Annotated in this window: 54 protein-coding genes and 2 pseudogenes (1 of these 56 only partly in view); 35 read left to right on the top strand and 21 right to left on the bottom strand. The window is 56.0% G+C overall.

All coding sequences use genetic code 11. The features are described 5' to 3' along the window. Positions 1-89, bottom strand: a pseudogene (locus tag JDW22_RS14195) (calcium-binding protein); the annotation flags it as partial. A 151-nt stretch (positions 90-240) separates the two neighbouring features. On the opposite strand from JDW22_RS14195, the gene JDW22_RS13790 reads away from it, so the two are divergent. From JDW22_RS13790 to JDW22_RS13140, 11 genes are all read left to right on the top strand, one after another. After that, positions 241-414 (top strand): hypothetical protein, encoded by a 174-nt coding sequence (locus JDW22_RS13790; RefSeq protein ID WP_235965518.1) that lies wholly within the window; start codon positions 241-243, stop codon positions 412-414. After that, positions 411-1,718: a DNA circularization protein gene (locus JDW22_RS13185; protein ID WP_200523423.1), complete on the top strand. Its 1,308-nt coding sequence runs from the start codon at positions 411-413 to the stop codon at positions 1,716-1,718. Before JDW22_RS13790 ends, JDW22_RS13185 begins: the two co-directional genes overlap by 4 nt. Next, positions 1,702-2,838, top strand: coding sequence for a phage baseplate assembly protein (locus JDW22_RS13180; protein WP_200523422.1), 1,137 nt, complete (start codon positions 1,702-1,704; stop codon positions 2,836-2,838). Before JDW22_RS13185 ends, JDW22_RS13180 begins: the two co-directional genes overlap by 17 nt. Then, positions 2,835-3,464 carry a phage baseplate assembly protein V gene (locus JDW22_RS13175; RefSeq protein WP_200523421.1) on the top strand — a complete coding sequence of 210 codons (630 nt, stop codon included), beginning with the start codon at positions 2,835-2,837 and terminating at the stop codon, positions 3,462-3,464. The genes JDW22_RS13180 and JDW22_RS13175 overlap by 4 nt, the downstream gene beginning before the upstream one ends. 117 nt (positions 3,465-3,581) lie before the next feature. Then, positions 3,582-3,929, top strand: coding sequence for a phage GP46 family protein (locus JDW22_RS13170; protein WP_200523433.1), 348 nt, complete (start codon positions 3,582-3,584; stop codon positions 3,927-3,929). Between the two features lie 49 nt (positions 3,930-3,978). After that, a complete protein-coding gene (locus tag JDW22_RS13165) occupies positions 3,979-5,031 on the top strand; it encodes a baseplate J/gp47 family protein (RefSeq protein ID WP_200523420.1) in 1,053 nt (350 codons plus the stop codon). Then, positions 5,028-5,597 carry a YmfQ family protein gene (locus JDW22_RS13160; RefSeq protein ID WP_003797399.1) on the top strand — a complete coding sequence of 190 codons (570 nt, stop codon included), beginning with the start codon at positions 5,028-5,030 and terminating at the stop codon, positions 5,595-5,597. Before JDW22_RS13165 ends, JDW22_RS13160 begins: the two co-directional genes overlap by 4 nt. A 32-nt stretch (positions 5,598-5,629) precedes the next feature. Continuing rightward, positions 5,630-6,787, top strand: coding sequence for a gp53-like domain-containing protein (locus JDW22_RS13155; RefSeq protein ID WP_200523419.1), 1,158 nt, complete (start codon positions 5,630-5,632; stop codon positions 6,785-6,787). Between the two features lie 21 nt (positions 6,788-6,808). Next, positions 6,809-7,429, top strand: a complete 621-nt coding sequence (locus tag JDW22_RS13150; protein ID WP_003797397.1) for a hypothetical protein — start codon at positions 6,809-6,811, stop codon at positions 7,427-7,429. A 3-nt stretch (positions 7,430-7,432) separates the two neighbouring features. Then, the gene (locus JDW22_RS13145) at positions 7,433-7,891 is read left to right on the top strand and encodes a hypothetical protein (protein ID WP_200523418.1); all 459 of its coding nucleotides are present in this window, start codon (positions 7,433-7,435) and stop codon (positions 7,889-7,891) included. A 144-nt stretch (positions 7,892-8,035) separates the two neighbouring features. Continuing rightward, positions 8,036-8,794, top strand: a complete 759-nt coding sequence (locus JDW22_RS13140; protein ID WP_200523417.1) for a DNA adenine methylase — start codon at positions 8,036-8,038, stop codon at positions 8,792-8,794. Positions 8,795-9,002: 208 nt separating this feature from the next. Here the strand turns inward: JDW22_RS13140 and JDW22_RS13135 are convergent, their stop codons facing one another. The 6 genes from JDW22_RS13135 to JDW22_RS13110 form a co-directional block, all read right to left on the bottom strand. After that, the gene (locus tag JDW22_RS13135; RefSeq protein ID WP_235965517.1) at positions 9,003-9,758 is read right to left on the bottom strand and encodes a metallophosphoesterase family protein; all 756 of its coding nucleotides are present in this window, start codon (positions 9,756-9,758) and stop codon (positions 9,003-9,005) included. A gap of 41 nt (positions 9,759-9,799) precedes the next feature. Next, on the bottom strand, positions 9,800-10,018 hold the full coding sequence (locus tag JDW22_RS13130; protein WP_003797876.1) for a sulfurtransferase TusA family protein: 219 nt from the start codon (positions 10,016-10,018) through the stop codon (positions 9,800-9,802). Continuing rightward, positions 10,006-10,224 (bottom strand): hypothetical protein, encoded by a 219-nt coding sequence (locus tag JDW22_RS13125; protein ID WP_200523416.1) that lies wholly within the window; start codon positions 10,222-10,224, stop codon positions 10,006-10,008. The genes JDW22_RS13130 and JDW22_RS13125 overlap by 13 nt, the downstream gene beginning before the upstream one ends. A gap of 6 nt (positions 10,225-10,230) precedes the next feature. Next, the gene (locus tag JDW22_RS13120; RefSeq protein ID WP_200523415.1) at positions 10,231-10,482 is read right to left on the bottom strand and encodes a hypothetical protein; all 252 of its coding nucleotides are present in this window, start codon (positions 10,480-10,482) and stop codon (positions 10,231-10,233) included. Between the two features lie 20 nt (positions 10,483-10,502). Then, positions 10,503-11,585, bottom strand: coding sequence for an alkene reductase (locus JDW22_RS13115; protein WP_200523414.1), 1,083 nt, complete (start codon positions 11,583-11,585; stop codon positions 10,503-10,505). A 223-nt stretch (positions 11,586-11,808) separates the two neighbouring features. Then, positions 11,809-12,660, bottom strand: coding sequence for an N-acyl homoserine lactonase family protein (locus tag JDW22_RS13110; protein ID WP_200523413.1), 852 nt, complete (start codon positions 12,658-12,660; stop codon positions 11,809-11,811). Positions 12,661-12,798: 138 nt separating this feature from the next. On the opposite strand from JDW22_RS13110, the gene JDW22_RS13105 reads away from it, so the two are divergent. The 4 genes from JDW22_RS13105 (at position 12,799) to JDW22_RS13090 (ending at position 16,174) form a co-directional block, all read left to right on the top strand. Further along, complete coding sequence (locus JDW22_RS13105; protein ID WP_200523412.1) at positions 12,799-13,341, top strand: TetR/AcrR family transcriptional regulator; 543 nt, start codon at positions 12,799-12,801, stop codon at positions 13,339-13,341. Between the two features lie 11 nt (positions 13,342-13,352). After that, positions 13,353-14,222, top strand: a complete 870-nt coding sequence (locus JDW22_RS13100; protein WP_200523411.1) for a LysR family transcriptional regulator — start codon at positions 13,353-13,355, stop codon at positions 14,220-14,222. A 179-nt stretch (positions 14,223-14,401) separates the two neighbouring features. Next, positions 14,402-14,938 (top strand): hypothetical protein, encoded by a 537-nt coding sequence (locus JDW22_RS13095; protein ID WP_200523410.1) that lies wholly within the window; start codon positions 14,402-14,404, stop codon positions 14,936-14,938. A gap of 3 nt (positions 14,939-14,941) precedes the next feature. Further along, the gene (locus JDW22_RS13090) at positions 14,942-16,174 is read left to right on the top strand and encodes a beta-ketoacyl-ACP synthase (RefSeq protein WP_200523409.1); all 1,233 of its coding nucleotides are present in this window, start codon (positions 14,942-14,944) and stop codon (positions 16,172-16,174) included. Positions 16,175-16,663: 489 nt separating this feature from the next. Here JDW22_RS13090 and JDW22_RS13085 read toward each other — a convergent pair whose 3' ends face one another. Both JDW22_RS13085 and JDW22_RS13080 read right to left on the bottom strand, forming a co-directional pair. Beyond that, positions 16,664-17,371, bottom strand: a complete 708-nt coding sequence (locus tag JDW22_RS13085) for a thiol:disulfide interchange protein DsbA/DsbL (protein WP_200523408.1) — start codon at positions 17,369-17,371, stop codon at positions 16,664-16,666. Between the two features lie 20 nt (positions 17,372-17,391). After that, positions 17,392-18,396: an SPOR domain-containing protein gene (locus JDW22_RS13080; protein ID WP_200523407.1), complete on the bottom strand. Its 1,005-nt coding sequence runs from the start codon at positions 18,394-18,396 to the stop codon at positions 17,392-17,394. A 299-nt stretch (positions 18,397-18,695) separates the two neighbouring features. Between JDW22_RS13080 and JDW22_RS13075 the strand changes: the two genes are divergently transcribed. From JDW22_RS13075 to rfaD, 3 genes are all read left to right on the top strand, one after another. Continuing rightward, positions 18,696-20,186: a YifB family Mg chelatase-like AAA ATPase gene (locus JDW22_RS13075; protein WP_200523406.1), complete on the top strand. Its 1,491-nt coding sequence runs from the start codon at positions 18,696-18,698 to the stop codon at positions 20,184-20,186. Positions 20,187-20,251: 65 nt separating this feature from the next. Next, positions 20,252-21,202: a D-glycero-beta-D-manno-heptose-7-phosphate kinase gene (gene rfaE1, locus JDW22_RS13070; protein WP_200523405.1), complete on the top strand. Its 951-nt coding sequence runs from the start codon at positions 20,252-20,254 to the stop codon at positions 21,200-21,202. A gap of 112 nt (positions 21,203-21,314) precedes the next feature. Next, a complete protein-coding gene (gene rfaD / locus JDW22_RS13065) occupies positions 21,315-22,316 on the top strand; it encodes an ADP-glyceromanno-heptose 6-epimerase (protein ID WP_200523404.1) in 1,002 nt (333 codons plus the stop codon). A 261-nt stretch (positions 22,317-22,577) separates the two neighbouring features. Here rfaD and JDW22_RS13060 read toward each other — a convergent pair whose 3' ends face one another. Next, positions 22,578-23,537 (bottom strand): beta-ketoacyl-ACP synthase III, encoded by a 960-nt coding sequence (locus JDW22_RS13060; RefSeq protein WP_200523403.1) that lies wholly within the window; start codon positions 23,535-23,537, stop codon positions 22,578-22,580. 659 nt (positions 23,538-24,196) lie between these two features. On the opposite strand from JDW22_RS13060, the gene JDW22_RS13055 reads away from it, so the two are divergent. The 3 genes from JDW22_RS13055 to ribBA all read left to right on the top strand — a co-directional run bounded on the left by JDW22_RS13055 (position 24,197) and on the right by ribBA (position 27,232). Next, positions 24,197-25,606 (top strand): leucyl aminopeptidase, encoded by a 1,410-nt coding sequence (locus JDW22_RS13055; RefSeq protein ID WP_200523402.1) that lies wholly within the window; start codon positions 24,197-24,199, stop codon positions 25,604-25,606. Positions 25,607-25,710: 104 nt separating this feature from the next. Next, entirely contained in the window at positions 25,711-26,001 is a 291-nt protein-coding gene (locus JDW22_RS13050) for a hypothetical protein (protein ID WP_200523401.1), read from the top strand. Between the two features lie 97 nt (positions 26,002-26,098). After that, positions 26,099-27,232, top strand: coding sequence for a bifunctional 3,4-dihydroxy-2-butanone-4-phosphate synthase/GTP cyclohydrolase II (gene ribBA / locus JDW22_RS13045; RefSeq protein WP_200523400.1), 1,134 nt, complete (start codon positions 26,099-26,101; stop codon positions 27,230-27,232). Positions 27,233-27,307: 75 nt separating this feature from the next. Here ribBA and frr read toward each other — a convergent pair whose 3' ends face one another. Then, positions 27,308-27,865 carry a ribosome recycling factor gene (gene frr / locus JDW22_RS13040; protein ID WP_003797919.1) on the bottom strand — a complete coding sequence of 186 codons (558 nt, stop codon included), beginning with the start codon at positions 27,863-27,865 and terminating at the stop codon, positions 27,308-27,310. A 102-nt stretch (positions 27,866-27,967) separates the two neighbouring features. After that, positions 27,968-28,681 (bottom strand): UMP kinase, encoded by a 714-nt coding sequence (gene pyrH, locus JDW22_RS13035; RefSeq protein ID WP_200523399.1) that lies wholly within the window; start codon positions 28,679-28,681, stop codon positions 27,968-27,970. A 293-nt stretch (positions 28,682-28,974) separates the two neighbouring features. Between pyrH and murJ the strand changes: the two genes are divergently transcribed. The 10 genes and pseudogenes from murJ (at position 28,975) to JDW22_RS12985 (ending at position 42,703) form a co-directional block, all read left to right on the top strand. After that, positions 28,975-30,516 (top strand): murein biosynthesis integral membrane protein MurJ, encoded by a 1,542-nt coding sequence (gene murJ / locus JDW22_RS13030; protein ID WP_200523398.1) that lies wholly within the window; start codon positions 28,975-28,977, stop codon positions 30,514-30,516. Between the two features lie 258 nt (positions 30,517-30,774). Further along, positions 30,775-31,776, top strand: coding sequence for an SMI1/KNR4 family protein (locus tag JDW22_RS13025; RefSeq protein ID WP_200523397.1), 1,002 nt, complete (start codon positions 30,775-30,777; stop codon positions 31,774-31,776). A 116-nt stretch (positions 31,777-31,892) separates the two neighbouring features. Beyond that, a complete protein-coding gene (locus tag JDW22_RS13020) occupies positions 31,893-32,336 on the top strand; it encodes a GNAT family N-acetyltransferase (RefSeq protein ID WP_200523396.1) in 444 nt (147 codons plus the stop codon). A gap of 101 nt (positions 32,337-32,437) precedes the next feature. Next, positions 32,438-35,326: an alanine--tRNA ligase gene (gene alaS / locus JDW22_RS13015; RefSeq protein WP_200523395.1), complete on the top strand. Its 2,889-nt coding sequence runs from the start codon at positions 32,438-32,440 to the stop codon at positions 35,324-35,326. A 135-nt stretch (positions 35,327-35,461) separates the two neighbouring features. Continuing rightward, positions 35,462-37,198 carry a DUF262 domain-containing protein gene (locus JDW22_RS13010; protein ID WP_200523394.1) on the top strand — a complete coding sequence of 579 codons (1,737 nt, stop codon included), beginning with the start codon at positions 35,462-35,464 and terminating at the stop codon, positions 37,196-37,198. Between the two features lie 260 nt (positions 37,199-37,458). Next, entirely contained in the window at positions 37,459-38,280 is an 822-nt protein-coding gene (locus tag JDW22_RS13005; protein WP_200523393.1) for a CPBP family intramembrane glutamic endopeptidase, read from the top strand. Between the two features lie 124 nt (positions 38,281-38,404). Continuing rightward, positions 38,405-38,596, top strand: a pseudogene (locus JDW22_RS13000) (YbhB/YbcL family Raf kinase inhibitor-like protein); the annotation flags it as partial. Positions 38,597-38,973: 377 nt separating this feature from the next. Continuing rightward, the gene (locus tag JDW22_RS12995; RefSeq protein WP_235965516.1) at positions 38,974-39,666 is read left to right on the top strand and encodes an alpha/beta hydrolase; all 693 of its coding nucleotides are present in this window, start codon (positions 38,974-38,976) and stop codon (positions 39,664-39,666) included. A gap of 155 nt (positions 39,667-39,821) precedes the next feature. Continuing rightward, the gene (locus tag JDW22_RS12990; protein WP_200523392.1) at positions 39,822-40,286 is read left to right on the top strand and encodes a hypothetical protein; all 465 of its coding nucleotides are present in this window, start codon (positions 39,822-39,824) and stop codon (positions 40,284-40,286) included. A gap of 206 nt (positions 40,287-40,492) precedes the next feature. Continuing rightward, a complete protein-coding gene (locus JDW22_RS12985; protein ID WP_200523391.1) occupies positions 40,493-42,703 on the top strand; it encodes a FepA family TonB-dependent siderophore receptor in 2,211 nt (736 codons plus the stop codon). A gap of 73 nt (positions 42,704-42,776) precedes the next feature. Here JDW22_RS12985 and JDW22_RS12980 read toward each other — a convergent pair whose 3' ends face one another. Genes JDW22_RS12980 through JDW22_RS12970 form a run of 3 tightly spaced genes read right to left on the bottom strand, consistent with a single transcriptional unit; the run spans position 42,777 to position 44,258 of the window. Continuing rightward, positions 42,777-43,694 carry a hypothetical protein gene (locus JDW22_RS12980; RefSeq protein ID WP_200523390.1) on the bottom strand — a complete coding sequence of 306 codons (918 nt, stop codon included), beginning with the start codon at positions 43,692-43,694 and terminating at the stop codon, positions 42,777-42,779. Further along, the gene (locus JDW22_RS12975; RefSeq protein ID WP_200523389.1) at positions 43,678-43,869 is read right to left on the bottom strand and encodes a hypothetical protein; all 192 of its coding nucleotides are present in this window, start codon (positions 43,867-43,869) and stop codon (positions 43,678-43,680) included. The genes JDW22_RS12980 and JDW22_RS12975 overlap by 17 nt, the downstream gene beginning before the upstream one ends. Before the next feature lie 2 nt (positions 43,870-43,871). After that, complete coding sequence (locus JDW22_RS12970) at positions 43,872-44,258, bottom strand: surface-adhesin E family protein (RefSeq protein ID WP_200523388.1); 387 nt, start codon at positions 44,256-44,258, stop codon at positions 43,872-43,874. 138 nt (positions 44,259-44,396) lie between these two features. Between JDW22_RS12970 and JDW22_RS12965 the strand changes: the two genes are divergently transcribed. The 4 genes from JDW22_RS12965 (at position 44,397) to JDW22_RS12950 (ending at position 47,319) form a co-directional block, all read left to right on the top strand. Further along, on the top strand, positions 44,397-44,792 hold the full coding sequence (locus JDW22_RS12965) for a helix-turn-helix domain-containing protein (protein WP_003797941.1): 396 nt from the start codon (positions 44,397-44,399) through the stop codon (positions 44,790-44,792). A gap of 93 nt (positions 44,793-44,885) precedes the next feature. Beyond that, positions 44,886-45,386, top strand: coding sequence for a GAF domain-containing protein (locus tag JDW22_RS12960; RefSeq protein WP_200523387.1), 501 nt, complete (start codon positions 44,886-44,888; stop codon positions 45,384-45,386). A gap of 82 nt (positions 45,387-45,468) precedes the next feature. Beyond that, positions 45,469-45,984 carry a hypothetical protein gene (locus JDW22_RS12955; RefSeq protein ID WP_200523386.1) on the top strand — a complete coding sequence of 172 codons (516 nt, stop codon included), beginning with the start codon at positions 45,469-45,471 and terminating at the stop codon, positions 45,982-45,984. A 30-nt stretch (positions 45,985-46,014) separates the two neighbouring features. Next, a complete protein-coding gene (locus tag JDW22_RS12950; protein ID WP_200523385.1) occupies positions 46,015-47,319 on the top strand; it encodes a DUF2868 domain-containing protein in 1,305 nt (434 codons plus the stop codon). A 305-nt stretch (positions 47,320-47,624) separates the two neighbouring features. On the opposite strand, the gene JDW22_RS12945 is transcribed toward JDW22_RS12950, so the two are convergent. The 6 genes from JDW22_RS12945 to JDW22_RS12920 form a co-directional block, all read right to left on the bottom strand. Beyond that, on the bottom strand, positions 47,625-48,356 hold the full coding sequence (locus JDW22_RS12945) for a hypothetical protein (RefSeq protein ID WP_200523384.1): 732 nt from the start codon (positions 48,354-48,356) through the stop codon (positions 47,625-47,627). After that, the gene (locus JDW22_RS12940; protein ID WP_200523383.1) at positions 48,344-49,378 is read right to left on the bottom strand and encodes a beta-ketoacyl synthase N-terminal-like domain-containing protein; all 1,035 of its coding nucleotides are present in this window, start codon (positions 49,376-49,378) and stop codon (positions 48,344-48,346) included. The genes JDW22_RS12945 and JDW22_RS12940 overlap by 13 nt, the downstream gene beginning before the upstream one ends. After that, positions 49,375-49,665, bottom strand: coding sequence for an acyl carrier protein (locus JDW22_RS12935; RefSeq protein WP_200523382.1), 291 nt, complete (start codon positions 49,663-49,665; stop codon positions 49,375-49,377). The genes JDW22_RS12940 and JDW22_RS12935 overlap by 4 nt, the downstream gene beginning before the upstream one ends. A gap of 58 nt (positions 49,666-49,723) precedes the next feature. Then, positions 49,724-50,338 carry a DJ-1/PfpI family protein gene (locus JDW22_RS12930; RefSeq protein WP_200523381.1) on the bottom strand — a complete coding sequence of 205 codons (615 nt, stop codon included), beginning with the start codon at positions 50,336-50,338 and terminating at the stop codon, positions 49,724-49,726. A 189-nt stretch (positions 50,339-50,527) separates the two neighbouring features. Next, the gene (locus JDW22_RS12925; RefSeq protein ID WP_200523380.1) at positions 50,528-51,778 is read right to left on the bottom strand and encodes an ABC transporter permease; all 1,251 of its coding nucleotides are present in this window, start codon (positions 51,776-51,778) and stop codon (positions 50,528-50,530) included. After that, positions 51,775-51,819: the end of an ABC transporter ATP-binding protein gene (locus tag JDW22_RS12920; RefSeq protein ID WP_200523379.1), read on the bottom strand. Its footprint extends 852 nt past the window's final position; 45 of the gene's 897 nt are visible here — the last part of the coding sequence; its start codon lies beyond the right edge, outside the window — the gene reads right to left on this strand; its stop codon occupies positions 51,775-51,777. Before JDW22_RS12920 ends, JDW22_RS12925 begins: the two co-directional genes overlap by 4 nt.

Genomic DNA, 51,819 nt, shown 5'->3' with positions numbered 1-51,819 from the left:
CCCGTGCCGCCATGAATTTCATCCCAGCCGTAACCGCCGGAAACAACATCGTCTCCCGCGCCGCCTTCGATATAGTCCCAACCGTTCAGTGCGGGATGGAGTTTCCCATCTTCGGCATCGCCGAATAACGCTGCTGCCGCGCGCGCCGAATCTGCGGAAAAACTTGCGCCGGTAATTAGCCAGCAAACGGCGGCATATCAAACCGCCACGCAGGCGCAAACGGCGAGCTTTCAGGCTGCCTTGGCGGCGGATACGGCGACGGTGGGCGGCAAGCTGGATGCGATTAACGGCACGCTGGGCGGGCTGAACCAAACCATTCAAAACAATGTGCATGTGCAGCTGGATGGGCGCGTGATTGCGGAAAACGTGTCGCGCCATCAAGTGAATATGTTTAACCGAGGAGCGGGACAATGAGTATGTGGCATACGGTGTTGCAAGATGCGTCGTTTCGGGATGTGCGCTTTGATGTGGTGGCATTGGATGAGCAAGACGGCAAGGCGTTGGTGGAACACGCGCGCCCGTTTACCGATGGCGTGTGGCTGGAAGACATGGGCAGCACGGGGCGGCAGGTGCAAGTGGAAGCGGTGTTTTGGGGCAAGGGCTACCATAGCCGCTTGAATGCGCTGGTGGAGGCGTTGATGGAACGCGGCGCGGGGGTGTTGGTGCATCCTGTGTGGGGGCGGCTGCAAAACATGATGGCAGCGAGCTGGCACTTTCACCACGATGCAGACAATGTGGACTATGCCACGTTGAGCATCACGTTTCGCGAAAGCGGCGAGCCGCAAAAGATTTTTGTGTTTGAAAACGCCTTTTTGATGGCGATTGAACGCCTAATCGCGCGGATTGACACTTATCGCGCGGCATTGGAGGGCTGGATTGATGCGCTCACCATGGCAAAACAAAGCGTCGGCGCGCTAATCGGCAGCGCGTTTGGCTTTGCCAGCGCGGCAAGGGGCGCATGGGCGGCGTTGCGCGATTTGTTTGATGTGGGGAGTTTGGGATTAAGCGGGCACGAGGGCGGCGGCGCGGGCGATGGCGCAGGCAGTAAAAGGCTGTGGCGCGAGATGCGCAGCATGGTGCAGGCGGGCTTGTTTCAGGCTGCCGCGATTGGGGCGGATGGCGAAGTGCACACGGCAGATGTGCGCAGCGCGAAAAGCCGTTTTGATGCGCTGCTGCGCGCGGCGGATGCGGTGGCGACGGTGGAGCAGCGCATGGCAGTGGCTGCAAACAGCAACACACGCCGTGGCAGCGATTGGGCAGAGCGGGCGCAGGTGGGGCAAGTGTTGCGCTTGATGGCGCTGGAGACGATGTTTCAGGCTGCCTGCCTGTTGCTGGAACACGAGGGCGACAGCATGACTGCGCCCGATGTGTGGCACATCAACCGCGCGGTGCGGCAGCGCACGGCGGCGGAAATTGCCCGCTTGCGCGCCACGCTGGCGGCGATGAGCGACAAGGCGCAGGCTTATGATGCGGTGTATGCCGTGGTGGAAACGCTGCGTGATGCGGCGGCGCATTTAAACCTGCTGGCGATTGCCGTGCTGAACCAAAAACCGCCGTTGATTGCGCGCCCTGCGCCGTTAAGCGGTACGGTGCATCAATTGGCGTTTGCTTGGTATGGCGATATTGCCCGCGCGGATGAATTGATACGGCTTAATCCGCAGCTGCGCCATCCTTGCTTTATCCAAATGGGAGAGATGATGAATGGCTACGCCCAATAATTTGTATGACAACTCAATTGTGCTGCGCATTGGCGGCATGGAGCATCGCACATGGCAAAGCTACGATATTGACAGCGATTTTTTGATTCCTGCCGATGGTTTTGACTTTGAGCTGGGCGTGGCGGCAACACAGGGGCAAATCCCCGATTTAACAGGGCAACGCTGCGAAGTGGTAATTAACGGCGAAACGGTGCTCACAGGCATTATCGGCAACCAGCGCGATGAGAAAGACAAGGGCAGCCGCTCGCTGCGCTTAACAGGGCGCGATTTGGCTTGCTTGCTGGTGGATTGTTCCGCGCCGCAAGTGAATGTAAAAGGCATGACGGTGCTGTCGGCAGTGCAAAAGCTGGTTGCGCCGTGGAGGCAATATCTGTCCCGCGTGGTATTAAAAGCGGAAAACAACCCAACGCTGGATAAGGTGGATATTGAACCGAGCGAAAGCGCGTGGCAGGCGTTAAGCCATGTGGCGAACTCGGTGGGCTTGCACGTTTGGTTGGAAGCGGATGGCACGCTGGCGGTGGGCGGGGCGGATTATTCGTCTGAACCTGTGGCGACCTTGTGTTGGAGCAGAAATGATAACCGCCGCAATGTGGAGCGCATCAATATTGAGCGCGATGTGGACAACCGCTTTTCGGAAGTAACCTTTTTGGCGCAATCGCATGGCAGAAGCGGCAATGCGGCGAAGCATGATTTAAAGTGGGTGTGGCAAGACCCGTCTATGCCTTTACACAAGCCGAAAACGGTGGTGGTGGCGAATGCGGATAATTTGGAAGCCTTGAAACGGCAGGCGAAAAAACAGCTTTCAGATTGGAAGCTGGAAGGCTTGACGATTACGGTTACCGTGGGCGACCACAAAACGGTGGCGGGCGTGTTGTGGGCGGCGGGGCAGCGCGTGCATTTGATTGATGAGGAAGAAGGCATTGATGCGATTTTCTTTGTGATGGGGCGGCGTTTGATGTTGAGCCGCATGGGTGGCACGCAAACGGAGCTGCGGCTGAAAGAAGATGGCGTGTGGACACCCGATGCCTATGCGCAAAAAGCGGAGCGGGCGCGCAAACGCAAGGGCAAGCGCAAAACGGCGCGGGGCAAGGATAAGGACGAGGAGTTGAAAAGCAAATGAGTTTAGCCAAATTAGCCAAGCGAACCGCGCAAGTGGCGCGGGGCGTGCAAGATGGGATTCGGCAGGCATTTCGCGGCAAGGTGGCGGCAACGCAATCGGGCGAGCCGATTCAGCGCGTTCAGGTGCAGGGTTTAGCCGATGAAACGCTGCAAGATGTGGAGCAGTTGCAGCAATTTGGCTTTACCAGCCATGCGCCTGCTGGCAGCGAGATGATTGTGTTGCCTTTGGGCGGCGATACCACGCATGGAATTGTGATTGCCAGCGAGCATGGCAGCTTTCGGGTGAAAAATCTGCAAGGCGGCGAGGTGGCGGTGTATGACCAATCGGGCAGCAGCATTGTGTTGAAGCAGGGGCGGCTGATTGAGATGGATTGCGATAACTTGGTGATTCGCGCCAACCAAAAGGTGCGGATTGATAGCCCGCTGGTGGAAGCGAGCGCGCAGGTGTTGGCAAAAGGGCAAATCACAGGGCAAAACGGTTTAGCCATTTCGGGCGGCGAAGGCGGCGATGCGGTGCGCATCATCGGCAGCCTGAAAACCACGGGCGATGTGGTGGCGGGCAATATTTCCACGCAACAACACACGCATCCGGGCGACAGTGGGGGCACAACAGGGGCGGCGCAATAACACATGGATGGAAACAAGCAGAGGCAGCCTGAAACGGTTTATTCGTTTTGGCTGCCTTTTTTTGGGGCGAAGCCATGCGCCTGCCTGCCCTGCTTTGCTGCGCCGTATGATGCCAGCATGGATAAAGAATTGAACCCTTTAACCGGCGATTACACGGGGCGCGCCGTTAAAAACCTGCAAAACGCAGTGTATATCCGCCTGCGCACGCCGCTGGGCACATGGTGGGCGGATAAAAGCATTGGTTCGCTGCTGCACCTTTTGCAGCGAGAAAAAGATGTGGCGCGGGTGGGCTTGCTGGCAGAGCAGTATGCGATGGAAGCCTTGCAGCCGATTGTGGATGACGGGCGGGCTGAACGCATTAGTGTGAATGCCGCGCAGCTGCATAACGGTTGGCTGCTGCTGCATATCCGCGTGGAAACGGCGCAAGGCGGCTTTGATTATGACCACCGCGTGCCGATTGTGTAGGGCAGCCTGAAAACGCCTGTTTAACCGTTTTTAAAAAGATTTTAAACCCATGTTTACACCCCCTAACTTTGACACCATTCGCGCGGCGATTTTGCGCGACACGCAATCGCTGATACCCGATGCCGACATCAGCGCAGATAGCGACCATTATGTGCACGCATCGCGCTTGGCATCCTGCGCCGCAGGGCAATACGCGCATCAAACATGGATAACGCGGCAAATATTCCCCGACACGGCAGACACCGATTATTTGGAGCGTCACGCGGCATTGCGCGGGATTACGCGCCGCGCGGCAACCCGCGCAGGGGGCATGGTAACGATAAGTGGCACGGCAGGGGCAAGGCTGGCGGCGGGGGCGCAGATTAAGCTGGGCAACCGTTTTTATACTACCCGCACCGATGCGGTGATTGACGGCAGTTTAAGCGCTCGCGTGCCGATTGTGGCAAGCGAAGCGGGCGAGCAGGGCAATTGCGACACCACCGCAGGGCAATTGATGGCAGCCAGCGCAGGTATCAGCAGCGATGTGATGCTATCGGCGACAGGCGGCACGGATGCGGAAAACGATGCTTCGCTGTTGTCGCGCTTGTTGGAGCGCATCCGCCGTCCGCCCGCAGGTGGTAATCGGCACGATTATAAAAACTGGGCGTTAAGTGTGGATGGCGTATCCAGCGCCTATGTTTACCCGCTGCGGCGCGGCTTGGGCACGGTGGATGTGGCGATTACATCAGCCAATCAATTGCCCAGCGCGGAAACCTTGGCGGCGGTGCAAAACTATATTGATGCGGTGCGCCCTGTTACCGCCAAAAATGTGCGCGTGCTTGCGCCTGATATTACGCGGGTGGATGTGCGCGTGCGGGTTAAGCTAGCTGGCGCGGATTGGGCGGCGGCGCAGCGCGAAATTCAGGCTGCCTTGGACGCTTATTTTGACGCGCTGATACCCGCCGACGACGTGGTGGTGTCGCAATTGGAAGCGGTAATCAGCAATGCTGCGGGGGTGGTGGATAGGGTGTTGCTGGCACCGCGTGCCAATTTGACCGCCGACACGGTGAACAAGATTGAATGGTTTAAATTGGGCAGCCTGAACATGGAGCGGATGGCATGAATTATCAGGAAGTGTTGCTGGGCTTGCTGCCGCCTGTGTCTTATGCGCGGGGTGGGGCGCGGGTGCGACAGCAGGCGCAGATTGATGCGCAGGTGTTGGATGGGGTGGCACGCAGCGCGGGAGCGGTGGTAGGGGCGTGTTTGCCCGACACATCGGGCGCGTTGCTGGCGGATTGGGAGCGGGTGTTGGGCTTGGAGACAACCAATGCAGGCAAGCCTTATGCGGCGCGGCTATCGGCGGTGTTGCTCAAAATCAACGCGGTAGGCGGGTTGAGCATTCCCTATTTTATCCAGCTGGCGCAAAGCGCGGGCTACACGATTACGATTGACGAGCCGCAGCCGTTTCGCGTGGGCATCAACCGAGCGGGCGAACGGCTTGCTCCCGAAGAGATTATGTGGGTGTGGGTGGTCAATGTGGCGGCGAGCACGCAGACGGTGTGGCGGTTTTGCGCGGGGGCGAGCTGCGCGGGCGAGCGGTTGAGCAGTTTTAGCGACAACGTCATCGAGCGCGTGTTTGAGGATTTAAAGCCCGCGCACAGTTTCGTGCGTTTTACCTATACAGGTTAATTAAATTTTATAAAACAAAGGATTGGATAAGCATGTTAGCAATTGAGACCCAAGACAACGAATTTCATGACGGCAACGGCACGACCGAGTTAGGCACCATTCTGCCCGCTTGGTGGCTCAACCAAGTGCAGGCGGAAATATTGGAGGTGGTGCGCGCGGGCGGCTTGACCCCCGATAAGGCGCAGCGCAACCAAATGCTCAACGCGCTTAAAAAACTGACAAACGATGCCACCAACCCTGCCACGCTGTCGGGCGATACCGAAAACCAAACGGCCAATGGCGCAACAGGGCATACCCATAAAATTGAGCGCGCCACCGACACGCTGGCAGGCGTGGTTAGGCTCATCGACGCGCTCAACAGCAATGATACCACCGCCGCTTTATCCGCCGCGCAGGGCAAGGTGCTTGCCGAGAGCAAGCTGGACGGCAACAGCGGCGTTACTTTATCTACCAATCAAACCATCACGGGCTATAAAGATTTCGCACAGGGGCTTAGCTCGGGCGCGCCGATTAAAGTCCAGTACGCCAACGACTGGGTGGGCTTTATCGCCAACCAGCCTGCCGAGGGCAAAAACGTCTTTTTTGACGCTTATGTGCGCGACATTCCGCGCGGGGGCATACAGGTGGTTTCCGACGGCAACGGGCAATACAGCCTGCGCTTTTCGGTTACGCCACCCGGTGCGACCAACGCCGACCGCAGGATAAGCGGATTGAGCGTGTACAACCATGCCGTGTGGACCAATGCTTACGGCTGGCTGCACGAGGGCTTTGTGCGCAGCGGCGTAGGACACCGCCAAAACGCAGGGCATCAGGTAAAGATTGGTTGGAGCGGCGACCGCCTGAAAGCCACGGTGGACAGCACCGACTTGGGCGATTTTGTGTTTGACGGGCATTTTGCTAGCAATTCGTTCGGGCAAAACGGCTATCAGCGTTTGCCGGGCGGGCTGATATTGCAATGGGGCAGATTAAGGGTGCAGGGCGACGGCTTTTACAGGGTATGGATGCCCATCTCATTTCCCAACGCCAACCTTAACGCGCAGGCGACTATTTCCATCGGCGGCGCTGTGCAGGGCAATAACGTGGCATCGGCGCATGTGGCTTGGCTGGAAAACAGCTCCATCCATGTTGGCTTTTCCGAAAACGGCACGTTTGGCGAGCAGGAATTGTTTTGGTTTGCCATCGGACATTGATGTTTTTACGGGAGATTAACCATGATTTATTACTCGCACAGCGCGCAGGCGTTTTTTGACGACCAAATCCACAGCGCGGCGCAGATACCCGAGGACGCGCAGGCAATTGATGCGCAACAGCATCAGGCGTTGTTGGATGCGCTCAACACGGGGGCGCACATTGGCGCGGATTTATCCATTATTCCCCGCCCATCGCCTGCGCATACATGGAACGGCAAGGCTTGGGTGGTGGACAAAGCCAAGCAAGCCCAAGCGGTTCAAGCGGCGTTTCAGGCTGCCCAAAATGCGAAACTGGCGGAACTTGCCAACGCAGCGCAGGCGTTTGTGGATAAGTACGCCAAAACCGATATTGTCCCCGCCTTTGAGCAGGAAACGTGGGCGATGCAGGGAGCTGAAGCGCGAGCATGGGCAGATGATGACAACGCGCCGACCCCTGTGTTGGATGGCATCGCCCAGCATCGCGGCATTGACCGCATCACGCTAATTCGTGCCGCGCTGCGCAAAACGCAGCAGTATGAGACGCTGGCGGCGGGCGTGGCGGGGCAACGGCAGGCGTTGCAAGTGCTGATTGAGCAGGCAAAAACGTTGGATGATTTAGCGGCGATTGAGCTGACTTTCAGGCTGCCTGAAATGGGAGGTTAGGCGATGACGCGAGTTTATTTGGCACTCTACAAAGGGCGCAAACGCGGCACATCGCCGCGCGAGTTGTGGCAGCGGTTGATGGATTGGGCGGTGCGGATCGCCACGCGCGGGCAGTACAGCCACTGCGAGATTGCCGTTAAGCATGGTTTTACCGATGACTATCACTGCTATTCCGCCAGCCTGCGCGACGGCGGCGTGCGCAGCAAAACCATGCTGCTGCCTGCCGACAAATGGGATTTAATCCCCATCCGCGATGCGGAGACGCATGAAAAAGTGTGGGCGCTGTATCAAACCACGCAAGGGGCGAAATATGACTATATCGGCGCGTTGGGCGTGGTGTTGCCCGTGCGGCAGGTTGCGCAGAGATGGTTTTGCTCGGAGTGGTGCGCCAAAGCGTTGGGGCTGGGACAGCCTGAAAAGTATAGCCCGCAGGCGTTGGCGGATTTATTTCAGGCTGCCTGAAACAACAAAAGAAAAGTCCTGACATCAGGAAATTTGAGCAACGAGAAAGGCAATTTATGCAACAAAATTTAGAAAAACCGTTTGACAAGGAAAAACAGCGTGCAACAATTTTTACAGACAGACAGACAGACAGATACTAAACCCATGCCCATTATCGCGTGGATGGGCGGCAAACGCCGTTTAGCCAAGCATTTGCTGCCGTTATTTCCCGAGCATAGTTGTTATGTGGAGCTGTTTGCAGGCGGGGCAGCTTTGTTTTTTCTGCGCGACAAACCCGCCCGCTGCGAAGTGTTGAATGACATCAACGGCGATTTGGTGAATCTTTACCGCGTGGTGCAGCATCATTTTGACGAGTTTGTGCGCCAATTTGAATGGCAATTGAGCAGCCGCCAAATCTTTGTCCAACTGCAAGCCACGCCGCCCGATACCTTAACCGACATTCAACGCGCGGCGCGTTTCTTTTATCTGCAATACAATACATTTGGTAAAAAACCATTTGGACGACACTATGGCACAGCCACCACCAGCAAAGCATGGAATGCCGCCACCGTGGCACAAAAATTGCACACCGCGCAGCAACGGCTCGGCGGAGTGTTTGTGGAAAACGAAACATGGCAAAGCTGCTTGAAACGTTACGACCGCCCGCACACCTTTTTCTACGCCGACCCGCCTTACTGGCAAACCGCAGACTATGGGCGCGGGTTTGATTGGTCAGAATACGAACAGCTTGCCCAAGCCATGCGCAGTATGCAGGGCAAAATGATGTTAAGCATCAACGACCACCCTGATATTCGTGCTTTATTTGCTGAATTTAAGGTGGTGGAATTGGAGCTGGCGTATTCGGTGGGCAGGCAAGCTGAAAGCAGAGGCAAGCGCGGAGAGTTGGTGGTGATGAATTATTAGCCGATAATGATTGCGACAGGCTTAATAACCGCAGTAGCAGCATTAATTGTAATCAGCAAGTTCTTGTGATAAAAGCCACGAAAGGGGCTTTTTTATTGTGATTGCATCAATCAAATTTGCACTTATTTTGGCATACGCCACAATGACAAAACAAATGCAAAATGATGACAAAACGAGCGCGCGGTTACAGCAGCCTGAAAGTAGGTTTTCAGACGGCGTTTGTGATTTGTAGGTCGGGCAATTCCAGCAGCAAGCCGTCTCGGTAGGCGTTTGCGCCGTATTCGTTGGGGTAGCCCAGTGGGTTGATGATGAGGCGGCAGCCGTCTTGTACGGTATCGACGGCTTGGTGCGTGTGCCCCGCAATCCAGCAGTCAAAGCCCGCCACGTCAATCTGGTTGATGAAATAGGGGTTTAGGGGCGAATCGGCATACTGCGGCGCGGTGCAGGCGGGGTGCGGCGGAAAGTGGGTGAGCACGATGGTGCGCGCTCGGTGGCGGAAATGCTCGATGAAATTGAGTTGGGCATCAAAGCGCTCGATGTAGTCTTCGGGTTCGGCGCGGCGCTCGTGCGGCGCTTTGCCTGCGGCGATGTAGAAAAATCGGCGATGTTGCGGCGGGCAAGGGCGAGGTTTTCGCGAAACTGTTTTTTGTTCACCCAAGGCAGCCTGAAATTGCTGAACAGCGTGCCGCCAACGAAGGTGTAGCCGCCAAATTCCAAGGGGCGGTTTGCGGTGAGCAGCGGCGCGCCGGCGGCGATGAGTTCGCGCGGCAGCTCGTCGAGGTGTTCGCCGTAAAAATCGTGGTTGCCCAGCACGAACACGCAGGGCTTGCCCGCGGCGGCGCAGGCAGCCTGAAACGCTTCCGCGCCGCGCGTTGCCGAAGTCGCCGGCGTGGACGATTAAATCGGCATCGGGGTGCGGGGTGACGGTTTGGCCGTGGGTGTCGGAGAGGATGTGGAGTTTCATGGTTGGCGGGCGGGTTTTCAGGCTGCCTGCGCCGAGGGCGGTTATTTTCTTTTCAACACCAGCGTAAACACGCCGTTTGCTTCGCTGCTTTGCAGTAATTCGTGCCCCGTGTGGTGGCAGAATGCGGCAAAGTCGGCGGGTGCGCCAGGGTCGGTGGCGAGGATGGTGAGGGTAGCGCCGCTGTCTAAGGTGGCGAGGGCTTTTTTGGCGCGTAGGATGGGGAGCGGGCATTTTAAGCCTGTTAAATCTAGGGTTTGCATGGGGTTTCCTTAGTGAATGATGTGCCGATGGCAGCCTGAAACGGGGTTTGCGCTTGACCAAACGGTGTTTCAGGCTGCCGCAAGATGGCGGAACGAAAGGGGGCGATTTTAGCAAAGTTTAGGGCGGGCGTTGGCGAGGGCGTTTGACGGCATGGTGCGCGAAGGCAGCCTGAAAACAAGCGAAGCGGGTGAACCGCGCCTCTCACTTGTTTTCAGGCTGCCTTTTGCGATGGGCGAAGGTTTGGGCGGTGCGATTGGGCGCGGGCGGGATGGCGGCGCAACGGCAAAGGCTCCCCGCGCGGGTACGCCGCGATGCGCGGCGTGATAGGGCAAAAGATTGGGCTGAGGCAGCCTGAAAATGGGTTCATCAATCGGCAACTGCCATAATGGGCATACAGCGCGGCGGGGGTGATTGGGCTGCGGCTGACGGTTTCAGGCTGCCTTGTATATTTGTGCTTCCACAATTTGCAGCCTGAAAACCCGCTCAACCCAGCGCAGGATAATCAATATATCCCGCTTCGCCGCCGCCAAACATGGTTGTGCGGTCGGGCGCGTTCAAATCTGCGCCCAGTTCAAAACGGCGTGGCAGGTCGGGGTTGGCGAGAAAGGCTGCGCCGTAGGCGATGAGTTCGGCGGTGCCTTTTTCCAGCTCGGCTTCGCCCGATTCGGCGGTGTAGCCCGTGCCGGCAACCACGGTTTTGCCTTGCACCATGCGCCCGAACAGCTCGATTTCGTTGTCCTGCGGATAGTGCGGCAATAATGGGAACATCGGTGCGCGCTGCATGATTTCCACGAAGGCGAAATCCAGTTTATTCAACTCGTTGATTAAATATTGATAAGTGGCGACGGGATTGTTGAACGCGATGCCGGCGTAGGGGTGCAGCGGGCTGATTTTGATGCCGACGCGTTCGCCGCCGACCGCGTCGATGATGGCGCGCATGGCTTCCAGCGTGAAGCGGGCTTTGCCTGCGATGCTGCCGCCGTATCCGTCTTGGCACAGGTTGGCGGAGTCGGACAAAAACTGCTGCGGCAGATAGCCGTTGGCGGCGTGCAGCTCTACGCCGTCGAAGCCTGCGGCGATGGCGTTTTTGGCGGCTTGGGCGTAATCGACGATGATTTGGCGGATTTCGGCGGCGGCGAGTTCGCGCGGGGTCTCAAAATCTTTTGCGTCTTGCGACGTGAAGTGCTGCATGCCTTCGATTTTCACCGCGCTGGGGGCGGCGGGCAGAACGCCGCCACGGTCAACCGAGTGCGCCACGCGCCCCGTGTGCCAGAGCTGGGCGAAAATCAGCCCGCCTTTTGCGTGCACGGCGGCGGTTACTTGTTTCCACGCATCAATCTGCGCGGCGGTGAACAAACCGGGCGTGAGCGGGCTGCCGAGCGCGTCGGCGGAAATATTGACGGCTTCGGACAAAATCAGCCCGGCGGACGCGCGTTGGGCGTAATACTCGGCGGTTATCGCGCCGACGATGCCGTCTGAATCGGCCCTGCTGCGCGTCATCGCCGCCATCACCATGCGGTTTTTCAGTTTCAGGCTGCCTAGGGTGTAGGGTTGGAGGAGTTTCATGGTGGGTCTCCTATGTAGTCGGACATTGATGCCCGACGTTTATTAAACGGGATTTGTCGGGCATAAATGCCCGACCTACTTGGCTTGGCTGTTAAAGTGTTGCCAGTATAGTTTCGGTTTAGATTTGGATAAATGGGGTAAAATGGATAACATTTATCCGAATATGAAATAAAGCAGCCTGAAAATGCTATTTCAGGCTGCTTCTGCCATGCCAAGCACGGTTTTACCCCACCGCCGTAAACCGCTTCTCCCGCAGCCGCACTTCGCTGTCAAAATCGTGGGCGAACTGGGTAATTGTGGGTTTGCGGCAGCACAGTTTGCGCATTTTGGTGGTGGACTCGTGGTGTTGTTTGCCGTCGATGCACACGCCGTCGATGTCGCCGTTGAGCATATATTGTTCGCAATAGGAAGCGTCGCCGCCAATCAAAACGTAATAATCGCCCATATCCACAATCACGATTTGATGCCCGAGCGTATGCCCCGGCGTGGGCACAAGGCGGATTTTGCCGTCTTGGGTGAGTTTTTGGCTTTTTTCAAAGGTTTCAAATGCGCCGTCTGAAAACGGTACGGTTTGGATTTGTTTGGAAAACCAGTCGGGATAGTGCATGGTCAGATAGCCGTTGAACACCGCGTCTTTGGCTTCGATGGCATGTTTTTCGGTTTCGGTGAGCAAAAAAGTGCTGTTGGGAAAATTGGGAATGCCGCCCGCGTGGTCACCATGCATATGGGTCATCACCACCCATTTCACGTTGAGCGGGTCAAAGCCGCGCGAGCGCAAAACCGCGCCGACTTCTTCTTCGACTTTCACGCCGTGCCGTTCGCAAAACTGCATAAACGGATGCCACCACGGCTGATAGCCCGCATCGTTGGCGCGGCTGCTTTCGCCCGTGTCCACCATAATCAAGCCTTCGGGATGCTCAATCAGCCAGCAGCCGATGGGCAGATGCGGCGACCATTTACGGTCGGTGAGTACGTCCATCACGCGCAAAGGCCGTCTGAAAAAGCGGGCGAGCTGGTGGTGGATTTTGATTTGCACCCAACCTGTTGTCAAACAATGGATTTTGATGTCGTTCATGATGTGTCTCTCTGTGTGTTGATTGGATAAAACAGATTGTATAGAGGCAGCCTGAAACGCGATACCGACAAAATCATGCAAAAAATCAGCGTAAACAGATAAAATCGTCCGCATGTATGCTTATTTCTGAAAACTGCCATGAAAGTTGATTTAAGAGTGGTCAAAACCCACCAAGCCATCCGCAACGCGCTGCTCAACCTGCTTGCCGAGCGCGATTACGACGACATCGCCGCGCAGGACATCATTGCCGCCGCGCAAGTGAACCGTGCCACGTTTTACAAATACTATTCGGGCAAAAACGCCGTCGCCGCCGCGATGATTGCCGAATTCAAACAAGACTACGCCGCCAATCTTGCCGAACGCTTGGCGGCGGACAACCTGCCCGACTTTTTGCAGCAGTCTGCCGACGCTCTGTTCAAACAACACGCGCTGCTGCTGGCATTGTGGAAAATCCAAACGCCGAAGCTGCATCTGTATGACGATATGCGCGCCATGCTGCAAACGCATTTTGCCGCGATGCTGCCCGAAACTGCGCCCGACGACTACCGCGTGAAAATCATGGCGACGCTGCTGCTGGAAACCGTGCGACACTTTTTTGAACGCAGGCAGGCGGTGCCCGTGGCGCGGGTGTTGGAGGAGATGGCGGCGGTGATACGGCTGGTACGCGCAGAGGCCGTCTGAAAAGGAACAACATGGACTACCTAAACGAAATGGCGCTCTTCGTCGAAGTCGCCCAAGCCAACGGTTTCAGCCGCGCCGCTGCCAAGCTCGGCATACCGCAGTCCACCCTGTCGCGCCGCATTGCCGCGCTGGAAGACGCGCTCGGCTTGCGGCTGTTTAACCGCAGCACGCGGCGGCTGGAGCTGACGGGCGCGGGCGCGTATTACTTAGAACGCGCGCTGCCGATTGTCGCCGAAGCGCGGCTGTTGCACGGCGCTTTGGACGAAATGCGCGAAACCGTGCGCGGCGCCTTGCGCGTGTCGCTGCCGGTGGACATGGCGTACAACATGGTCGCGCCGCTGCTACCCGAATTTGCCGCGCGTTACCTGGATTTGCGCGTCGATTTTGACGTAACCCCGCGCAAGGTGGAATTGATTGGCGAGCCGTTTGACTTGGCGGTGCGCACCGGCAAACTGCCCGATTCCGATTACATCGCCACCCCGCTGGCAGAATTTTCAGGCTGCCTTTACGCCGCGCCGGGCTATCTGGCGCAGCGGGGCGAACCGCTCTCGCCCGACGGTTTGGCGGCACACGAATGCCTGCGCTTTTCAGACGGCCTCTGGACTGTGCAGCGCGGCAGCGAACGGGTACCGGTGCAGCCGCAAAGCCGCTTCGGCGCCAACAGCCCCGGCATGCTGCGGCAGATGGCGGCGGCCGGGCTGGGCATCGCGCTGTTGCCCAAAATCCTGGTGCGCGACGACGTGGCGCAAGGCCGTCTGAAAGCCGTATTGCCCGACTGGCAAAGCGAAAAAACACCCGTCCACGCCCTCACCGCCACCCGCCTGCTCACGGCGAACGTGCGGGCGTTTATTGGGTTTTTGCGGGAGAGGTGGGCGGAATAGGCAAAAACCCGCTGACGGTCTGTCGGCGCACAGGTTACAATAAGCGATACCGTTTTATTAAACAGACAAACAGGCGTTGCTGCCGTTTGAAAAGCGTTTCAGGCTGCCTTGGGCGATTGGAAAGGCAGCTTGAAACCGCCAACACCGTCTGGAACCCCAACCCACCCAAAGGACATCCCATGCGCTTTTTCCCAATCGCCCTTGCCGCGCTCGCCCTTGCCCTCGCCGCCTGCACCGCCCTGCCCCATCCGCAAACCCTGCCCGAGCTGCCGCAGCAGGCGCAATGGTTCAAATTGGAGCAGACCGATGCCGCAGGGCAAACTGTGCAAACCAGCCTGTTGGCGGTGGAGCGGCTTCCGGACGGCATCCGCTTTGTGCAGACCGATGCGCTTGGCGCGCCCGTTTCGCGCCAAACCGTCAGCACGCGCGGTTGGCAAAACGACGGCTTCATCATGCCCAACGCCCAATCGCGCCGCCTGTTTGCCGCGCTCTTGCCGCTGATTGCCGCCGACCGCGCCGCAACGCTTTATCCCGATGTGAAGCCGGCGCAGCCTGAAACGCCATCCGAACACCGTCCGACATTTTGCCCCGAAGGCAGCGGCGCACTGTTCCGCTACCGCAGCCGCGATTTGTGGTGCGTCGCCCGCAACGGCGGGCAGTTCAGCCTCTCGTTCCCCGACCAAACCCGCTGGACTGCCAGCCCGATTGAAGAATAAAACATGAACACACCCGTTTACCTCAGCCGCCCCGCCGTAACCAGCGCGCTCGGCAGCGGTCTGCAAACCCATATCGACGCGCTGCTCAACCCGAATGCCGCCAACCCGCTTGTTTTTTCCGACCGGTGGGTAAACGGCAAAACCTACGCGTTCGGCGCAGTCGGCGAAACCCTGCGCCTGCTGCCGCACGACCTACCGCCCCAACACGCCAGCCGCAACAACCAACTGCTCTGGCACGCCCTCGCGCAAATCGAATCCGACATTCACGCTGCCGTTGCGCGCTACGGCAGCCACCGCATCGCCGTCGTTATCGGCACGTCCACCAGCGGCGCAGACGAAAACATCCCGCTGTTTGAACACGTTGCCCGAGGCGGCGGCTGGGCAGACAAACCGTTCAAATATTTCCAAAACACCATGTCTGCGCCCGCAGGGTTTGTTGCCGAAGCCTACGGCCTGCACGGCCTGCGCTACGCCGTCTCCACTGCCTGCACCTCGGGCGCGCGCGCCCTAATCAGCGCGGCAAGGCTGCTGCGCGCCAACCTTGCCGATGCCGTGATTTGCGGCGGCGCAGACACCCTGTCGCCGCTCACGATTAACGGTTTCGCCTCGCTCGACGTGCTTTCAGACGGCATCGCCAACCCCTTTTCGGCAAACCGCAACGGCATCAATATCGGCGAAGCCGCCGCCGCATTCGTGATGACGCGCGACCCCGATTTCAGCGGCACCATGCAGCTTTTGGGCTGCGGCGCAAGCAGCGATGCCTACCATATGTCGTCGCCCCGACCCGACGGGCTGGGCGCGGCGCAGGCGTTTCAGGCTGCCTTAAACCATGCCGGATTAAGCCCGCACGACATCGGCTGGATTAACCTGCACGGCACGGGCACCCAACACAACGACAGCATGGAAAGCCGCGCCGTTGCCGAAGTGTTCGGCTGCCAAACGCCCTGCACCTCAACCAAGCCGTCCACAGGGCACACCCTCGGCGCGGCGGGCGCGCTGGAAGCGGCATTCGCATGGGGCGTTGCCAGCCGCGAAACCAATCCGCAAGGCAAACTCCCGCCGCAGCTTTGGGACGGCACGCCCGACCCGGAACTACCTGAGATTGCGCTGACAGACAGCGGCAGCGCATGGCCGGACGGACGGCGGATTGCGGCCAGCTCGTCGTTTGCCTTTGGCGGCAGCAATGCGGTGCTGGTGATTGGGGAAACTGCGAACAGCGCGCAAAAGGCAGCCTGAAACTTATGACCCCGAGGCAGCCTGCATAGTAAAGCTAAAAACAAAACCGTTTGGTATCGCGCCAAACGGTTTTTTGTCGGATAGATTGAAATCTTTGCGAGACCCAAGTAGCTCGGGCATTTGTGCCCGACAATTTTAGTCCGTATTTGTCGGACACAAACACCCGACCTAGTGATAACAACAGTTTGTTTTCAGCTTCGCCACGCCGCGTCGCTACGCAGACCGCCCCAAGGCTTTTGCAAAGGTTTCAGCCTGAAACCCAAAACGGAGCGGCGGCTCGCCGCCAAAGGGTGTATTCAACAGGATTCTACGGGTTCGTCAGATACAGCGAGCCGCCGCCGCGCCATCGGTTGCAGGTTTTACAGAGATTGTCCAATGCGTATTTGCGGCAGCCTGAAAATGGAAAATCCGTGTTCGCCATCATCGTTCTGCGGAACACAACGCGATTGCAAACACGGGCTTTCGTTTCAGGCTGCCTTGGCGGGCGGTTTATTTGGCTTTGGCGGCTTTGTTGACAAAGCGTGCGCCTACGCTGCGAACGGGTTTGGCGGCTTCGGGGGCTTTCATGCCGCGTTCGTCGCGCACTTTTTGCACCAATTCATCAATGACTTTCATGCCGCCATCAAAACCTTGTTGGAAATTGACTTTGTATTTGCCGCCCACGATAACAGTAGGCGTGCCTGTGATTTCGTATTGGTTGGTCCACGTTTTCATTTGCTCTGCCATGTTTTTGTTGCTGAATGAATCGTAGGCAGCCAACACTTTTTTGCCATCAAACGCGGATTGGGCGGGCAGCCATTCGCGTAACACGGCATCTTTGCCCAAATCAATGCGTTGCGAAGCAAAGGCTTCAAAAATCACAGGGTCGGCTTGGTCGCGCAAGCCTGCTTGTTTTACTGCTGCGGCAAGGCGGGCAAAGCCAAAGTCGCGCCCTTCGTCCCACACGATGTGTTCGGTGCGCAACACGGTGTCTTTTTTGAACGTTTTGGCGTGTTTGAGCAAGATGGGTTCAAGGTCTTTGCAATGCGGGCACCAGTAAGCAAAGAATTCGGTTACTTCGATTTTGTCTTTTTGCAAGGGGGCAACTTCGGTTTTCACCACTTCGTAATCCGTGCCTTCGGTGGCGGCGGAGGCAGGCAGGGCGGTTGCCAAGGCTAAAAAGGCGGCAAATGCGGTGGTTTTTAGGGTTGTTTTCATGGCTTTTCCTTATATGAAGATTATTGTTTGCGAGGGATGCTGTTTATGCCGTTTTGTTGCAGGGTTTCGCGCACTTGGTTGGCGCGGTTGCTGTCCATGCCGCGCGTTTGCACGCGGTAGAGCGTTTTGCCGTTGCTTTGCACTTCCACGATTTGGGTGTTGACACCCATAAGCGCGAGTTTGGCGCGCTGCGCTTCGGCGGCTTGGCGGCTGTTGTAAGCGCCTGCTTGCACGGTGGTGCGGTCTGTTTTGTTGCCGGTTTTGTTTTGCGCGGCGGCGGGCTGGTCGCTTTTGCTTTCTCTGGCTTGGGCGGGCGCGCGGTCGGCTTTGTTGGCTTGGGCTTCTTCGGCGGCGCGTTGTTTGGCGCGTTTGGCCTGCGCTTCTTGGCGGGCGACTTCGCGGGCTTTTTCTATGCTGCCGCTGTTGAGAATTTGCTCGGCGGTGGGCTTGGCGTTGCGGTCGGCAAGGTCTTCTTGCTGGCGGCGGCGTTTTTCGGCTTCGCTGAGTTTGGCTTTTTCAGGCTGCCGATTGTCGGCTTTGCTGTCGGCGGGTTTGGTTTCGGGTTTGCGCGGCTTGGTGTCGCGCGGGGTTTCGGTTTCGGTGCTGTCGCCCAACACAGGGTCGTCCATCATGTCGGGCGGGCGGCGGGCGGTTTCGGTTTTTTTGGATTTGTCTTTGTTTGCATTGGGTTGTTCATCAATCAGTGCGGGTTCGGTTTCTTCGCGCGGTTTGGGGGGGCGCGCACGTGGGGCGGAGGCGACGAGGGGTTCGTTGTCTTCCAATGCGGGCGTGGTGCGGGTATTGTCGGTTGGCTTGGCGGCGCTGGCGGGCACGTTGCTGGGCAGCAGCACTTCGGTTTGGCTGCTTGCGGCGGCGGGCTGCTGTCTGCTGGTGGCGGGGTCTTTGAAGTCGCGCGCTTTGTTGTTGTTTAATGTGAACAATACGCCTGCAATGGCAATCAATGCGGCGATTGAGCCTGCCATAAAGCTAAATAAGCCTTTGCCTTGTTGATGTTTTGCGTGCATAAAATTCCTTGGTTGCATGGTAATTGTTTTCAGGCTGCCCTAGTGAAATAGCCGTGCATTGTAGCAAAATTTGCTTTGCTTAGTGGCTATTTTTTAAGGCTATTCCGCGCGGTTGGGCGTTAAATTGTGTATGGTTGCTGGGGTGGTTTTCAGGGGGGTTGGATGCTATCAAATGGACTGCGTTGTTTGGCAAACAGCCCTAAGGCAGCCTGAAAACGGCTTTTGCCAAATTTTTCGCCAGCCGCGCAGGCAAATGGCTTAAAATCCGCCGTTTAACATTTTCTTTACAGACCAATGCTATGACTTTTTCCGTGGTAAACAGCCGCGCGTTAAGCGGCATGGATGCGCCGTTGGTGGAGGTGGAAACGCATCTTGCCAATGGTTTGCCGCAATTTAACATTGTGGGGCTGCCCGACACCGAAGTGAAGGAAAGCCGCGACCGCGTGCGCGCGGCAATTTTGCAAAGCGGCTTTGCCTTTCCCGCGCAAAAAATCACGGTGAACCTTGCGCCTGCCGATTTGCCCAAAGAGTCGGGGCGGTTTGATTTGCCGATTGCGATTGGCATTTTGGCGGCAAGCGGGCAGGTGAACCCTGATGATTTGGCGCGTTATGAATTTGCGGGCGAATTGGCTTTGTCGGGCAGTTTGCGCCCGATTCGCGGCGCGTTGGCGATGGCTTGGCAGGGGCAGCAAGCGGGGCGGGCGTTTGTGTTGCCCGAGGATAACGCGGAGCAGGTTGCCATGATGCCGAATATTGAAGCCTATGGCGCGGGCAGCCTGAATGCGGTGGCGGCGCATTTAAACCGCCTTGAACCGCTGCCGCGCGCACAAAGCCAGCAGAGGCAGCCTGAAAACCGCAACACGCTGGATTTGAAAGACGTGAAAGGGCAGCACACGGCGCGATTGGCGTTGGAAATTGCAGCGGCGGGTGGGCACAGCCTGCTGATGGTCGGCCCGCCGGGCACGGGCAAATCCATGCTGGCGCAGCGTTTGCCCACGATTTTGCCACCGCTCACCGCCGATGAGCAGATTGAAGTGTGGGCGTTGCGTTCGCTTCTGCCGCAGCACGCGCATGATTTCAGCTGCGAGCGCCCGATGCGGATGGTGCACAATTCCGCCAGCTCCGCCGCGCTGGTGGGCGGCGGCTCCGACCCGCGACCGGGAGAAATATCGTTGGCAACGCACGGCGTGCTGTTTTTAGACGAGCTGCCCGAGTTTGACCGCAAAGTGTTGGAAATGCTGCGCGACCCGTTGGAAAGCGGGCAAATCCATATTTCCCGCGCCGCGCGCCAAGTAACCTATCCCGCGAGATTCCAACTGGTTGCGGCGATGAACCCTTGCCCGTGCGGCTATTTGGGGCACCCCACTAAGCCTTGCCGCTGCACGCCCGATGCGGTGAAACGCTACCGCGACAAAATTTCAGGCCCGCTGCTGGATCGCATTGATTTGACGATTGAAGTGCCCGTGTTGCCCGCTGCGGATTTGACCAGCAGCCAAGCGGGCGAGAGCAGCGCAACCGTGCGCCAACGGGTAATCCGCGCGCGCGAAATCCAATATCAACGGCAGGGCAAAACCAACGCCAAACTGCTGCCCAGCGAATTGGACACGCTGGCGCAAATCGACGATGAAGCCAAGCAAGCTTTGGCGCAGATGCTGGAAAAATTATCGCTGTCGGCGCGTAGCTTCCACCGCATTTTGCGCGTATCGCGCACGCTGGCGGATTTGGCGGGGGACACAGTGGTAACGCGCGGGCATGTTTTGCAGGCAATCGGCTTTCGGCGCGCGATTTGAGGCAGCCTTTCCCATCCCCACCCCGCGCGGTACAATCCCCGCTTCATTTCCACACGGAGCGCAAAATGCCCAACTTTATGCCCGCCCTATCCCGTTTTCAGGCTGCCAAAGTACTGGTGGCAGGCGATGTGATGCTGGACCAATACTGGTTTGGCGACGTGTCGCGCATCTCACCCGAAGCCCCCGTGCCGGTTGCCAAAATCGGGCAAACCGAACACCGCGCAGGTGGGGCAGCGAACGTGGCGCGCAACATCGCCGCATTGGGCGGGCAAGCCGCGCTGCTGGCGGTGGTGGGCGAAGACGAATCCGCCGACACGCTGTCCGAGCTGCTGGCGCAAGACAACATCGCCGGTCATCTGATTCGCAGCTCCGCCGCGCCCACCACGCTCAAACTGCGCGTGTTGGCGCGCAACCAACAGCTTATCCGCTTGGATTTTGAAGCCGCGCCCGATTTGGGCAGCCTGAAAACCGTGCGGCAACAATACGCCGAACTCGTGTCCCAATACGATGCCGTGATTTTGTCGGACTACGGCAAAGGCGTGCTAAACGAAGTCGCCGCCATGATTGCCGCCGCCCGCGCCGCGGGCAAGCCCGTGTTAATCGACCCCAAAGGTGCGGATTTCAGCAAATATGCAGGCGCCACGCTGCTCACCCCCAACCGCGCCGAGTTGCGCGATGCCGCAGGCGGCTGGGAAAACGAAGCGGGCCTAACCGCCAAAGCGCAAGGCTTGCGCGAAACACTGGGCTTGGACGCGCTGCTGGTAACGCGCAGCGAAGAAGGCATGACGCTCTACCGCGCCGACGGGCAAACCCACCAGCCCACCCGCGCCCAAGAGGTGTACGACGTATCGGGCGCAGGCGACACCGTCATCGCCGCGATGGGGCTGAGCCTTGCCGCAGGCTACACGCTGCCCGAAGCCATGCACACGGCAAACGCCGCGGCGGGCGTGGTCGTAGCCAAGCTGGGCACGGCGGTGTGTTCGTTTGCCGAGCTGGAACAGGCGTTGGCAGTATAAAACCCCGTTTTCAAGCTGCCTTTTCAGCACGCATAGGCAGCCTGAAAACCACGAAACGCTTAAAAACAACGTTTTACTCACACAGTTCAGCCACAAATAAAGGAATCCCAACATGACCATCATCGTAACAGGCGCAGCCGGCTTTATCGGCAGCAACATCGTCAAAGCGCTCAACCGGCGCGGCGAAACCGACATCATCGCCGTGGACAACCTGACCAACGGGCACAAATTCCGTAACCTTGCCGATTGCGACATCGCGCATTATCTGGACAAACACGAATTCATCCGCCAAGTGCGCGAACACCTCGTTCCGCACGACATCCGCGCCGTGTTCCACCAAGGGGCGTGCAGCAACACCATGGAACACAACGGGCAATACATGATGGAAAACAACTACCAATACAGCCTAGACCTGCTGGATTGGTGCCAAGACGAGCGCATCCCCTTTTTATACGCCAGCAGCGCGGCGGTTTACGGCAAAGGCACAGCGTTCCGCGAAGAGCGCGCGCTGGAAAAGCCGCTCAACGTTTACGGCTATTCCAAATTTTTGTTTGACCAAGTGGTTCGCCGGCGCATCGCGCAAGGTTTGACCGCCCAAGTTGTCGGCTTCCGCTATTTCAACGTGTACGGCATGCGCGAGCAGCACAAAGGACGCATGGCATCCGTCGCCTACCACCATTTCAACCAATACCGCAGCCAAGGCTATGTGAACCTGTTTGGCGCATACGAAAACTACGGCAACGGCGAACACAGCCGCGATTTCGTCAGCGTGGAAGACGTCGCCAAAGTGAACCTGTATTTCTTTGACAATTTTGAAAAATCAGGCATTTTCAACCTTGGCACGGGGCGCAGCCAGCCGTTTAACGACCTCGCCGCCGCCACCGTGAACGCCTGCCGCGCCGCCGAGGGCAAGCCCAAGCTGTCGTTGGCAGAATTGGTGGAGCAGCAGCTTATCCGCTACATCCCCTTCCCCGAAGACCTCGTGGGCAAATACCAATCGTTCACCCAAGCCGACACCGAGAAACTGCGCGCCGCCGGCTACGCCGATGATTTTTACACCGTAGAGCAAGGCGTGGAACGCTATGTGGCTTGGCTGCTGGAACAGGCAGAGTAGGTAATAGTGTTGATTGAGAAGGCAGTTCTGTTTTAACCAACGATAACAAAAGGCAGGCTGAAAACGGATTAACCCGTTTCAGGCTGCCTTTGTGCGTATTTGCAGAACCCGCCGCGTTGTTTACCCTTTCGGCATCGTATCAACGGGCAATCCGCCCGCTGCCGCCGCGCTTGGCTACAACGCAAACGCTTTTCAGGCTGCCTGAATCCGAATGGTTTGAGGCAGCCTGAAAAGCACGGCGGGTTGGCTTGCAAGCAAGTCTTAATACCGAACCAGCATCGCACCCCAAGCGAAGCCGCCGCCGATGCCTTCCATCATCAGATGTTGCCCGCGCCGGATGCGCCCGTCTTTAATGCCTGCGTCCAGCGCGAGCGGGATGGAGGCGGCGGAGGTGTTGGCGTGTTCCTGCACGGTGAGGATGATTTTTTCTTCGGGCAAGCCCAGATGCTTGGCGGTGGCATCGATAATGCGCTTGTTGGCTTGGTGCGGCACCAGCCAATCGATTTGTTCGGCGGTGTAGCCCGCTTCCTGCAACACTTCGTCGGCAACAGCGGCCAGCTGTTTCACCGCGAATTTGAACACGCCTTGCCCGTCCATTTGCAAAAACGGCGTGCCGCATATTGCGCCATCGGCGATTTGCGCGGGCGTGTTGAGCAGCGATAAATAGTTGCCGTCGGCGTGCAATTTGCTGTGGATGATGCCCGCTTCGTCGCTTGCGCCCAGCACCACCGCGCCTGCGCCGTCGCCGAAGAGCACGCAGGTGCGGCGGTCGCTCCAATCCATGATGCGGCTGAACGTGTCCGCGCCAATCACCAGAGCTTTCTTTGCCATGCCGCTTTTGATGTAGGCGTTGGCGGTTGCCATCGCGTAAACGAAGCCCGCGCACACGGCTTGCACGTCAAACGCGGGGCAGCCTGAAACGCCGAGCTTTTGCTGCACGATGGTCGCAGCGGCGGGGAACTGCATATCGGGCGTGGCGGTGGCAACGATGATTAAGTCAATCTCGCCGGCGGCGATACCCGCATCGTCTAATGCGCGGATGGCGGCGGCGTGTGCCAAGTCGCTGGTTTTTTCGTGTTCGGCGGCGATGTGGCGGGCTTTGATGCCCGTGCGCGTGGTTATCCATTCATCGGATGTGTCAACGCGCCGGGCGAGTTCTTCGTTGGTTACGCGTTGGGCAGGCAGGTAGCTGCCGGTGCCGAGGATTTTGGCGTGTTTCATGGGCGGTTCTCGTAGGGAAAAATGGCGGCATTGTATGCAATCTTGTGGGTTTGCTCAATTTATAGTTGATTAAAATTGCAATGATACGGCGTTGCCAACGCCCTGATGTACTGTTCGTACACGGCGGGCGCTGACGCCTTGTCTCATTTCCATTTTAACCAACTATAGTTTTCCTATGTTTGCATAGTGGGGGCAGTCTGAATATTTGCCATGTGCACGGCTTGCCAGCAAGCCGTAGGAGGCGCGGGTTAATGTTTCAGGCTGCCCAAGCCTTTGCGCTCGCGTTTAGGCAGCCTGAAACTGTTGCAAAACCCCAGTAGGTCGGGCATTTATGCCCGACGTTTTTAGTTGTGCGTTGTGTCGTATTTAAGATAAATATGCCCGTGTTTGTCGGGCATAAATGCCCGACCTACGGATAAACTTTGCGCGTCGTCGGACAAGCGCACGCTTGTTTCCGAAAAAAGGATGCTCCGTTCGGCTGAACGTAGGGGAATGGGTGGCAGTATTAAACAGTTGCGAAGGGTTGAGGCAGCCTGAAAAGAAGGGCAACAAGATTTGCCCGCCACCGCTCGTTTTCGCTTCGCCACCCCGCTTTGCTACGCCGCCCGCCTCGCGCGTATAATTTGCCCTTTCTGCAACTCGTCCACAAAGGAAACCCCATGCAATTTACCCTTGCCGCCGCCGCGCAGCCCGAAGCCGCGCAATTGTTTGTCTGCACCGAAGCGGGCCAGCTAAACGATGAAACCGCCCAGCTTTTGTGCCACAGCTTGGAAGAAAAAGACAGCTTTGCCGAAACCAAACTGCCCGTTTCAGGCAGTCTGAAAAACATTGCCGTGCTGCGTTTTGCCGATTTGGCCACCGAAACCTTACAAAAAGCCGCCAAAGAAGCCGCCGCGTGGGCGCAAAAACAAGCGGCGGTGGCGGTGGATTTAAGCCCGTTCTGCGCCGAAAACGCGCCGCGCGTGGTTGCCGCGTTGGTGGCGGCGGTGGGCGAAGCCGTGTACCGCTTTGACCGCTTCAAAAAAGAAGCCAGCCCTGCCAAATTGGCGCAGGTGCAGTTTGTGCACGCGCAGCATGGTGATGAAATTCAGGCTGCCTTAACCCGCGCCGAAGCCTTGTTATACGGCGTGAACCTGTGCAAAGACTTGGGCAACACAGGCTCCAACATCTGCACGCCCACCTATCTTGCCGAAACCGCCGCGCGCGAAGTGCAAGCCTTGGGCGCGGAAGCCAAAATTTTGGGCGGCGACTACATCCGCGAAAATATGCCCTCGTTCTGGGGCGTGGCCAAAGGCAGCAAGGAAGAGCCGAAATTGCTGGAACTGCGCTACTTGGGCGCGGCAGACAAATCTGCAGCGCCCATTGTGCTGGTGGGCAAGGGCTTGACCTTTGACAGCGGCGGCATCTCGTTGAAACCTGGCGAAGGCATGGACGAGATGAAATACGATATGTGCGGCGCGGCGGCGATGATTGGCACGTTTGTCGCCGCCGCCAAAGCCAAGCTGCCGATTAACTTGGTAACCGTGGTTGCCACTTGCGAAAATATGCCCGATGGCGGCGCGTCCAAACCGGGCGACGTGGTCAAAGCCATGAACGGCACCACCATTGAAAACCTGAACACCGATGCCGAAGGGCGGCTGGTGCTGTGCGACGCGCTCACTTATGTGGAGCAGAATTTCCAACCGCAAGCCGTGATTGATGCCGCCACGCTCACCGGCGCGTGCATCATCGCGCTGGGACACGTTGCCAGCGGCGTGATGGGCAATGACCAAGATTTGGTAGATGCGCTGCTGGCCGCCGCCCGCGAAAGCAACGACAAAGCATGGCAGCTGCCGCTGTTCCCCGAATACAAAGAACAGCTCAAATCCAATTTTGCCGATTTGCAAAACATCGGCGGTCGCCCCGCAGGCACGATTACCGCCGCCACCTTCTTGGCGCACTTTGCCGAGAACTACAAATGGGCGCATTTGGACATCGCCGGCACGGCTTGGAAATCGGGCGCGCAAAAAGGCGCGACCGGGCGGCCCGTAGCGTTGCTGTTGCAGTATTTGAGCAATCAGGCGAAGTAAGCCTGTTATCGCCATCGTTCCAACCTTAAAAGGCAGCCTGAAAACCGTTTTACCCGCTTCGCTCGTTTTCAGGCTGCCTCAATCTTGTTCCCATCATCCCCACCATGACCCACCTAGACCTTGCCGCCCTGTTTATCCTCATCGCCATCCCGCTGCTCGCCCTCGCTGCGCTGTGGCAGCTCTACGTCATGCTCAGCGAAACCTACACGCTCAACCGCTATCAGCAGCAACCGCACCAAATGCTGCGGATTGCCGTCAGCCTGTTTTTCACATTCAGCCTGAGCGTGTATTGGCATTGCCCCAACGCCCGCAAAAAAGGCATCCTGTTTGCCCTGCTCGGCGGCGCGGGCATCGTGTGCTACGCGCTGGGCATGTGGTACAAAAACCATCCTTAAATCCTTAAAGGCAGCCTGAAATCCCATTTTTCAGGCTGCCTATTTGCAATCTATTTTGTAAATGAACGTAAAGCCAAGCCGCCGCAAAAAGCGTACAATGCCCCCCGCCTCCCACCACCACAAAGGAAAAGCTATGACTGCACAAATCTCCCCCATCCCCGAAATTCTTGCCGACATCAAAGCAGGCAAAATGGTCATCATCACCGATGCCGAAGACCGCGAAAACGAAGGCGACTTGGTAATCGCCGCCCAATTCGTTACCCCCGAAGCCATCAATTTTATGATTAAACACGCGCGCGGCTTGGTGTGCCTGCCGATGGAAAACGCCCTTGTGGACAAGCTCGGCTTGCCGATGATGACCCAGCAAAACGGCACGCAATACGGCACCAATTTCACCGTTTCCATCGAAGCCGCGCAAGGCACCACCACCGGCATTTCCGCCGCTGACCGCGCCCTCACCATCCAAACCGCCGTGTCGCCCAATGTGCAGCCGCAAGACATTGTGCAACCAGGGCATATTTTCCCCTTGCGCGCGCAAAAGGGCGGCGTACTGATTCGCGCGGGGCACACCGAAGCCGCCGTGGATTTGGCGCACATGGCGGGGCTGATTGGCGCAGGCGTGATTTGCGAAATTTTGAACGACGACGGCACCATGGCGCGGATGCCCGAGCTGCTGCAATTTGCCGAGCAACACGGGCTAAAAATCGGCACGATTGCCGACTTGATTGAATACCGCAGCCGCACCGAAAGCCTGCTGGAAGAAATGGGCGACACGCTGGTGCACACGCCTTGGGGCGATTTTCGCCAACACGTTTATGTGGATAAGCTCAACGGCGACACCCACCTTGCGCTGGTGAAAGGGCAGCCTGAAAACGCCGATGAGACCGTGGTGCGCGTGCACGAGCCGTTTTCCGCACTGGATTTTATCCAGCCCGACCCCAATCATTCGTGGTCGCTGCCGCAAGCCATTGCCCGCGTTCAGGCTGCCCCAAGCGGCGTGATTATCCTGCTGCACCGCACCGAAGACGGCGCCGCCCTGCTGGAACGCACGCTGCCGAAAAACAGCCAGCTCGTGCAAAAATGGGACAGAAAAACCTACGGTATCGGCGCGCAAATGCTCGCCAGCTTGAACGTGAAAAAAATGCGCGTGCTGGGCAAGCCATCGGTGATGAACGGGCTCACAGGGTTTGGGCTGGAAGTGGTGGCGTTTGAAGAACAGCCGAGTGCGTAGCGGGTTGTTGCACAATAAAAGGCAGCCTGAAAACGGGAAAACTCGTTTTCAGGCTGCCTTTTATTGTTTACAAGATTAAATCGCCATCAAATCTTCTTCTTTGGCGGCGAGGATTTTGTCCACTTCTGCAATCGCTTTGTCGGTTAATTTTTGGATTGCCTCCTCGCCACGGCGCGCTTCATCTTCCGAAATTTCCTTGTCTTTCAGCAATTTTTTGATGTGGTCGTTGGCATCTCGGCGCACATTGCGGATGGACACGCGGCCGTCTTCCGCCTCGCTGCGCACCACTTTAATCAAGTCTTTGCGGCGCTCTTCGGTGAGCATCGGCATCGGCACGCGGATGACATCGCCCATGGCGGCAGGATTTAAGCCCAGATTGGAATCGCGGATGGCTTTTTCCACGGCGGCGGCCATGTTGCTTTCGTATACTTTCACGCCGATGGTGCGCGCATCCAGCAGGGTTACGTTCGCCACTTGGCTCACGGGCACGGCGCTGCCGTAGTAGTCCACTTCCACTTGGTCTAGCAAGCCTGTGTGGGCGCGACCTGTGCGAACTTTGGCGAGGTTTTCTTTCAACACTTCAAGCGAGCGTTGCATTTTGCTTTCGGCGGATTTTTGGATGTCGTTAATCATGTTGTATTCTCGTAGGGAGTTGAATAAAGGGCGGATTATAGCAGAGTTGGTTTGTTCGTTTCAGGCTGCCTTGATGGGGATGGGGCAGCCTGAAAATAACCGTCAATTATGCACCAGCGTGCCTTCGTCTTCGCCCAGAATCACGCGTTTGAGCGCGCCTGCTTTGTGGATGCTGAACACCACGATGTTGAGATTGCGCTCTTGGCACAGCGTGAACGCGGTGGTGTCCATCACTTTCAGTTTTTTCTCAATCGCTTCGTTAAAGGTTACGTTTTTATAGCGCGTGGCGGCGGGGTCTTTTTTGGGGTCGGCGGTGTACACGCCGTCCACATTGGTGGCTTTGAGCATCACTTCGCAGCCCATTTCGGCACCGCGCAGGGCGGCGGCGGTGTCGGTAGTAAAGAAGGGGTTGCCTGTGCCTGCGGCGAAGATAACGATTTTGTGTTCTTCTAAATATTGGATGGCTTTGGGGCGGGCGTAGGTTTCGGCGATTTGCTGCATGGAAAGGGCGGATTGCACGCGGGCTTTTGCGCCAACGCTTTCAAACGCATCTTTTAACGCCAGCGCGTTCATCACGGTTGCCATCATGCCCATGTAGTCGGCGGTGGCTCTATCCATGCTGCCTGCTTGGGCGGATACGCCGCGGAATATGTTGCCGCCGCCCACCACAATGCCCACTTGCACGCCTAAATCGGCGATTTCTTTGACTTGGCGCACGATGGTCATAATGGTGTCGCGGTTGATGCCGAACGGGTCGTTGCCCATCAGCGATTCGCCCGATAGTTTGAGCAGAATGCGTTTGTATTGGGTGGTCATGTTGATTGCCTTATCTTGGAGCGTTGGAGAGTTTGGGAATGGATGGGGTCGGCATCCGTATCTGCCATCAGGGCGACGCGGATTTTTGCGTTTCACGCAGCCAAACGGCGCGGATTATACGCGTTTTCAGGCTGCCTGAAATGGGGTTTTGCGGTAAACTGCGCGGATTTTTGTGAACGCGATGGGGCGGGCTGGGGCATGGCGGGGCAGCCTAAAAACGATACAGCGTAAGGCAGCCTGAAAACGGAAAATGCCGTTTCAGGCTGCCTTCTGATTGAACCAAGAAAGCAAACATGAATTTATTAGCAGTTTTGGCGCGGTTAAGCAGCATGACTATGCTCTCGCGCATTATGGGTTTTTTGCGCGATGCGATTGTGGCGCGCTATTTTGGCGCAGGGGCGGCGATGGATGCGTTTGTGGTGGCGTTTCGGCTGCCCAATTTGTTGCGCCGCATTTTTGCCGAGGGCGCGTTTTCGCAGGCGTTTGTGCCGATGCTGGCGGATTATAAGCAGAACAAATCGGATGAAGAAACGCGATTGTTTGTGCAACACGTGGCGGGGATGCTCACCTTTGCGCTGTTGATTATCACGGCGGTGGGCGTGTTTGCCGCGCCGCTTGTGATTTGGGCGACGGCAAGCGGCTTTGCGCAAGATGGCACGCGCTTTGAAATTGCGGTGAAGCTGTTGCCGATTATTTTTCCGTATATTTTATTGATTTCGCTGTCGTCGTTTGTGGGCAGCATTTTGAATACTTACAATAAATTTTCCATTCCCGCGTTTACGCCGGTGTTGCTGAATGTGTCGTTTATTGTGTTTGCGCTGTTTTTTACGCCCTATTTTGAGCCGCCGATTATGGCGATGGGCTGGGCGGTGTTGGTGGGCGGGCTATTGCAGCTGGGGTTTCAGCTGCCGTGGTTATACAGATTGGGCTTTTTCAGGCTGCCTAAGCTGCACTTTGGCGATGCGGCGGTGAGCCGTGTGATGCGGCAGATGTTGCCGTCGATTATCGGCTCGTCGGTGGCGCAGATTTCGCTGGTAATCAACACCACGTTTGCGTCTTATCTGGCGGTAGGCAGCGTATCGTGGCTGTATTATTCCGACCGCCTGATTGAGCTGCCTTCGGGCGTGGTGGGCGCGGCGTTGGGGACGATTTTGCTGCCGAGCTTGTCTAAACACGCGGCAGCGAACAATGCGGCGGAGTTTTCGGCTCTGGTGGATTGGGGGCTGCGCTTGTGTTTGCTGTTGATTTTGCCTGCGGCGGTGGGGCTGATGGTGGCGGGGTTTCCGCTGGTGGCGACGTTGTTTATGTATCGGGAAGTGTCGCTGCACGATGCTTGGATGATTCAAAACGCGCTGGCAGCGGCGGCTCTGGGCTTGCCTGCGATGATGATGGTGAAGATTTTTGCGCCTGCGTTTTATGCGCGCAAAAATGTGAAAACGCCGGCGAAAGTGGCGGTGATTTCGCTGCTGTGCACGCAGCTGTTTAATTTGATTTTGGTGTGGCATTGGCAACACGTTGGGCTGGCGTTGGCGGTGGCTTTGGGGCAGATGGTGAACGCGGGGCTGCTGTTTACCATGCTGCGCTTGCATGAGGTGTATGCGCCGCAGTTTGCGTGGAAGCGGTTTTTGCGGCGGTTGGCGATTGCGCTGGCGGTGATGGCGGGGGGCTTGTGGGGCGTGCAGGCGGCGTTTCCCGTGGATTGGGCGGCGTTAGGCGGCGGGAGGCGCGCGCTGGTGTTGGCGGGGCTGTTGCTGCTGGCGGTGGTTTTGTATTTTGGCACGCTGGGGGTGCTGGGGGTGCGCCCGCGGGAGTTTCGGCGCAGGGAAGCGGGATAGGCGGGCTGAGGCTTTTGTGAACGCATAGAGGCAGCCCGAAACGCAATCTGAGCCTGTGCAAAACGCCTTGGAGCGGTCTGCGTAGCGAAGCGGAGTGGCGAAGCTAGAAATAAGAAATGCCGTCATTCACATACGGGTGAGAATCTGGTTTGATATTCAGAAATAATTGTAAAAACAACCTGTTGTTTATCAGCAGCCCGACAAATACCGACCTATTTATCTTAATAATACGCCACAACTAAGAAACGTCGGGCATCTATGCCCAACCTGCTTGGGAAAAAGTTTCATCTAGGCAGCCTGAAACCCGCCATCCCGTTTTCAGGCTGCCGCCCTAATCTCCGAAAAACCGCCATGAAAACCTACCGCCAACTCACCGTCCTCGCCGCCATCCTGCACGAACATCCCGCCGACAGCGTCATCCTTATCCCCGAAACCGCCGCCGCAGCCCTCCGTCCGCAAACCGTCGGCAACCTCGCCGCCCTGTTCGCACCCACCGCCCGTTTTATCGTTCAGGCTGCCGATGCGCCCCTCCGTCTCGGCTACCGCCAATGGCTCACCGTCGGCGCGCTGCAACGTATCAGGCAAAACCTGCCCGCCGCCCCGTCCCAAGCCGACTGGCTCAACATCCTCGCCACCTATCTGATTGCCCCGCCCGCCGAACCCATATCCAACGCAGACATCCCGCCGCTGGCATGGGCAGAGCTTGCCGACGACGAAGCGCGCATCCAATGGTGGATGCAATGCGTCCGCGCCTACCTCAACGGCGGCGACTTCACCCCCGCCAGCCGCGCCGCGCTGGACGACTGCGAACAGCGCATCGGCTGCCCCCTGCCGCCGATGCTGCGCGCCTACCACCAACACATCGGCGTGGAATACCTCGCCGAAATCATCAACCCGCCCGAGCGCATCGAGCCGCTGCTTGACGCTTTTCCCGGGCTGGAAGACATCCTTGAAGACCTGAGCGCCGAGCAAGCCGCCGCCACCCGCGCCCTCGCCGGGCAACTCATCGCATTCGGCGACTATCTGGGCAACGGCAACCTCTGGTGCCTCCACCGCCAAACAGGGCAAGTCTGGTACTGCGACCACGACACGGGCGAATGCCTCACGCCAATCTTCGACAACGTGCGCGACTACCTCGACGCGGTGATGGTTTTAAGCCTTGCCGAAGCGCACGACTCCGACGACGAAAACCATGAAACCGCCGAAAAAATGCTGCGCCAACGGCTCGGCGACGCGGTAGTGGAAAAATGGATGTATTGAGGCAGCCTGAAACGCCATCATCCCTGTTTTAGCTTTGCCAAAGCGTGCAAACCCGTTTTCAGGCTGCCTCAACCACCCCAAAGGCAGCCTGAAAACCCAACAAGAAAGGAAACCAAATGAACTTCACCGTCAAAGCCTTCGCCGAGCTCTCCCCCGCCGAACTCCACGCCATCTACACCGCGCGCGTGGCGGTTTTTGTGGTGGAGCAAGCCTGCCCGTATCAAGAAGTGGACGCGCAAGACCCCGCCGCGCTGCACATCTTCGCCGAGCAAAACGGCAAAGTCATCGCCTACTGCCGCCTGATTCCGCACGGCGACAGCGTGCATTGGGGGCGCGTGCTGGTGTTGCCCGGGCATCGCGCCGAAAAACTGGGGCGCAAAATCGTCGCCTTTGCCGTGGACTACGCCCGCGCGCATTTCCCGCAATGCAGCGTTTATGCCCAAGCGCAAGCCTATTTGGAACGCTTTTACGCCTCGTTTGGATTTGCCAGCCAATCCGCCCCTTATCTGGAAGACAATATTCCGCATATTGATATGCTATTGCCCGCCGCGCAATCATAGCGGCTCAACCCGGTTTGCAGTAAAATCACACACTTTCAGGCTGCCTAACCCTTCAAAGGCAGCCTGAAAGTTATCTTATTAATTTTAGAGAAACCACGACCATGAAAACCAACGAACTCCGCGCCAAATTCCTGCAATTTTTCCAATCCAAGGGGCATCAAATCGTTGCCTCTTCTTCGCTCGTCCCTCACGACGACCCCACGCTGCTGTTTACCAACGCCGGTATGAACCAGTTTAAAGACGTATTCTTGGGCTTTGACAAACGCCCCTACACCCGCGCCACCACCGCGCAAAAATGCGTGCGCGCAGGCGGCAAGCACAACGACTTGGAAAACGTCGGCTACACCGCCCGCCACCACACCTTCTTTGAAATGATGGGCAATTTCTCGTTTGGCGACTACTTCAAAAAAGAAGTGATTCCGTTCGCGTGGGAATTTCTCACTTCGCCCGAATGGCTCAACATTCCCAAAGAAAAACTGCTGGTAACCGTGTATGCCGAAGACGACGAAGCCTACAACATCTGGCACGATGTTATCGGCGTGCCTGCCGAGCGCATCGTCCGCATCGGCGACAACAAAGGCAGCCGCTACGCTTCCGACAACTTCTGGCAGATGGGCGACACCGGCCCCTGCGGCCCCTGCACCGAGATTTTCTACGACCACGGCGAAGAAATCTGGGGCGGCATTCCCGGCAGCCCCGAAGAAGACGGCGACCGCTGGATTGAGATTTGGAACTGCGTGTTTATGCAGTTCAACCGCGACGAGCAGGGCAATATGAACCCGCTGCCCAAGCCCTCTGTCGATACCGGCATGGGCTTGGAGCGCATGGCCGCGGTGATGCAGGGCGTGCACAGCAACTATGAAATCGACCTGTTCCAAGACCTGCTCAAAGCCGTTGCCCGCGAAACTGGCACGGCGTTCAGCATGGAAGAGCCCAGCCTGAAAGTGATTGCCGACCATATCCGCTCGTGTTCCTTCCTGATTGCCGACGGCGTGATGCCCAGCAACGAAGGGCGCGGCTATGTGTTGCGCCGCATTATCCGCCGCGCCGTGCGCCACGGTTACAAACTCGGTCAGAAAAACGCCTTTTTCTACAAACTCGTGCCCGATTTGGTGAAAGAAATGGGCGGCGCGTATCCCGAGTTGAAAGAAAAACAAACGCATATTATGGAAGTGTTGCGTGGCGAAGAAATGCGCTTCGGCGAAACGCTGGAAAAAGGCATGGGCTTGTTTAACCAAGTGTGGGACGCGATGCAGTTCGCCAAATTGGAAAGCCTGTTGCCGATGGACGGCGTGGGCGAGCCGTTGCGATTGACCACCGCAGACGGCGTAGCGTTTACCGTGGTTTCGCGCAATGCGGGCAATGGCAAACAAATCGTAGTGCGCCCGCAGGTTTCAGGCAGCCTGAACGAAAGTTTCGCCTTTAATATGGAAGACGTGGTTACCAAAGAAAAACCCGAAGCCCACCGCGCTTACGGCGAAGCCCTGCAAGGCTACCTGAAAAACAATATCGCCAACAGCAAGCTGATTATGTCGGGCGAACACATCTTCAAACTCTACGACACCTACGGCTTCCCCTATGACTTAACCGCCGACATGGCGCGCGAACTGGGCATCGAGTTGGACGAAGAAGGCTTCGAGCGCGAAATGGAAGCCCAACGCGCCCGCGCCCGCGCCGCGCAAAACTTCAAAGCCAACGCACAAGTGGCGTATGACGGCGCAGACACCCAGTTCCACGGCTACGACAAACGCAGCCTTGATGCCACCGTGCTGGCACTCTACCGCGACGGCGAAGCCGTAAACCAACTGAACGCAGGCGAAACAGGCATTGTCGTGCTTGACCATACTCCGTTCTACGCCGAATCGGGCGGACAGGTCGGCGACGTGGGCTATATTTTCAGCGGCGAAAACCGCTTTGAAGTGGAAGACACGCAAAAAATCAAAGCCGCCGTACACGGACATTTCGGCACGCTCGTTTCAGGCAGCCTGAAAGTGGGCGACAGCATTTGCGCCGAAGTCGATAACGCCGTGCGCGAAGCCATCATGCGCAACCACAGCGTAACCCATCTCATGCACAAAGCCCTGCGCGACGTACTCGGCACGCACGTCGAGCAAAAAGGCTCGCTGCAAAACGCCGAACTCACCCGCTTTGACATCTCCCACCCGCAAGCGATTACTGCCGAAGAAATCGCCGAAGTGGAACGCCGCGTGAACCACGCAATTATGGAAAACGTACCCGTGCGCGTCGAAACCATGTCCATCGAAGACGCGCAAAAAACCGGCGCCATGATGCTGTTCGGCGAAAAATACGGCGACTTCGTCCGCGTGATTACTATGGGCGACTACTCCACCGAACTGTGCGGCGGCACCCACGTCGCCCGCACCGGCGACATCGGCTTCTTCAAAATCATCAGCGAAGGCGGCATCGCCGCAGGCATCCGCCGCGTAGAAGCCATCACCGGCCTTGCCGCTCTGGCATGGGCGCAAAACCAAGAAAGCCTGATGAAAAACATCATCGCCGAAGTCAAAGCCCAAACCGAAAAAGACGTACTCGCCAAAATCCAAGCCAACGCCGCCAACGCCAAAGCCTTGGAAAAAGAGTTGGCAAAAGCCAAAGCCGAACTCGCCGTCCACGCAGGCGCCAAACTCTTGGACAACGCCAAAGACTTGGGCGCAGCCAAACTCGTCGCTGCCCAAATCGAAACCGACGCAGCCGCCCTGCGCGAAATCGTTACCGACTTAACCGGCAAATCCGACAACGCCGTGATTCTTTTGGCGGCAGTGAACGACGGCAAAGTCTCCCTGTGCGCCGGCGTATCCAAACCGCTGACAAACAAAGTGAAAGCCGGCGATTTGGTCAAATTTGCAGCCGAACAAGTCGGCGGCAAAGGCGGCGGCAGACCGGATTTGGCACAGGCCGGGGGGACGGATGCTTCCCAAGTCGGCGCGATGCTGGACTCGGCAGAAGGCTGGGTTAGAGATAAACTGTAATTAGAAAAGTGCAGGCTGCCTGAGAGTTGGTTTTCAGGCAGCCTGCACTATAACTTGCCATGTTTAAAAATAAATTAATTTTGATAAAACATAATACACTGCTATTTTCTACTTTATGAAATGAAGGATGTAACTATGATTCAAACTGCCGCTCAAACTACCGTAAAAGCCTTGTTAAGTGAAAACAACGGTGCGAAATACCATTATGTTATTCCGCCCTATCAACGCGAATATGCATGGACGAAAAACCAATGGGATAACCTGTTTGATGATTTGACCGATAACGACAAAGGTTATTTTCTCGGTTCGCTGATTTGTATTTTAGATGGCAACGTAGGAGATAGCATAGAAGCCACCGTTATTGACGGACAACAGCGTTTGACCACTTTGAATTTATTACTACTTGCGTTGTATGAAAAAATCAAACCATTAAATACACACCCCAAAGTAATAGAGAACGATGATTATCAGGAAGCGCGCCTTGCATTTAAAAAATATTTTCTCAACCATTCCGACGATAAATTACCACGCCTCACCCCATCTATCCAAAACAACAATCAGGCAGATTATACATATTTGGTACAAAAAATCGTGCAAGGCAATGAGAGCAGCAAACCGCAAAATTGTGGTAACCGCCGAATTACCAAAGCATTCAAGCATTTTCAAGACCGTATTGAAAACTATGCCGGCGATGAGGTGGATACTTTGTTTAAACTGCTGGATAAAATCACGGCTGCCTGCGTGGTGCGGATTGATACGCAAGATGCGGCATCTGCATTTATTCTGTTTGAAAGCATCAATAACCGGGGCGTGCCGCTTACGCCGATGGATTTGATTAAAAACAGCATGATTAGCAGCCTGAAAAGCCAATCAGCCGAACAAACCAACGAACAATGGCAACAAATCATCAATAATCTGAACGACTATGACGTGCAAGTTCGCTATTTGCGCCATTTCTATCAGGCATTCAAACCTGTCGGTTTGATTTGGGATAAAGATAAAGGTAAGGACAAAATTACCAAAAACGACTTAATCCAAACTTATACCGCAGTCATCAAACAGCAGCCTGAAAACGTGCTGAGGGAGTTGACCGTAAAATCAGAAATTTATAAAGCCTTATCATTCCCAGAAAATGTAACGCCAGACAGCACATTTATCCGTTATCAAAACAAGTTGATTGATTTGAAAAAACTTGGCATTGCACCTGCTTATACATTACTGTTGTTTTTGTTTGACCGATATCCGCAACAAGACTTCTCTGGTTTATTAAGCTATATAGAGCAATGGTTTATGGTGCGCCATTTAACCAATATTCCAGCCACCAACCGTACAGATGATATTTTTATTGCTGCCACGAAGACCCAGCATGAAAAATATGATGAAACTGCATTGATTGATAAATTGCAACAAGCACTTCCTAATGCAGAATATATAAAACAATCTCTGGAAAACAAATATTTATATGAAGACAACGCCAATTTAACACGCTATGTCTTGGTGTATTTAGAACAAAAACAACGGACTGCCGAAAATGCAGTAGATTTTTGGGCAAACAATCAGAAAGGTAAACCTGTTTGGTCAGTGGAACACATTTATCCGCAAAAACCTAAAACGGGGGAATGGCCGGATGATTGCAAAGAATGGCTGCATTCATTGGGTAACCTAACTTTATCTGCATATAACAGCAATCTGCATAACCACTCATTTGCTAGAAAATCGCAAGTAAATGATGAAGATGGCAAAGATATCGGCTTGAAAAGTGGGAACGTTAAAATTAACGATTACCTGCGTGATAAAACCGAATGGAATGCAGAACACATTAAAAAACGTGGTGAAGAGTTGGTTGAAGCGTTTTTACGTTCGTTGCAATAAGATAATTTGAATGTTTCAGCAAACGCAGCTTGGGTCATGACCCAACGAAATCCTCATATCACCTGTAATATCAAAGCTGCCTGAGAAATAATTTTCAGACGACCTCTCTCTATCGAAAGCAGCCTGCACTTTCAAAAATCGAAGTGTAGGCTGCTTTTTATAATAATTAGAAAAAACCGCGCAATATTTTTATACTGTACATCATGTAGCAATCCGTAGCCTGCACTCGCCCACTTATTGACTGAACGAACAGGAATAACATGCAGAGTCTCCCTTCAGAAAAACCGACAGCCGGTTATTCGCATCCGTGGCAATACTTTCTACTGGTGTACGCTTTGAGCGCGCCGTTTTGGCTGCTGTCTTTGTTTCTCAAACACAGTCCTCTGCCTGATAATCTGCCGCTGACCGACATCGGTGCGGCGCTCACTCCGACGGTTGCCGCCGCGTTGTTGCGTTACCGTGAGGGCGGAATGGCGGCGGTGCACGGACTGTTTGGACGTGTGTTTGATTACGGGCGGATCAAGCATTCTGCCTATTTTTGGACGGCAATACTGATTTTCCCACTGCTTTATCTGCTGACTTATGTCGCGATACGTCAAACAGGACAAACCATACCCGCCTTATCCGTATCGTTTGCGCCGCTTGCCGGTGCGTTCGTCATGTTCTTTATCGCAGCAGTTGCCGAGGAATTGGGCTATGCAGCCTATGCTACGGAAAGTCTGCAACGGCGTTTTACTCCGCTCATTACGGCGCTGATTATCGGGGTACCGTGGGCATTGTGGCATTTGCCGTCCATGATTGCCGTGGGGCAGTCTGCCGAACTGATTGCATGGGGGCTGGCAGGGACGGTTGCCGTGAGGATTATCTATGTATGGCTGTATAACGGCAGCGGCGGCTCGGTATTTGTATTGATCGCGTGTCACACGGTTGCCAATACTGCGCGCACAGGCTTCCCGGGCGGACGGGCAGCATATGAAAACGGAGATGGGATGATTCCATATGGAATTATCATCATCGCGGCGGTAATTGTGATGGTTTTTTGGCGTAAGGCAATGTGTTCATCTGATAACAAGCAGGCGTAGGCTGAGCCATGTTCCAACAAAACCTACAATCCTGCCAAGATATTGGGTTTATCAATCCATCCTATGACGGCACGCCTTGGGTTAGAATAGGATTGTTTCGTTTGTAACCGGACAGGAGAAAACCATGAGAGTAACGAGTGCGGCCATTGTTAATGGTGAGTTTGAAGATAAATACGGCAAGCGGGGTGGGCAGTTTAGTCCGAACGGGATGCCGACTTATTCGGTGCCGTTTGAGATCAGCGGTGCGCCTGAGGGGACGAAATCATTTGCGGTGGTGTTGGAAGACAAAGACGCGATTACCGCCAGCGGTTTTGTACAATTGGGCGAGCATCGGCAATAATCACTTAATTACGCATAAAACCATCCAAAAAAGCAAATCACGCAGCGTGCAGCTACTACAACCGCAAAAAATCCAATAAATAACCAACCCAAAGGCAGCCTGAAAACCCCAATCCCGTTTTCAGGCTGCCCTTTTCCGCTAAAATCCCACCACCTACACAACCATCAACAAGGAAAAACAATGGCCGCCTCCAATCCCCCCGCCCAACCCGCCTACACCCAACCCGCACCCCCAAAGCCCCACCCGCCGACATCACCCGCCGCGCCAACCCCGTCATTCTCATCGCGCCCCACACCGCTACACCTTCCACACCCTCAATCTCCCCCGCGCCAACGGCGAAATTCAACGCATCTTTGTCGGCATTCCCCACCCGCCCCCCACAAGGCTACCCCGCCCTCTACGCCCTAGACGGCAACGCCCTGCTAGAACTGCTCACCCCGCAAACCCTCAGCCAATACAGCCATCCGCCCGTGCTCGTGCTCATCGGCTATCCCACCGATTTGCGCTTTGACACCGCCCGCCGCGCCTACGACTACACCCCACCCAACCCAGACGGCAAACCCATGCCCGACCCGCTCACCGCAGGGCGGCAAAACGGCGGCGCGCCCGAATTACTCCAATTTATAGAAACACAACTGCGCCCGCGCGTCGCCCAACTCGCCCCCACCAACCCCGCGCAACAAACCCTGTGGGGGCACTCCTACGGCGGGCTATTCGTGCTCTACACCCTGTTTGAACGCCCCGAACTGTTCAGCCACTATATCGCCGCCGACCCATCCTTATGGTGGCACAACGGGCTGATGCTGCACTACGCCGCCCGCGCCCGCATCATCCACAACCGGCATTTAATCCTCCAAAAAAGCGGCGCAAGCCTCCCGCAAAAAGCCAACCCCGCGCACAACAGCGTCCCGCCCGATGCCGCCGAACGCCTCGCCGAGCAACTTCGCCAACGCGGCATCGCCACCGAATACCGCCACTACCCCAAGCAAACCCACGGCGGCTTGCTCGCCCAATCCTTTCAAGAATGGCTGGACAGCATTCAATAACTACAAAAGCAGCCTGAAAACCCGTTTTCCCGTTTTCAGGCTGCCTCATCACCACCCCAAAGGCAGCCTGAAAAACAACCAAGAGCACGTGCAGCGCGTGGGCAGCGCGTCCCGTCTCATCAGACTGCGCCTTCTTCATAAAACGGAAATATGCCATGACAAACACCAAATTAGAAAACACATACGATGTGTTGTTCCAAAACAAAATCACCAACCCCGTTGATCTGCCGGGCAATCATCCCGATGAACCGATAGAACGCGGCTTTCTATATATCCAATGCGATAAATTTTATTTTGATAAAAATTTTAGCGAACTATTCAATTTAAAGCAAAACGAATTAGACGTAATCTATTGTTTCTTATATAAAAATTGCGAATTACCTCTTAACGACGGAAGAAAATTTTGCGGCGTGTCATTTAAAAGGGAAGCAGGCAAAGAAATCATCTCGGCAGCAATCAAGCAAAAATGGCAAAGCATGGGGCTCACATTTGCCGAGATTGACAAGCAGCAAAACCTGCTGGTTTTAAGCACCGGAGAAAACATTGATTTAAACGGCGTGGAAGCCTTGGAATACGAAATCGTCAAAAAGAAGAAAAACCGAAAAACATCAAACCAATAAGCGCAGGCCGGATTGCCCAGCCCCACCGCAAGGCAGCCTGAAAGCATTGCGTGCAGCCCAAACGCCCAACGTCTTGACCTCTCCCGCGCCGTCCGCATCAAACAATAATTACTCTCATTTGTCTTGGCAATCCGCGCCCAAACCGCTATGATTTACACCTTTTCACATTTGCAGCATTTTTGTAAACACAACACAGAGGAATTTTTATGAAAAAACGTTTTGCCCTTGGCATCTTGCCGCTTGCCCTAGCCGGCGCATTTGCCCGCGCCGACGACACCGCCCCGCACGACGGCGGCACATTGCCCACCGTATACGTTACCGCCGAACGCCAGCTGCAACAATCGCTGGGCGTATCCAAAATCACCGCGCAAGATTTGGAACACCGCCCCGCGGTAAACGACCTCTCCGACATCGTGCGCACCATGCCGGGGGTCAATTTAACGGGCAACACCGCATCGGGCGAGCGCGGCAACAAACGCCAAATAGACATTCGCGGCATGGGGCCTGAAAACACGCTGATTTTGATTGACGGCCGCCCCGTAACTTCGCGCAATGCCGAGCGATACAGCTGGCGCGGCGAGCGCAACACGCGCGGCGACAGCAACTGGGTGCCAGTGGAAGATATTGAATCCATCAGCGTATTGCGCGGCCCTGCGGCGGCACGCTACGGCTCGGGCGCGGCAGGCGGCGTGGTGAACATCATCACCAAAAAAGTCAGCACCGAATGGCATGGCGGCTTAACCTACTACACCAATCAGCCACAAGATCGCAAAGAAGGCGAAACCAACCGCATCGGCTTTAATGTGAGTGGGCCGATTATTCAAGACAAGCTGGGCATTCGCATCTACGGCAGCCTGAATAAAACCGATGCCGATGCCGCCGACATCAACACCGCCACCGTAACCACCACGCGGCGCGGCGGGCGCACCGTTACCAGCACCAGCTTGGGCGCGGGGCGCGATGGCGTGAAAAACCGCGACATCGCCGCGCGCGTGGCATGGCGCATCACGCCCGAACAAACGCTGACGCTGGATAGTTCATACAGCCGCCAAGGCAATATCTACGCGGGCGACAACCAAAACAACAACCCCAATGCGTTCACCGAATCGCTGTATGGCTCGGAAACCGCGCGTTTAACCCGCATCAGCAACGCGCTCACCCACGAAGGCTATTGGAGCTGGGGCGACAGCAAAGTCGTAGCGCAGCTTGACCGCACCGAAAACCATCACTTAACCGAAGGCCTGATGGGCGGCCCCGAAGGGCAATACCAAAACCGCAACTTCACCGACAGCACACTGCAAACCAAACGCCTGTTTGGCGAAGTGAACATTCCGTTTAAACTCGGCGGCGACCACGTTCTCACCATCGGCACGGAATACAACCACGACCGCCTAAACGACAAAGGCTCTATGGTGCAAGGCTTTTCCGACCAAGGCAAAACCGACCGCTTCGCTGGCGTTGGCACAGGGCGCAGCAGCAAAACCAGCCAAAGCAATTTCGCCTTTTATCTGGAAGACCACTACCGCCTAGGCAACGGCACGCAGCTTATCCCCGCGCTGCGCTTTGACCACAACAGCGTATCGGGCAGCAATTGGAGCCCCGCGCTGAACTTTGTGCAAACGCTGGGCGATAGCGGCTGGACGATTAAAGGCGGCGTTGCCCGCGCGTATAAATCGCCCAATCTATACCAAAGCAATCCCAACTACATTCTTTACACGCGCGGACAAGGCTGCGCGGCAGGCACACCCGCTTCCATCCGCTGCTATTTGATGGGCAACGGCAGCCTGAAACCCGAAACCAGCATCAACAAAGAATTGGGCTTTGAATTTGCACAAGGCGGTTTCCAAGCGTCTATGGCGTATTTCCACAATGACTACCGCAATAAGATTGTGGCAGGCGACAAAGCCATCGCGTTAAGCCAGCTGGGCAACTATATGTATCAATGGACCAATGCGCGCAAAGCCGTGGTGGAAGGCGTGGAAGGCAACTTAACCCTGCCGCTGCACCGCACGCTCAAATGGACAACCAATTTCACTTATATGCACAAATCCATCAACAAAGACACAGGCAACCCGCTTTCCGTTACGCCCAAATTCACCATCAACAGCAGCCTGAATTGGCAGCCCAACGAAAAACTGGACGCAGCGTTAAACCTAACCTACTACGGCAAGCAAAAACCGCGCACCGTGATTTTGAACAACGCCGAGCGCAACACAGGCTTATCGGGCGAAACGGTGAAACCGTACGGCTTGGTGGGCATCAGCGCGGGCTATCGCTTCAACAGCCATGTAAACCTGCGCTTGGGCGTGAACAATTTGTTTAACAAAAAACTGTATCGCAGCTCCAACAACAGCAGCGCGCAAAGCTACAACGAACCTGGCCGCGCCTTCTATGGCAGCCTGAAAGTGTCGTTTTGATTGAGTTGAGATAAATCGCAATAAAGAAAAGGCAGCCTGAAAACCAATTTGGCTTTTCAGGCTGCCTAATTATTTAATTGGAACGCCGATTTAACTTATTCCAATACAAAAATTCTTTTCTGCAAAAAGCAACATAATCAGCTGCTCGTTCTGCTTTTCGCTCAAAATTATTTTGTGTTTCTTGTGCCAAATTTTGAATTTCCTGCGGGCTTAAATCGCATTCCAATTGCGCAAGTTGCTCATCAAAACTGTTCTCATCGCGTTTTGTTTCCATATCGCAATAATCAGCAAAAACAGCATAGTAACCCTTATCTTTGGCAATTTGACGACATTGGTTATTGCGCTGTTCCATTGCGACAAGTGCTTCTTGCTTGGCACGCTGCGCGGTTTCGTATTCAGGAGAAGGCTGGTAATGAACATGGGCTAATGTGTGATTTTGGCAACTGCCGCTGGGTACCACCATAGTAAACAACTCATGATTGCCTAAAAAATAACGGTAATACAAAGTAATACCATCAATTTGATTAAACAGCGAAAAACTAGGCTTGATGCATTGCTGGCTAAAAAAATTGCGTAATAGATTGTCTTGAAATTCGTTGGCAACGGAATCCACTTGCTCAGGCGCAATAGACAAATCATAAAATTGATTGATATTAAAAATGTTTTCCGATATTTCGGCTGAATTAACGCCTGTAAAAGTTGTCCATTCATCAATTTTTTGAGGAAAGCCAAGCGACCTTGCGCCTTGAACAAACTGCGCCACCATTTCGCGTTTATGGCTTTGCGCGTAGGCTTGCACTTGGGGAAGGATATTTTCAGGTTGCTTTATGCTGGGCTGGCTGCTCGCTATTTGCTGGCTGCTTGTTATCGGCTGATAATCCCAATGGCTGCGTTGTTTGGCAAAATGTTTTCCAGCAAATCCCGCGAAACACATTAAGCCAAAAATAGCAATAGACCCCAATACTTTAATTATCTTATTCATTGTTTTCATTTTCCTGTTTTTCATCAGGCGATAATATCCACCAAATTGCTGTGCCAATCACGCCAACAGGTAGGCAGACATAGGTAATTTTTACGCCAACATAGGGCAAAAAACAGATACACGCGCCCAAGATGAGCCAAGCCCAAAAGGCAAGCCAGCCAAAGAATGAAGCGATTTTTTGCATAGTTATTGTGGGTAAGAATGGCAGACAAATTGATACATATCTTCGCCCCATGTGCCTGGGGTAACATAAGACAATTGTGGGTATTGTGGTGTCTGATTATCAATTACCCTGCCTGAACGGCTATAAGATATAGAAGTAAGGATTGCCAATTGCCTTGTTGAGCAATTTATTTCTACATAAAATTTAACTTGCGTATAGAATTTTCGTGGGTTAAATGGCAATTTCTGTGGTTTCGTATAGTTATATACAAACCATGCTCTATTAGGAGTTCTCGAGCTTAAATCACCATAAAGTACGCCATCATTTGTTATACCAATAATGATTAAACTTTCTGCCCAACCCGTCCCCGACAACCCAAGCAAACAAAGCAAAACACTTAACTTTTTCATGATTTTTCCTTCCAATAAAATTTAAGTTAAAATTGGTTAAATTTTAGCTTTGTTATAATCCACTTTAAAGCCACTAATCCGACAGTTCACAATCGTATTTCGGTAAGTTCCCACCTAATTCAGGAAAGTAAACACAATATGGAAATTCATGAAAAAATCCGCTTTATCCGCGAGCAACAGCAAATGACACAAGAAGAAATGGCAGAAAAATTAAATTTATCTACCAGCGGTTATTCTAAAATTGAACGCGGGGAAACCAAGTTGCAGTTTGAGAAATTGCAACAAGTTGCCAATATTTTCAAAATTGATTTAACGGATTTAATTGGTTGGAACGAGAAAAATGTTGCTTTGTTGATTACCGAAAGTGGCACAAACAGCGGCAGTTGCTATGTAGGCGGTTCTACAATCAACTTGGAATTTGAAAAATTAAAATTAACTGTTGCTCATCAAACAGAAATTATTGAACAAAAAAATGCTGAAATTGAAGCCTTGAAACGCATCATTCAGTTATTAGAAAACGATAAATCGCAATAAAGAAATAGGCAGCCTGAAAACCAATTTGGCTTTTCAGACTGCCTTTTTCCGCTAAAATCATCGCTCTCCAAACCATCCCATCTCATCCCCATCATGCACGCCATCCAAACCACTTCCGCCAACAAAGCCGAGCAATACCAACAACTTTTGCCCCAGCTGCAAGCACTGATAGCCGCCGATGCCGACATTCCCATCGCCACGCTGGCCAACGTGTGCGCCGTGTTAAAAGAACAATTCAACTGGTTTTGGGTGGGCTTTTATTTGGTGAACGACAGCCGCAGCGAGTTGATACTTGCGCCGTTTCAAGGCCCGCTTGCCTGCACGCGCATTCAAAAAGGGCGCGGCGTATGCGGGCAAGCATGGGCGCAAAACCAAACGCTGGTGGTGCCCGATGTGAACCAGCATCCTGACCACATCGCCTGTTCCAGCCAATCGCAATCCGAAATTGTCGTGCCGTTGCACAACGCAGCAGGCGAAGTAGCCGGCGTGCTAGACATTGACCACACCGAGCTGGCAACGTTTGACGAAACCGACGCGCACTATCTGCAACAGCTTTGCGCGCTGTTGAGCCGACAGCTTTTTCAGGCTGCCTAAACATCTGAGGCAGCCTGAAAACGAGTTTACGAGCTTCTGCGAAGCTAAAACCGCCTTTATCCATCCAACGAAAGTCCGCACCATGCCCCGCCTGCTCCCTGCCCTGCTCCTTGCCGCCAACTTGTTCGCCGCCCCTGTTTACGCGCAAACCGCCACCGAACCGGACACCGAACTCGCCGAATTCGCCCGCTTCGCCCAAACCCTCACCATCAAGCAAAAAACCGAACTGCTAAACGAATTGGTGCAAAAAACAAATGCCGCCCTTGCCCATGAAAGCACCGAAGTGTTTGAAAGCATCAAAATAAGCCACCGCTATCCCCGCAGCCGCTCGCTGGATTACACGCTCACCATCCGCCCCCAACTTGCCCCGGCCATTAACCTCAAACGGCTGCAATCGCCTGAGGGCAAAGCCCGCTTTCAAAATCTCCTGCAAAAAGCCATGGGCAACGCCTGCCGCGACAAGCTAAGCCGCACCCTGTTTGAAGCCCTCGGCATCCGCGAGATACGCGCTGCATTCACGCTCAACGGGCGCGCCATCAACCAAAGCCGCATGGCATTGAGCGAATGCAACCGCTTCTACCCCCCAATCGCAAACTAAGCATCCTTGCCAACCAAAGGCAGCCTGAAAATGCCCTATCACCACACCGAACTCATCCGCCTGCTGGAACAGCGCGGCTACATTTTCCCCAGCGACCCCGCATCCATCACCGAAATCCTGCGCCAAGCCGATGGTACGCCCGAAGCCAAGCTCCACCGCCGCGCCCAACTGATAGACCGCGACCAAACCATCGCCCAGCGTCTCGCCCAGCATCAGCAACGCCTGCGCTTCGCCCGCCGCGTTGCCTGCGCAGCATGGTTCATCATCGGGCTGCTCGGCACATACCAACTGATGCAACAAAGCAGCCTGAATTTCATGCTCATCCTAGTCGGCATACTCGGCGGCAACAGCCTGATGCTGATTATCTGGCTGATAAGCCTAACGCAAAAATACCGCGCCCCCACCAGCATCCCCCTTTGGCTCACAGGCAGCCTGAAAGACCCCATCCACCAAGCCCTGCTGGAACACGACGCGCAAACCGCTGCCCAGCCCTCCTTTCGCTGGATACGCAGCCGCATCAGCCACCAGCTCGCCCTGTGCGGGCTGCTCGGCATGTTTACCGCCAGCCTCATCCTGCTCACCGTGCGCCAATACCAATTCAACTGGCAAAGCACCCTGCTCACCGACCAACACTTCGCCCAAATCATCCGCGCCCTCGCATGGCTGCCCACCCGACTCGGCTTCGCCACCCCATCGCCCGACATCATCGCCGCCGCCCGCAACCACTACCACAGCGAACACGCCGCCGCATGGGGCATCCTGCTGCTGGGCAGCATCCTCTGCTACGGCATCGCCCCCCGCCTCATCGCATGGATCATCTCTTGGCAACAAAGCCGCCGCCACCGCCCCGCGCTCAACCTCGCCCTGCCCTACTACCAAAACATCATCCAAAAATGGCAACAGCACATCATCGACGATGCCCGCGACTACCAACCCGACCGCCCCGCTCCGCGCCCCGCCAAAATCCCGCTCAACAGTGCGGGCGAACACTGGGCGGTTTTGCTAGAAGCCCCCGATGCCCCCGACAACTGGCACGAGCACATCCTCGGGCAAGACTGGGCAAACAAAGGCAGCATCACCGAACGCGCCCAACTCGCCAGCCTAATCAACGAACTCGCCGCCCAGCCCGTGCAACTGCTGATTGGCATCCGCGCCCAGCAAACCCCCGACCGCGGCATCGTGCGCCAAATCAGCAAACTCGCCCAAGCCGCCCAACACAACATCATCATCCAACTCCTGCCCGGCAACCCCGTCAGCCAAACCCCCGCCGAGCAAGAACGCCGCGCCCAATGGCATCAAGTGCTGCAAGAGAACGGCTGGAACGGGTTGAATTAACGCGCTTTCTTGTTTACCGGTATTCGCGCAACACAAAGGCAGCCTGAAACCGCATCTACACGTTTCAGGCTGCCTTATCTGTTTACCGGCGCATCCACGCCACGACCACACAAAACCTTAACCCAACCATTCCCCGTCGTAGAGCCGCGCCTAGCAACCAAAAATGTCGGCGAGCCGCCGACGCTCCATTTTCAGGCTGCCTCATCCTTAGCCCATCATCACTTTTCAGGCTGCCCATTGTTCACATACAAAAGCAGCCTGAAACCGCATTCACACGTTTCAGGCTGCCTTTTATCTCGCTCGCCTCACCCGATTTTGTCCTGCGCCATTGGAAAATCCGCCGCGCCCACCAGCACATCCCAACCGCCCGCCGCCAACACGCGCTCTTTTTCAGGCTGCCCGTTCAGCCAGCCGCATACGTCTTGCCAATAATAGGCATCGGCACGCCGCTTTTCCTGCGGGTCGGGCGCATCGCGCCGTTTGACGCGCACCGCCGCGCCCGTTGTTGCGCCGTGTTCCAGCAGCAGCCAAATGCTGCCTTCTCGGGTGCAGGGGTAGCCGGCGTGGTGCTCGTAGCACCAGCCGACCGCCGCCTGACCGCCTGCGTGTAACGACAAGGCGGCGGCGAGCAGCGGGTAAAACTGGCGGTTCGGGCGGTTGTCGGCGGGGACGAATACAGTTGCGCCGCTGCTGCCGAGCATCTGCGCGGCGTGGAACGACGGGGCGTTGTGCAGGTTGGCGATGAAGTCAAAAGGCATGGCGGCGGCGTGGTTCAGCACGTTGTCGGTCATTTTTTCAAATACCGACGGCGATGAAAACGGGGCGGCGGTATAAACGGCGCAATCGGGCGCAACGGGGCGGATTGGTTTGAGCAGGTTTGCGCCGAGCGCGGCAAGCAGGCTCAGGCGGCTGAAACGGCGCGGGTCTTGCCCGCTTTGCTGTTGCAGCGCGACTTTGAGGGGTTTGCCGCCGACTGAGGCATCGGTGTCGAAGCGGGCGGCGGCGGTGATGCGGATGTTTAAGTCTAGGATGTCCATTGCCAGATGCTTGCGGTGTTGCTGCCGCCGAAGCCGAAATGGTTGGCAAGGCAGTAAAGGTCGTCTGAAAGGGGGATTTCGCGCCCGCAGATGCCTGCTAGCTTGTGGCTACGGAGTGCTTGGGCAAGCAGGGCGGTTTCCAGCGCGGCACTTGCGCCGAGAGTGTGCCCGATTTGCGGTTTGAACGCCGCCAGCGGCGGGGGCGTGCCGAATACGCGGTTGAGCGCGGCCAGTTCGGCGGCATCGGTGTCTGCCGTGCCGATGCCGTGGGTTTTGACAAAGGCGATGCGGCTTGGGGCGAGATTGGCTTGCGCCAATACGCTGAGGAGCAGGCGGGTTTGTGTTTCGGCATCGCTTTGCACGAGATAGCCGCCTGTGTTGGCGGCGGCGGCGATGAGTTTCAGGCGGGCTTTCTGCGGTGGCGCACCGGCGGACAATGCCAATGCTGCCGCGCCTTCGCCCAATATCAAGCCGTCGCCGCCGAAGGGGCGGTATTCGTCTGCAAACAAGCCGAGGCTGTGGAAATGCAAGAGCGTGAGGCGGTTGAGGTTTTCTATGCCCAGCACAAACGCGCGTTCTGCCAGCCCGTGCGCGAGAAAGCGGTGCGCCTGCATCAGGGCGTGGGCGGACGAGGTGCAGGCGGTGGCGGTGTTGAAGATGCTGCGGTTGCCGCTGCGGCGGGAAAGGTCGTCTGAAAGATAGAGCAGATGGTGTCCCGCATGGGGTTCGCCCACCAAGCGGCGGTTTTCGTATTCAGAAATGAGATATGCGCTGGATGCGATGAAAACGGGCGCGGTGTGCCAGCTTTCAGACGGCCAGCCTGCGTTTTCGGCGGCGCGGCGCAGGTGCTGCTCGGCGATGTCGGCAAGCTCGGCGCGGGACAGGCTGTCGGACGCGAAGGCGCGGTAGTATCGGGCGTGCTGCGGCTGTCCCAAAAAGGTGAAATCTATGGTTTCAGGCTGCCTGAAAACGCGCTGCGGGTTTGCCGCGCTGGTTGCCGCCATGCCGCACAGCCACGTCATGCGCCATGCTCCGCGCGGACAAACGCCGCCAAATCGCGCACGCACATCATGTGTTTGCGCACCATGCGGTCGCCTTGCAGGCGCACGGCGAAATGCTGCTGCAACGCCACGCTGATTTGCAGCGCGTCCAGCGAATCCAAGCCGACGGGGCTGTCGTCGCCGAACAGCATCAGGTCGTCTGAAAAATCGGGCAGGTCAATCACATCGGTTTTGTCGGCTTCCTGCAAGATGAGTTTTTTTAATTCGGTTTCCAGGGCTTCGGGGGCTAGGGTGAAGGTGTAGGGCATGGGAGGACTTTCTGGATTAAGGTTGGGATAAATGGGCAGTCTGAAATTTTGGCAAAAGCTAAAATTTGCCCAAGCCGTGCAATGCAGCGAAATCATCTTGTTCCGCATCGGTTTGGCGGGCGTATTCCGTATCGTTGGCAATCTGCTGCGCCAAGTTTTCGCCGTATTGGTCGGCGATAAAGCCCAAAGCCATGTCCATGCCTGCCGCCACGCCCGATGATGTGTAGAATTTTCCGTCTGCCACCCAGCGTGCCGCTGCCTTCCAATCCACGCCGCTGCCAAAGCTGCTTGCCCAGCCAAAGGCTTTTTTGTTGGACGTTGCCGAGCGTCCGTCCAAACAACCTGCCGCCGCCAGCAACGCCGAGCCTGTGCAGACCGACAGACACCATTTTGCTTCGCGCACACGCGCGGCGAGCATCTGCAAAAACGCGCTGTCGGACACCAGCGTGCGCGTGCCCATGCCGCCGGGGACGAGCAAAACCGAGCCTGCGGGCAATGGCGGGCAGGCTTCGGTTTCCATCACAAAACCCGCGCCGCTGCGTATTCTGCCGCCGTTTGGCGACACATAATGCAGTGCGCTATTGGGAATACGCCCGAGAAAATCTGCCGGACCGATTAAATCAAGTGCGGTGTAGTTGTGGTAAACAAGACAGTAAATTTCAATAGAATTCACGGTTGTCCTTTCTAAATTGTGATGTGCGGCAGCCTGAAAACGGGGTTGGCGTTAATAATCAATGGTTTCAATAAATTCAGAATTTGTAGGTCGGGCATTTATGCCCGACGTTTTTTAAATCCGCCCATGTTTGTCGGGCATCAATGCCCGACCTACGGGCTTTCAGACGACCTTTCAGGCAGCCTGAAACTAAAACCGCACCTGCGTCCGCAACTGCCTTTGATAAACCACCACAGCCGCCGCGAGCGACACGGCGGCAAACCCCGCCAGCAGCGCAAGATAGGGCACGATGCCGTGCAAACCGCTGCGGTTGAGCAGCAGCGCCTGAAACGCTTTCAAGCCCCAAGCCATCGGCGACACCCAAGTGATGTGCTGCATGGTTTCGGGCATCACATGGGCGGGTACCATAATGCCGCCGAGCGCCGCCATCAGGATGATGCCGCCGCCGCCCAGCACCACGGCGTGTTCGGTGGATTTGGCGCACACGCTGATGAAGAGCGCGTAGCCGAGCGCGGCGGCGGATACGGCGGCAGACAACAGCGCGTAAGGCGCAAGGCTGCCGTTCAACATCAATGCGCTCACGCCGATTTCGGGCAGCAGGTAACGCCCGAGCAGCAGCATGCCGGCAAACTGCAACTGGTTAATCAGAAAATACGGCACGAGTTTCGCTGCAATCAGCCCCGCCGCGCCCGCACGCGCCAGCCGGAGCCGCGTAATCGTATTGGTCTGCCGCTCCAAAGCCATCACGTTGGACAGCGGTATCATGATGAAAAACATACCGAAAATCAGCCAAGCGGGCACGCTGTGCTGAACGGCGTTGGGCTTGGCGACCGCGCCGCTGCCCGCGCTCAGGTAGTGTTCTTCCAGCATCGGTTTGCCCAAAAACGCGCTGACGGCATCAAGCTGTTCGGCGTTTTTTTCGTCTATTTTCTTTTGGATGTCTTGGCGGATGGCGGCGGGCAGTTTTTTGTTGTCGATTGTGATGCCGCTGTTGTCAAAATAGGCATTGATGCGGGTTTCGGTGTAATGCTGCTGCAACACGCCTTTCACCGCCGCCAGCCACGAAGGCTCGGTATCGGGCGCGACATAAACCTGCAAGGGTTTGCTGTCGGCGAGCTTGTCGGCGGCACGGTTGGGATTGTGCAAAACCAGTTGGAAACGCCGGTCGTGCAAACCGCTTTGCGCGTCGTCGAGTTTTTCAGGCTGCATCAGGGTTACCTGAATATCATCTTTTGCCAAACCGGCGGCAAACTGCTTATTGACCGCGTCGTCTGCAACGCCCACCAGCGCGATGCGGCTGCCGTGGTGCGGGTCGGCATCGCGGCTCAGCGCGACCGACATAATCAGCATAAACGTAATCGGCATCACGAACAAAACCGCCAAACCGTGCAGGTCGCGGCTGAGCAGCTTCAATTCTTTAACAAGGGAGGCGGCTATCATGGCTGTTCCGTTTCGCGGCGCAAAAAGTCCAAATAAAACGC

The sequence above is a fragment of the Kingella bonacorsii genome (genome assembly GCF_016623605.1).
Classification (GTDB): Bacteria; Pseudomonadota; Gammaproteobacteria; order Burkholderiales; family Neisseriaceae; genus Kingella_B; species Kingella_B oralis.
Note: the sequence above shows the minus strand (reverse complement) of the source record. Positions and strands in the feature narration are given on the sequence as shown.

Bases quoted from the DNA above. Each gene is read 5' to 3' on its own strand.
- JDW22_RS12940 (WP_200523383.1), bottom strand. From the start codon at position 49,378: ATGACGTGGCTGTGCGGCATGGCGGCAACCAGCGCGGCAAACCCGCAG.
- JDW22_RS13155 (WP_200523419.1), top strand. From the start codon at position 5,630: ATGTTAGCAATTGAGACCCAAGACAACGAATTTCATGACGGCAACGGC.
- pyrH (WP_200523399.1), bottom strand. From the start codon at position 28,681: ATGACCACCCAATACAAACGCATTCTGCTCAAACTATCGGGCGAATCG.
- JDW22_RS12935 (WP_200523382.1), bottom strand. From the start codon at position 49,665: ATGCCCTACACCTTCACCCTAGCCCCCGAAGCCCTGGAAACCGAATTA.
- JDW22_RS12975 (WP_200523389.1), bottom strand. From the start codon at position 43,869: ATGCAAAAAATCGCTTCATTCTTTGGCTGGCTTGCCTTTTGGGCTTGG.
- alaS (WP_200523395.1), top strand. From the start codon at position 32,438: ATGAAAACCAACGAACTCCGCGCCAAATTCCTGCAATTTTTCCAATCC.
- frr (WP_003797919.1), bottom strand. From the start codon at position 27,865: ATGATTAACGACATCCAAAAATCCGCCGAAAGCAAAATGCAACGCTCG.
- JDW22_RS13110 (WP_200523413.1), bottom strand. From the start codon at position 12,660: ATGAACGACATCAAAATCCATTGTTTGACAACAGGTTGGGTGCAAATC.
- JDW22_RS13085 (WP_200523408.1), bottom strand. From the start codon at position 17,371: ATGAAAACAACCCTAAAAACCACCGCATTTGCCGCCTTTTTAGCCTTG.
- JDW22_RS12950 (WP_200523385.1), top strand. From the start codon at position 46,015: ATGCCCTATCACCACACCGAACTCATCCGCCTGCTGGAACAGCGCGGC.
- JDW22_RS13185 (WP_200523423.1), top strand. From the start codon at position 411: ATGAGTATGTGGCATACGGTGTTGCAAGATGCGTCGTTTCGGGATGTG.
- JDW22_RS13020 (WP_200523396.1), top strand. From the start codon at position 31,893: ATGAACTTCACCGTCAAAGCCTTCGCCGAGCTCTCCCCCGCCGAACTC.
- JDW22_RS13170 (WP_200523433.1), top strand. From the start codon at position 3,582: ATGGATAAAGAATTGAACCCTTTAACCGGCGATTACACGGGGCGCGCC.
- JDW22_RS13055 (WP_200523402.1), top strand. From the start codon at position 24,197: ATGCAATTTACCCTTGCCGCCGCCGCGCAGCCCGAAGCCGCGCAATTG.
- JDW22_RS12970 (WP_200523388.1), bottom strand. From the start codon at position 44,258: ATGAAAAAGTTAAGTGTTTTGCTTTGTTTGCTTGGGTTGTCGGGGACG.
- JDW22_RS13105 (WP_200523412.1), top strand. From the start codon at position 12,799: ATGAAAGTTGATTTAAGAGTGGTCAAAACCCACCAAGCCATCCGCAAC.
- JDW22_RS13145 (WP_200523418.1), top strand. From the start codon at position 7,433: ATGACGCGAGTTTATTTGGCACTCTACAAAGGGCGCAAACGCGGCACA.
- JDW22_RS13095 (WP_200523410.1), top strand. From the start codon at position 14,402: ATGCGCTTTTTCCCAATCGCCCTTGCCGCGCTCGCCCTTGCCCTCGCC.
- JDW22_RS13080 (WP_200523407.1), bottom strand. From the start codon at position 18,396: ATGCACGCAAAACATCAACAAGGCAAAGGCTTATTTAGCTTTATGGCA.
- JDW22_RS13025 (WP_200523397.1), top strand. From the start codon at position 30,775: ATGCCCAACCTGCTTGGGAAAAAGTTTCATCTAGGCAGCCTGAAACCC.
- JDW22_RS12980 (WP_200523390.1), bottom strand. From the start codon at position 43,694: ATGAAAACAATGAATAAGATAATTAAAGTATTGGGGTCTATTGCTATT.
- JDW22_RS13175 (WP_200523421.1), top strand. From the start codon at position 2,835: ATGAGTTTAGCCAAATTAGCCAAGCGAACCGCGCAAGTGGCGCGGGGC.
- JDW22_RS12945 (WP_200523384.1), bottom strand. From the start codon at position 48,356: ATGGACATCCTAGACTTAAACATCCGCATCACCGCCGCCGCCCGCTTC.
- JDW22_RS13010 (WP_200523394.1), top strand. From the start codon at position 35,462: ATGATTCAAACTGCCGCTCAAACTACCGTAAAAGCCTTGTTAAGTGAA.
- JDW22_RS13150 (WP_003797397.1), top strand. From the start codon at position 6,809: ATGATTTATTACTCGCACAGCGCGCAGGCGTTTTTTGACGACCAAATC.
- JDW22_RS13165 (WP_200523420.1), top strand. From the start codon at position 3,979: ATGTTTACACCCCCTAACTTTGACACCATTCGCGCGGCGATTTTGCGC.
- JDW22_RS13130 (WP_003797876.1), bottom strand. From the start codon at position 10,018: ATGCAAACCCTAGATTTAACAGGCTTAAAATGCCCGCTCCCCATCCTA.
- JDW22_RS13075 (WP_200523406.1), top strand. From the start codon at position 18,696: ATGACTTTTTCCGTGGTAAACAGCCGCGCGTTAAGCGGCATGGATGCG.
- JDW22_RS13050 (WP_200523401.1), top strand. From the start codon at position 25,711: ATGACCCACCTAGACCTTGCCGCCCTGTTTATCCTCATCGCCATCCCG.
- murJ (WP_200523398.1), top strand. From the start codon at position 28,975: ATGAATTTATTAGCAGTTTTGGCGCGGTTAAGCAGCATGACTATGCTC.
- JDW22_RS12955 (WP_200523386.1), top strand. From the start codon at position 45,469: ATGCCCCGCCTGCTCCCTGCCCTGCTCCTTGCCGCCAACTTGTTCGCC.
- JDW22_RS13140 (WP_200523417.1), top strand. From the start codon at position 8,036: ATGCCCATTATCGCGTGGATGGGCGGCAAACGCCGTTTAGCCAAGCAT.
- JDW22_RS13090 (WP_200523409.1), top strand. From the start codon at position 14,942: ATGAACACACCCGTTTACCTCAGCCGCCCCGCCGTAACCAGCGCGCTC.
- JDW22_RS13115 (WP_200523414.1), bottom strand. From the start codon at position 11,585: ATGAAACTCCTCCAACCCTACACCCTAGGCAGCCTGAAACTGAAAAAC.
- JDW22_RS13160 (WP_003797399.1), top strand. From the start codon at position 5,028: ATGAATTATCAGGAAGTGTTGCTGGGCTTGCTGCCGCCTGTGTCTTAT.
- JDW22_RS13060 (WP_200523403.1), bottom strand. From the start codon at position 23,537: ATGAAACACGCCAAAATCCTCGGCACCGGCAGCTACCTGCCTGCCCAA.
- rfaE1 (WP_200523405.1), top strand. From the start codon at position 20,252: ATGCCCAACTTTATGCCCGCCCTATCCCGTTTTCAGGCTGCCAAAGTA.
- JDW22_RS12925 (WP_200523380.1), bottom strand. From the start codon at position 51,778: ATGATAGCCGCCTCCCTTGTTAAAGAATTGAAGCTGCTCAGCCGCGAC.
- JDW22_RS12960 (WP_200523387.1), top strand. From the start codon at position 44,886: ATGCACGCCATCCAAACCACTTCCGCCAACAAAGCCGAGCAATACCAA.
- JDW22_RS12965 (WP_003797941.1), top strand. From the start codon at position 44,397: ATGGAAATTCATGAAAAAATCCGCTTTATCCGCGAGCAACAGCAAATG.
- JDW22_RS12985 (WP_200523391.1), top strand. From the start codon at position 40,493: ATGAAAAAACGTTTTGCCCTTGGCATCTTGCCGCTTGCCCTAGCCGGC.
- ribBA (WP_200523400.1), top strand. From the start codon at position 26,099: ATGCCCCCCGCCTCCCACCACCACAAAGGAAAAGCTATGACTGCACAA.
- JDW22_RS12990 (WP_200523392.1), top strand. From the start codon at position 39,822: ATGACAAACACCAAATTAGAAAACACATACGATGTGTTGTTCCAAAAC.
- JDW22_RS13180 (WP_200523422.1), top strand. From the start codon at position 1,702: ATGGCTACGCCCAATAATTTGTATGACAACTCAATTGTGCTGCGCATT.
- JDW22_RS13135 (WP_235965517.1), bottom strand. From the start codon at position 9,758: ATGAAACTCCACATCCTCTCCGACACCCACGGCCAAACCGTCACCCCG.
- rfaD (WP_200523404.1), top strand. From the start codon at position 21,315: ATGACCATCATCGTAACAGGCGCAGCCGGCTTTATCGGCAGCAACATC.
- JDW22_RS13005 (WP_200523393.1), top strand. From the start codon at position 37,459: ATGCAGAGTCTCCCTTCAGAAAAACCGACAGCCGGTTATTCGCATCCG.
- JDW22_RS13100 (WP_200523411.1), top strand. From the start codon at position 13,353: ATGGACTACCTAAACGAAATGGCGCTCTTCGTCGAAGTCGCCCAAGCC.